Source organism: Vibrio sp. Of7-15, assembly GCF_022347565.1.
Taxonomy (GTDB): Bacteria; Pseudomonadota; Gammaproteobacteria; order Enterobacterales; family Vibrionaceae; genus NORP241.
This window is the reverse complement of record NZ_JAKRGH010000027.1, coordinates 1-57,671: the sequence shown is the minus strand read 5'-3', so window position 1 is coordinate 57,671 and position 57,671 is coordinate 1. Positions and strand designations below refer to the sequence as shown.

Genomic DNA, 57,671 nt, shown 5'->3' with positions numbered 1-57,671 from the left:
CGGCACCTGATTTTTCCGATGGCGGGCGATCGCCATTTGGCGCTGTTTGGCTTCAATCTCGCTGGCTCTGTCGAGAACATCCATTTATCCCCCTGTTAATCCAGTAAGTTGCGCGTGTCTTGTTTGCTCAAATAAGGCACCCCGTCAATCTCGATAAAACTTGGGCTGGTCACGATGCCTTTGATTTTGTGTTTCGATTTGTCGGTGGAAGATGGGTCGAGATCAAGCAAACTGTCGATGAGCAATTTGACCCCAAACACTTCAATTTCTAATTCGTCTTTGCCCGTATTGGCATAAAACAGGCAATCATGAGGGTCAATCGCGCGCCAACTGCCTGCTTTTTTGGCCGCTTCCCCCAGTAGCTTGAAGTTTTTTGTATCAAGTTCGTATTCCACATCGGCGCTCACCGCACCGTCGGTATAACCATCCGGCACCCCGCGAGTTTGGGCGGCGGTGCTCTCATCCGAAATGGACACGGACGCTTTTTCGACATGGATGAGGGTGCCGTGAATGTCCACATCAAAACTTAAGCCTGAAATCCGTTTGTTCATTGGCTTTCTCCTGGGTTACTCAAATCCAGCATCAAATTGGCAGTGATGGTTTTGGGGCAATCTTTGGGTTTGGCCTGCATGTAAATCCCCACCGATTGCTTGTTTTCCCACACAATCGAAATGTCGTCGGAGCTGGGTGATTCGATTTCCCCAGGGAACACCACATCCCTCACCGTGGCTGACACCGCCATTTCACGCAGTGGGCGGCAATAACGCGCTTTGGCTCGCGCCGTACTGGCTGGGGTGCTGTTGAAAGCTCGGTCCCCGACATCAGCGAGAGCAATCAAACGAATACGACGGGCGATTTTGTCGATGATGCGGCGGTATTCCACCACTTGAAAATCCCCGCCTTCCACGTCCAACATGCGGCCATCGGCCCAGTAAATGCCCTCATAATCCGGAAACCACGCTGGAACCGACAACCGATTTTGCTCTAAAGTTTGCAATGTGGCGGTGGTCAGTACCGCTCCCGAGCTGTCCACTGGTAAAGTGACGTCCCCAATCAATGGCCCAGTTTTCACCCGCATAGGCGTATCGGCAATGGACACGGCTCTGCTACACAATCGACCTGCCAATTTCCCCAGTGCATCTGGGAAAAGTTGTGGTACCAGCATCACGCCATCGGCGGCTATGGTGTCCTGAATCGCCACGGTGGCGGCTTCGTAATCGGCCCACGTTTGGGTGTTGGCATCGATGCCTGGCGAGCACAACATCATGAAAGTCCATCGACCGTATTTGGCGATCAATTCATGGTACAAGGCTTGGGCCGCCGTAATGGTGGCTTGCTCAGTGGTGGGTACCGTTAACACCACCGCTTCAAAACTTTGGGTTTGCTGAGCAAGGTGCACTGCGTCCACCCAATTTTCAGGGGCCGACAGCACATACACCGCCGCACTCCAGTTTTGGCCCGCGTTCAACATCGCCGCTTCCACATTGGCTTTGAGGGCTGAGCCCTCATCCAGCAACGCGGCCAGTTCTGATTGGGTATTGACCGAAAGTAATTGACCCGCGTTCTTGGTGCCCACCCCAACAAAGAGAAAGTGACGTTCGACTTCGGTCACGGGCCCTTGTTTCTGGTTTTGGGCATTAATTTGTACGATTGGCCACGCCATGGTGATCCCTCTTATTGTTGTCCAAAGACATGTTTCATGGTGGCTTTCTGTGACACCTTATGGTTAACCTCAACAAATGGGCGTTTAGGCATTGGAATATCCCATGTTGATTTACCCTCATTCCCCTTCAAGTGACGCAAGGCTACACTCGCTTCCTGCATGCTCACATGTTGATAAATCCACGTCGCATTGGGCTTGGTGCGCTTGCCTTTTGGCGCTTTAGGGTTAAGACGAGCAGACCAAATAGAAAACCCCAACCTTCTCAACTTCAAAGCTTGATGCTTGGTACAGCCTTGAACCGTATCGCCTTGCTCTGTCTTGATTGACTCTGTTTTTTCCGCATTAAGAGCATTGATGGCTTGTGCTCTATTGCCTTTGAGCCGCACCCCATGGTGATGGATGTACGCGACTTGTGCGGACCTTCGGTTCCGCCAACTAATGGTGGCGGTATGGCCATTGTTTTGTGTCACCCCAATAAAGCGACCTAAAGAGGCTTGCATTTGCCTTGAAGGCTGACGCTTCCTTTTTTTCCACACTTGGCCATCTGGATCTTTTTGTCTAAATCGATTCGCTCTTGATTTACGAATATTGGCTTGCGCTATTTTTTGCAGTGCTTTTTTTCGCTGTGGCTTGGTCATCATCAACGACTTCAGCCAATTTTTTGTGCTGACTTCCGATTGCTTATCCACATTAATTTTGATCATCTGGCGTCACCAAACTGGGTGGATTGGTCTTGCTGTAAATCGCAATGTTCTCGGCGTACCACACGTCGTAAGGCGCATTGGTCCATCGCTTATTTCGCCAATGAATCTCCCCATCTGGCGCTTCCACCACAGAAAGTCGTTCCATCAACTCCACTTCGATGGTCATCACCACGGTGTCATCACTTTCCGGTTCAATATCAAAACTGGGCTTGGCTAACTCAAACTTTTCAAAATATTCATCGTGGTCGTCTAACCAGGCCATGACATTGGCCATCACCACCGCTGGGCTCTGCTTTTTAAAAGGAAAACGCTCAAAACTAAACACCGCGTTGTAACGCATAAAACCGATGTCCATGCCATGGCCTTGATGCTTTGGCGCGAGTGTCAGCTCGACATCTTCCATCCAACATTCCATGTGCTGATGCAAACGCGCATCGGTGGTGTTACTTAAATGCAAGTTCAACAGCTGCAACATGTAACCCGCTTGTGCCTGATTCAGGGGTTCGCTCACCATCAGCCCTCGTTATAACAACCCTATTCCACAGCGACTGTGGCCACTCATGGCGCGAATGTGTTGCTGGCTTTCGGCCAATAAGCGGTCGGTAATGTCGCGCTCATTTTCCGACAGTCGATCCCCCGCCTCTTTGGTTTGCACGCTGGCGAACTCCGACACCATGTCGGCTTTAGCACGAGCAAACACCGCTTTTTCATACAAGATAACGACATTATTCTTGCCGAGTACTTTAGGCAGCCCTGGGATGTCGGCGGCGCTCTGAATGCCTTCGGCCTGATACCCCGCTTTCACGGTGGTTAATTCAATGTTGATTTGGCTCACCGCGGCCGCCAGAGAAAACGCCACGCTTTCGGCATCCATGTCCGCTGGAATACCACGGCGTTTTTCAAAATCACCGACATTCAAATTGGGCCAAAAGCCATCATTGTCGATTTCGGTGTCCTGATAACTGCTGGTCGGTTTGCCGTTAAACATTCAACCTCCTTAATAGGTGCGCCTCTGGCCACTGGTCAACGAGTCACAATGAGCTGTTGCTATTGCACTCTTGCCAGCCGAGGCGCGGTGGCGTAGGAGCTGTTACAGATTGTTGCTCGATTCCAGCGCTCGGATACGCTGATGAATTTTGTCGATGTGAGTCGTCACACCAATGGCCGCATATTGATTATTTGCTTCGGTCAGCAAAGCCAGAGCTTCGTTTAAGGTTTCCACACTGCCAACGGATGACGCCACGGGTTTGCCTTTGTCATCATTCAATAGCCTTAAGCCCGCAAACTTAAACCACTTCGCGGTGGGCTTTTCGTGGATACGCCACTCATGGCGAACTTTATTGAACACGGTGGTGAAATACGGCTCAACGGAGTGCCCTTGAGCGGCCATTTTTTCTGACCAGGCCAAGACTTCATCGGCACAGAACGTGGCAAAATCGCGCTTAAATCGCTCCGGTGTATCTAACTCCCGTTCGATGGCGATATCACACCACTTGATGGCGGTCTCTAAATCCCCGATATCAAATAACCAGATCACCATTTTGGCGAGCAGTGGGTTATCAAAGGTGTCTTCACCGGCTAAGTACGCTTCAATGGCCTCGCGGTATTTAGGCACCAACACATCACGTTTGTGCGCCACCTTTTCATCAATACGATTCAAGCCTTTCAGGACTTTTTCATCGGTTTCTAATTCCGCCAGTAATAGATGCAAGCTGTTCGTGTTAGCCACAGTTATTACGGTGGCTTTTTCCTGCGCTTGCTGGTTAATAATCTGCTGGCGTTGTCGAGCTAATGGGCTCACCATGTACTTTCCCCTTATGCGGCTGCTTCGACAACGGTCACGTCTTCGATAGCGGCAAACTTGTGGTAGTTCCCCACCGCGTAACCTTCCATTCGTAGATATGACGTTTCAAAACGTTTGCGATCTTCTTCGTTACGCGATTTACGCCACTGCGTCCCTTTTTGCGTCAATATCTGCAAGTTCGTCAGGTTAGTGACCCAAATGCTGTTAGGAGGGAAAAATGGTGGTGTATACACCGTTTTACCTGCCACGGTTTTCGCGAGGCTTTGCGCCGCTTTATGCTCTGTTGGGACTTCGGCGGACTCCAATAGACGGTGCTGCTCGGCGGCGACCAAATTGCGGCCAATCAGGACAATTAAATCCGGATCCCCTTGGTGCACTTCATGAATGGTGGTGTTCACCAAATCATTCACGAGTGAATCCAAATTTTTATACGACTCTGGCGTTGTGCCTGTCGGATCTAATTTTGCGCTCAGTAATACTTGTGATGAGGCTTTTTCCTTGGCCAGCTGCAACCAGCCTTTGTTGACATCTTGCCCCATTGGATTCGCGACTGGATCGGTGTTTTCACCCGCAACAGAAGTGCCATGGAAACCAATGCGCAATTTGTCTAACGCAAAGTTCCGTGTGATGGCATTGTTCATCAGCTTCGTCCACTGGCCTTTACCACCTGAGTTTGCCCAAATGGTCATGGTTATCCAGTTTATGTGTGCACCAGAATCCGTTTCGAACAGCTCATAGGTATTGCCACTTTGATCTAACGATGCCGTAAATCGCCCGTCTTTCACTCGCCCGGTCAGCAGGCCGCTGTCGCCCACATCAATCACTTGGCCTTTGATCTGATCCACAAGAATATTTGATATGCGATTCAAGAATGCATCGGATTCAACAATGGCCTGGCGAAGTTTTGTCTCCATGACTGGCGTAATATTAAATTGCTTAGAAGCGTCCTCAACCCCTGCGGCTTTAGCAACGGCTTGACAATAGGCTTCTAAATATTGAGTAGAAGTAGCATTCAGCACTTACACCACCTCCATTACTTCAGAATCAGCGCCTTCTTCACCTGGCTTTTGGCCTGGCTTTTCACCTTTTAGCTCGGCGAACTGAGTTTTAAGACTACGTACTTCTTCCATTACTGGTGAAAGCTGCTTTGTCAGTTCGTCACTGAATAGCTGCACAGAGAAGTCTTTGTCTTTATCTTCTTCTGGGCTTTTGCCTTCAGTTGAAAAACCTTCAACTTTCCCAGCAAGATCACTGATTTTAGTTTCTTGGGCGTTCTGCTTGGATTCAATACTGTCAAGCTTTCCCATGAGCTCACTAAATTGCTCTGGCTTCATTTCTTCTTCCTCACTAGGAGTTGGTTCTTGTTCTGACGCTGTCAATTCACCAGGCAACTCACCACGCATTGCCAGACTCGCTAATGCAGAAAAGAAATTGCTCAATGAATTCGGTTTAGACTGACACTCTGAAAAATCCAGCTCTTCCAGTTGGCTAACTTCACGAATAATCTCTTCACCTTCCGCGGTTGAGAAAGCGAGGCGCGTTGTTCCTGTGCTTGCTGGTTTATCTGTTACAGCCAAGCCACGCAGGTAACAACGACCCGTACCTAAATAATCAGGGTCAACTTCAACTGAGGTGAAAAGCTTCTGTCCGTCTTTGTTCGCCGATAGCAAATAGTGATTTGGCGTTAACTTTGCGAGTAACCGAAGTTTTCCTGCTCGCTTCTCAGCTTTCAGTTCTTCAACTACACCCCAGTTCTTGCCTTCATATGGCCCCCAAGGCGTATCACCCTTGTAATGTTCAGGCCATATCAATGCTGTGGATTTGTCATGAGAATAGGTTTCCGCCATATCCTTAATCCACGTAGCAGAGATGATGCGCTTATCTACCGTCGCACCTTCTGTCGCTACAATTTTCCAACCACTGGTTTTTGCCATTTGAGTCATTTACCTAATATTAATTTGTCAGTCAGGTATGTCTTGGCTCAAACAATACGCTTTTGAATGAGTGCTTTCAGCCACTTCAATAGCGGGAAATTCGGATTTAATCGATATCCGAATCCATCCGAATTCGACCTTGTTATTTGAAAGTTTTTGGCGCGTATGATTGGCGCATGGCATATTCAAATGAAACTCGACACGCTGCCCGATCCCTTTATATAAAGGCTTGGACACCCAAAGAAATCGCTTCCGAATTAGGTTTGAACAGCACCCGTATTCTTTATCACTGGGCTGACAAATACGGATGGCGTGATATGTTGCGCGAGCAAACGGTTGATGAATCAATAGCGCGCAGAATTGAAACCTTGCTAGAGCTGGAGAACCCAACCAAAGGCCAGCTCGATATGCTTGATCGACTGATTAAGCACCATGTACAACTGAAGAAATTCAGATCACAAGAACAGAAAGGTGGCGTCGGCTCTGAAGTCAATCCCGCGCCTTCCCAAGAGAAAAAGTCCCCTTCAACACGCAATGGCAAAACCTCGCAGGCGAACAAATCTGACGACAAGCCGAAAAAGAAGAAAAACAAAAAGAATAACATTTCAGAGTTAACAGAAGAGAACTTTGCCACCTGGCATGATTCACTGTTCGAATATCAGCATACGATGCGCGACAACATACATCAGCGCATTCGTAATATTCTGAAGTCACGACAAATTGGTGCTACCTATTACTTCAGTGGTGAAGCGTTAGAAAACGCGGTTTTAACCGGCGATAACCAAATATTTTTATCCGCTTCTCGCGCTCAGGCTGAAGTGTTCCGCAGTTATATTATTGCCATTGCGGAAGAGTTCTTAGGTATTGAGTTAACGGGTAACCCGATCATTTTATCGAATGGGGCCGAACTTCGCTTTCTCTCAACCAACTCTAAAACCGCACAAAGTTATCATGGCCACGTTTATGTGGATGAGTATTTTTGGATACCTAAATTTGATGAGCTGAACAAACTGGCTTCGGCCATGGCCACGCATAAAAAATGGCGTAAGACTTACTTTTCAACCCCATCGGCCAAAACGCACCAAGCATACCCATTTTGGACGGGCGACCAATGGCGACGTGGACGCGATACCCGAGCCAATATTGAATTTCCGACCTTTGATGAATACCGAGATGGCGGCCGGCTCTGCCCTGATAAGCAATGGCGATATGTTGTAACGATTGAAGATGCCGCAGCAGGCGGTTGTGATCTTTTTGATATAGAAGAACTTCGAGACGAATACAGTAAAGACGATTTCGATAATCTGTTTATGTGTATTTTCGTTGATGGTGCCAGCTCCGTATTTAAGTTCTCTGCACTCGAAAAGGCGATGATTGACATCAGCCACTGGCAAGACTTCAACCCTTCTGCTGATTTTCCTTTTGAGCGCCGTGAAGTTTGGCTTGGTTATGATCCAAGTCGAACCCGAGACAATGCCTGTTTGGTGGTTATCGCGCCTCCTCTTGTGGCGATAGAAAAGTTCAGGGTATTAGAAAAACACTATTGGAAGGGGCTTAATTTTCAGTATCAAGCCACTCAGGTTTCTAAAGTCTTCGAGCGTTACAACGTCAGTTACCTTGGTATCGACACCACTGGCATTGGTGCCGGAGTTTATGATCTTCTTAGTGTGAAACACCCAAGAGAGACCGTTGCCATTCCCTACAGCAATGAAAGTAAAAACCGCTTAGTGATGAAGATGATAGATGTTGTTGAAGCAAACCGGATTCAATTTGATGCAGAGCACAAAGACATAGCAATGGCCTTTATGGCAATTAAACGGGCGACGACCAATAGTGGCAACAACATGACCTTTAAAGCTGAGCGCAGTGAATTAACTGGCCACGCCGATGCATTCTGGGCCATCTCTCACGCCATTATCAACGAGCCTCTCGATCACACGGCAAAACGCAAATCAACCTGGCAGATGTAATCAATGACAGAACAAACTTTACAAGAGACACAAACACAAGATAAGCCTAATGATGAAAGCATCATGTTTAGCTTTGGTGAGCCTGAAATCATGAATAGAGATTTCACCAACTACGATTACAACGAGCTTTATTACAATGACGATGGCGATTATTGGGAGCCACCACTGGATAGAGCTGGGCTGAATAAACTGACCCGTGCTAATGCCTACCATGGTTCCATTTTAATGGCTCGGCGGAATATGATTTCTGGACGCTTTGTGAAAGGAGGAATGCAAAAACAGCAAATCCAATCGTCAGTGCATGATTACTTAGAGTTTGGGGATACGGCGGTGCTGAAACTCCGTAATTATTTTAATAAAGTGGTTGGGCTTTGGCCTGTGCCATCCATGTATATTCGCAAGCGTAAAAATGGTGATTTTGCGTTTTTAGAACGTGATGACAAACAGCGAAATTACAAAAAAGAAGACATCATTTTTATTAAGCAATATGACCCGGTGCAGCAAGTTTATGGTGGCCCAGATTATTTAGGCTGTGTTCAATCTGCCCTACTCAGTAAAGATTCCACCACGTTCCGCCGACGCTATTACAAAAATGGCTTACACATGGGCTTCATTTTTTACGCAACGGATCCAAATCTCAGCCGCGAAGATGAAGAAGATTTAAAGAAAAAGATGGCCTCTAGCCGTGGGGTTGGTAATTTCCGTTCTATGTTCATTAATATTCCAAACGGCAATGAAAAAGGCATTCAATTAATTCCTGTTGGCGACATTGCCACCAAAGACGAATACGAAAAAATCAAAAACGTCACTGCGCAAGAGGTGATCACTGGCCACCGATTCCCTGTTGAACTGGCGGCCATTATTCCAAACGGTGGTACCCGTGGCGACCCAATTAAATTTGATTATGTATACAGCAAAAACGAGGTTATCCCCGCCTGCGAAATGTTCATGGATGCCGTAAACAACGACCCAGAAGTGCCAAAACACCTGCACCTTGAGTTTGATTTAACGAACGTAGCGGCTTAGATGGAACTGAAATTTTTTGCAATTTTGTTTTCAACCTCCAATTAGTGCTCAGCCCTTACCCCATAAGGGCTGAACAACCTAAAAGCAGATCATTAAAACACACGCCAGATCATCCAAAAACCTGACGTAAAATACAAAAACAACAACTTATCAAACACTTACAAAAAGCCATGAGATCTTTAGAGATCATCATAATTTCAATTTCTTGCAATTTTTTGCACTCTTCGCAATTTTCCTAGCCGCCCTATAAGCCATTTTTAGCGGGGCTAACACTCGCTAAGCCCCGTTATTCCTAAAGGGCTAGCGGCTTAATAGCGTCTTTTTGAAGTGGCTTAATTTCGCTGAAATAAAATTGCGAAAATTTTAGATCGTAAACGTCGCAGGTGGGGAGGAGGAGTGCGTTTTCCGTCGCGCGCGTGTACTTTCCGTAATGGACTTTGAGCCCACCAATACTCAATCAATATCACAATAGCCTTGCTCACTCATTTACAATAAAAATAAAACACCTACATTAAATTCAGGAAGTAAACATCTCATACAAGGAAGATATATGACTAACTGTAAACGTCCGCACACATCGGTACTGCCTACTCTTAAAAATGTTTCTATGAATGATTATCAATCTGCCCATATTAAGGGACACCTTCTTAATAACAGCTTGGGAGGCATTGGACTTCCAAGTAACCTATTTCCTATAACCTGCAACCATGCTCATGACCGTTTTTTAGATGTTGAGATCAACCGGGATATATCCAGTGGCACATTCATAAAAACATGGGTATCTGCTGGTATCTCTACCCCAGTAACATCCGCTGATATAGATTGGTTAAACGAAAACACTCCACCGAGTCTAAGATTTGATAACAGATAGACAATAACTTCATACACTAAGCATAAAACCAACTGTACATAAACACAGCCATTAACGTATTATTTCCTCGTCAGCCAAGGAATAATCAGGGGATTTATGCGAGTTTTATGTAAATGCGGAGAGCGAGCAGCAATAAGCCACAGCTACTCTAATGATCATGAATCAGAGTTAGCATGCTCATGCACAAACCCAAGATGTGGCCACTCTTTTATCAGTGGCCTTGCTTATAAGCATTCTTTAAAGCCATCTAAAATTCATTTAGGTATGGGGGCGGCAAGTAAGCCAATATTGGCGGGTAGTCGTATCTTTTGTGGTTGTGGAGAACGGGCGATTATTACGAAAACTAACCGCCTGTCTAATGATTGTGCTGATTTATATTGTGAATGCAAAAACCATGAGTGTGAGCATCAATTTGTTATGTCGTTGTACTTCAGTCACACACTCAGTCCATCATCAATGGATACCAATGATTTGGCCACATGCCTAATTAAAGTTCTAACTCCTGACAAGCGCGACGACTTAAAACAACAACTGGCATTGTTTTAATATTGAGTTCATCAACAGGGGCAGCACTTAGCTGTCCTTTTTTATGGCTATGGATTAACGACAAAACAAAAACTCCAATCTCGTGATTTTCCACACTATCGCCACATGTATCATCTGCCATCGCACACAAAACAAAATCTTCTGCTTTCTGATGTAGTTCAGACATTTAGCCTCCTAACTGACGTTTTACTGTATATTAATACAGTATTTTTAAGGTAACAAATTTATTTCTTATGTTTCTCGCCTATACTGAAAAGGCGATTGATTTATCTAGCCACGGCGAACTCTAATAACTCTAATGCAGTGGTGTTGTGACACGCTTCAAACTCACAATTTTACTAACCATAGTTGGCATACCTATGTAATGAACCCGCCATATTTGGTGTGTTCTAACGGAGTTTTATGCCAGGCCAAAAGAAAGAAATAGACCCTATCGTGTTGTTTTTAATACAAGAACGATTAAGACAACGTAAAACACAGAAAGTAATCGCTCACCTAACAGGGATCGAATACAGAATGATTCAACGTTTAGAGCAAGGCAGTCGGCCAATCGACATTTGCCAAATACGGTTACTCTGCAAAGCCCTCAACATTCCCTTCTCACACATAGCACTCCATGAAGCAATGAGAGAATCACAACATAACCTGCTTCAATCTCTTCCCGCTAATATCCGCAGCAACTTGATAGAGTTAATCGCATCCATTCACCAAGAACTAGAAAATCATCGAACTTGATATCTACGTTATGACAAGTTGCTAAACGCGCAACCCGTTAAAAAGCAATTTTTTGAAATATAACAATATGACCGTGAATGTATTCTTCACGAAGTTTAGTGTCTGGTTGGAAATAAAAAAGGCCAACCTGGTCAGGCTGGCCTCTTGTGAAAGACTACATTGCATATAAGTATTTATCTTTTATTATTACTCACACCAATTTTTTACCTTAGTACCGCCGTCATATGCGACAGCTAAGCCAGAGTCAATTAAGGCCTCCGTCAAACTTTCATTATCTGCATAAACATCAGCGACAATCCGAAAATATTTACCACGCTTAACGTTCTTAAGCTCCACCTTCTTAGCTGAGCGTAAGAAGTTAACTGTTAGCTGCTTGGCTTTTTGAGCAAGTGCCTTTTCTTTTTTACACTTTCCACGAATTTCTGGTGTATCAACACCGGAAACCCTGATCCCAATACGCTCACCAATCAGTGAATGGACATCTTTTATATTGGCTCGAAACGTATCACCATCATAAATAGATGTAACCTCTGACACAGTCAGTGTTCCATGGTTTTTATCTTTAATACTTGCCGCATTAGCACTACCTGAAATAAGCAATATAAGCATTAATCTATACATAGAAATTCCATCTCCATTTTATTTTAAGTGACGCCATGTTATCACTTCAATTTCTGGGCTTTATATGAATGGCCATCATTGAGTGACTAAAAAGGACAATTCGCCCCGTATTTTCTGAGCACTTTTTCAATGTATTCCCAAAGTTCATCTAAGTCTCGATACTCCAAATAGAAGTTACTGTCTACGAACTGGGCTCCGCTCGATGAAAATTGAGGCTGCTCTGCATCTTTCCCACCGATTCCAAGCTCAAACGTGGCTGAAAATTTTCCACCTTTTGGTCTTACATTGAATTTTATGTGATAAGTCCAATGACTTTCAGATTGGCTGCGTCGATATAAAGCAGGAATCCAACCGGAATCGTAGAAATTAGGGTAGCGTTGATTTGGAAACTGGGGAGTAGAGTAAGGAGGAAAGGTCGGTAAGTTAGAGAGAAGTTTGCTGGCCATTTGATTGAAAGCATTTATGTACGCCTCTTTTATGGCAGCTGCTTTCTTTCCATTAAAGCCCATTACTAAGAACATAAAGCCGTCTTTGGTCATCTCCCATAAAGTGTAAGACTCACCGTTTTGCTCATTCTTTTTGGGGTGTGCGAAATAGTTCGCACACCTAAAGTCTTCCGAGCAATCTAGTTTATTAATGCTTCGGCAAACATCGTTGTGTCGTCTTCCAAACGCTTGAGAAACTAATTTAGATGTAGTGACAAGTTCGCCAGAGTGTTCAAATACAAGATCAGAAGAGTCTAAAGTTATAGTGATTTGATTGGTCATAATGACCTCCTTGGAATGATTGCATTAATCACCACACAAAGGTCCTAATCTTTGGGTGGTGAACTGAGCAAGGTTAGGACTACCGCTTCCAAGGATACGGCCAGCATAAAGCTGCCTTGCCCAGCCCACCATAATTTAGATAGTACGGTTCTTATACGAAACGTCTATGTATAGATGCGTTAAGGCCACACATAAAAAAACCAGCAAAAAGCTGGCGTCTATGCGCCTTGGAAATCAAAACGGGGTCCTAATCCCGGCACTGGATTTTGCCAGTGCAAGGGTAGATTAGCGGATGAAGGCTATACTCGTCAATAAAGAAATAAAGAGCATGATGTGCATTGATGAGCTTTGATTAAGTGCCAGACAATAAAGGTGCTATGAGTTGGATTCACACAGCACCTGAAAATATACAGATTCAGTTAATTATTGACACTATGGTCGTTTATTATGCTACTTGGATTCACTCTTCTTTATTTTCCAGTATTCACTTCGTAGTTGTTCAAACTCATTATCATAAAATGAATAATCTTGCGGCTTTCTTTGGCACATTTTTTCGAAAGCGATCCAAGGAGCAGCTCCTTTTGTATGTTCAAACATGATTGGCTGCTTTTCTTCATGAGGAGGAACAAAATAATTAGCCAAATATCGCACAGTGTCAAAGTCCCCCTTTACTAAATCACATAATGTATAATCGATTAGAGTGTCTGAACCAGAAGGAAGAAAATGATCGGTATCACACACTGCTGTTTTTACACAATACATTACCTCTTTATAAATCTCGGCAATTTCAAAGCCTCTATCATATACCCACGACCATTCAAAATCATAGAATTCTTCCGGTAGATTAGTAGGCAAGGCCTTATCATATTTTATGGCAATTTCTATTTTACCAAGAATGGACATTATTTCTCTGTACCTTCCATTTTCAAAGACGAATTCAACCATTTCCTCCGACTTTTTATATTGTTTTATCGGTTTTATACTTCCATCATTTAAAATAGGAATTACCGAATAAATAGATATACAAAATGCTATTATCCCAATAAAAAAAGATATCCAACTAATTAAAGGATGTGGTTCTTTCAATTTCGAAACAGAGAGGAAGTGTATTAACCTCTTTAATCCTTTAAACATCTTCTTTCTTATGTCAGTTACTTTGAGCATAACGCCAATGTTCCCCGTTGAACCAGCAAAGCGAACCGGACTACACACTAAAAAATGCCGAGTAAAATGCATCACCTTGATTGTTTTGTTATGTTGCATGGTTTAACAAGGTCTTGATATGCTCACAAAGTTTTTTATAAGGGCTGGCACCTTCGCCATAAAACGCATGAACCGTTATGCTTTGTTCGTTGTTGTTCTGATACCACTGTTCGTATTCATTCCACGAATCGTCATAGCTGGTAATACTGCTAGCAGGGACATAAAACCTAAATCTATGAACGGCAACATTGAGCTTGGGGTAAGCGCTTCTTAGGACGGTGAAAATTTCTTGATTGCTCCCAGCCCTAGCCGGATATACCCCCTCGAAACAAACCAAAACGGAACTGAGAAAGTCATATTTTGCAGTCCGAATAGAATTGGCCTTGTTGATTTTAGCGACCCACCAACCACCTATGATTGCGGCGATGATAGTGGCAAACGGTACAATCAGATTAAGGTAGCTATATGGTATGACTACGGTGCATTCTACTTGAGTGACTGGTTCCATGTCGCAATGACTCCTTTGTATATGGGGATTGGTCTGTTTCTCTCAAATCTACTGTTCAGACTTGGTGAGCGAAGAGGCTGATACTAAAACATAACATTAACTATATGGCTGAGATCCGTATATATCTGCGATGTCAAAAGATATACGGATTTAAACCATATATACAAAACTCAAACCAAGTCATGGGCGCATAGTTAATTGGACATTCAAATAATAGGTGTGAATAAGCGAGTACGCACAAGAAGAAATCATCACTATATATAAACTACAGATCTATTACTAATAGCAATATTGGCATGTCCTTCCCTTTCCAACTCAGGGAAGAACGAAAGGTCTGATTGTTGATATTCATCAGTATAAGGTTGGGCAACCTCCTGCCCAACTTCACAAGTTAAAAGCAACTATCGTCACAAGAAAGGCTGATTTGAGTCTAAATCTATACCCAGAAATGATGTATGTGGAATGAAAACAGCACCAGAATGAATCAATGATGCCATGCGTTGTGAATCCCTCTTAAGCAAATTTTTATCATTCCAACACTATTCTAACAAGTTAATTAAATTGTCATAATCTTCTATTTGTATATCTGTGAGAAGGTCTTTCAATTGAACGGTCATTGTTGTGTGAGTTTCTCGACCATCATTCTTATTTATATGTTTTACAACTTTAGGAGTGAAACATTTAATTATATCAATAAGCCCATTGTCATCCGTAATAAATAACGACCTAATATACCCGCTTCTCCCTTCACGACCTAACTGCTCAACCTCAAGCTTAATACCAGCAAACCTAGTTATTAGCATAATATCTGCTAAAACGTTCTCAGCATCAAATTTATTAGGGTCCGCTCTGAATTTCATCAATTTTTTAGCCGCTGGATTACCATAAAGACATGCGAGTCCAATAGTCACTACAGGATGCTGTCTACTGAAATCGAATTGATCGGCTTGTTCTATTATTTCTTCAGCTACCTTTAATCGTTGTTTATTTGATACCGGGTTACAGAGCTTGAACTGATCGTTTAAAACTCTTAAAAAATCTAAGTAATCAGAACGTTTTTCTTCAATAGGGTTACCTCGTAGTTCCTTAAGGAACCCCAAAACAAACTCATCAGATTCATATATGCGAGCTTTATTGAAAAACTTTCTTATAGAAGCTAGGTCAGATAGTATCTTCTCCTCTAATTCTTCGTCTGTATCAACCCCACGAGAGTCGCTGACCTTCTCCAACAACGCAAAAAGATATGAAAAGCAATTATTAGGTCTGTCTAACTCACGAAGATAGTTAACGAGTTTTGCCTTTCGTGGATTCCTCTGGAGTTGAACGCTATTGAGTTTAGTTGCACTTACAACACAAATATCGAGCATAAACAAAGTTGGGATACTTAGTGACCACTCCCTCATCATACTATGCTGTTCTGGCGTGAGTTGCGTTTTAAATGTTATTGAATCTCCGCCAATAAATTCTTTAACCGTGTCTCGATTATCCATTTACTACCTATAATTTTGTATTCTATTCTGTTGGATGGGATGCTAACGTCTGCAATAAGGTGTGCCCCCACTGAACCCCATACCAAAACCGCGAGTGTAAAGCATCACCTTGATTGCTTTGTTAAGTTTTTTATTTCGTATTAAGCCAATTAATAATCGAGTGCTTAGCTAAACCAACAAGAAGCTCATAATTAGGCAATAACTTTTCCTCGATTTTAAAGCCATCATAAGAACGATAATCTTGGAAAAATCGATGATATGATGGATTAGGGTCGTTATGAGGAGGTTGTTCACCACGATGTATGAAACACGACCTGTGCACATATGCATCAGATATAATTGAACTTATTTCTTCCGATGTTAAATCTTCTGGGTATTTCTCAAACCGGCCTTTACTAATTAAATTATCAACATTGTGTTCCGGGTTAATACTTCTAATACTATCAGCAAGATCACTCATTGGGTGATCAACATAACTTGCCCAATCTTTAACAGGTGCATATGTTTCAAGGAACAGTACAAACCTATCTCTTAAATATTGATTATTTCCTCTTGATTCTAAATATGATTCAAATAGTTCTTTAAACATCAAATCATCTTTAGCTCGTTTCTTCCATTCATTTTCTTGTGGGTGCTTCTTTTTAACTTTACTTCGTTTTATTGCATGCTGTGCTACTACTTCAATCGCAGACACAACAAGTAAATATGCTAAACCAAAGTCATCTCTTTTTACTAATAAAGATAAATGAACCATTCTTATACTTTGCATAACTAAGAGGTACATTTTCTGATCAACGCTAAGTAACTTTGAAATCAACTTCTGAAGGTCACTGTGCATTTCAAGCAGCTTAGTTTCAGATATTCTAGTATGGTTAGCTCCCGGTCCAGCTGTTAGTACTGGGTGGTATAGAGCTAATTCACTATAATCAGATTCAGATAATTGATCTCGATTGCATAAGTAATCATCTCGCGTCGATTTACACAATTTTAATGTAGAAAACGAAATTATTGCTGATAAAGCAATACCGAACAAATGACTATTGTGAGGCCCGACTCGATCAGGGTTATTTACCTTACAAACAAATGCAGAACATGCTCCAGGCAACATAACTTTCACTGATGTTTCGACATTGCAGACTTTAAAGTCCCATGGTATTGGAAGTTCAAAAGGTGTTAGCAAATAAGAAATACTTTTTCCTTCATCCAAGTGAGACCTTATTTCGCCATCACTACGAAAAGCACTTATACACTCATCAAATAATACGTGGTCAGCAGTTACTGCACGCGACATATGAACTTTCCTTAAAAACATAACATAAACTATATGGCCGAGTTCCGTATATCTCTGTGATTTGGGGAGATATACGGATTTGAACCATATATACCGAGCGCAGATCAAGACAACATATGCAGCCATAGATGTGCTATGAATTGTACATACAAATAGGAGGGGTTTAAACGATACACATCAAAAATAGAACAAAACCCTGTAAAAAAGCTCTGTCTATTCTTGTCATAGCCTGCCAATACACTACGCCTGCTACTTTCGCAGCTTCATCAACACCTTGTATTGGTATGTTGGTTCCCTGCCAACTCAGGGAAAAACGAAAGGTCTGGTTGTTGGTATTCATCAGTCTCTGATTGGGTAAAAACCTCGTCCCAACTTTCAAAATCCATCCAACGTAGGTTGCCATCAAGCTCACGCTTAACTTCAACGAGCTGCGCTGGCCGTATACTTCCATCTTCATCGAGTTCTGGGGGTCTGATTTTGATACGAGTATCGTCATCTATTCGAACTGAACTGCCTTTCATCAATTCTGATAAGGCAAATCCATCAATATTGGGCGGGTTACTTCCTAATATTTCATCCGGTGTTAATAACCTAGATAACTGATCACCAACGTTAACTTCACGAGGCTCCGTACAGTTATTGACAGAACTCCGAGAGGAGCCAGAGGCTCCAGAAAGAGCAAGAGCCCCCGCTTCAGCTTCGTCGTTATTTTCTGATTTCTTCTTAATCGTCCAAACCTTAGTGCGAGTTTTCACAACCGACTCGGGCGTTTTAAAACCTTCAAGTTTGCGAACCGTCTCGCCATGCGAAGAAGCAAAAGGAAGCTCTTCATATACATTTGTGATCAGCAAATCATCACGCTTAACAAAAGGCCCCCCCTGCCCCATAACGTAGCCTTGCCAGTTACCATGGTCAGCGGCTTTCATCGTCCCTAAGATGCTGGCGTGTTTGGTATCGATACGCGATTCGTAGCTCTCACCAATTACCTTCATTAACTCCGCATTAGTGATCAACTTACTTGGTTTGATGGGACCAACCAAATCACGGTTCAACATAGAATAAATGGTGAGTAAATCGACACGGCTTTGCATAAACAAATATTCCATAAAGGCTTTTTTGTTCTGGTTAGCAAAACGGCGCAGTTCGCGGTAAGTGGTAACCGGCGCGCCACCAAAGAATTGAAATTGGCGAATGTTCCAACGGCTTTTCCAAGCACTCACATTCTTCGCCATATCTTTCACTGACTTGCCTGTTTCATCAGACACTTCATCGTCCATCGCAAAGCCGTCGATATTCTTAGAAATGTATTTCGCAATGTAGCCCGTTGCTGAACCAATTTCTGGATCGATGAAACCAAAATCACAACGCGGGCGATAATTCAGCGGGCCTTGGAAATGTTGCTTTTTCTCTGCGCGCTTATCATTGCGATCAAAAGATAAAAGCAGCTCATCTCGGTCTTCTTTTGTGGCATAAGAAATGAAAATATCACGCACTTGGCCCACCTCTTCAGGCTTAACCCACAACAATAAATGCCAATGTGGTGTGCCATCATGATGTGGTTCAGCTACACGAACACCAAACCAACGAATTTCATCGCGGCCTAACTTAGCGCGGATTCTCTGCCATACATTATTAAGGTACGCTTGTGCATCACGTGGGCTTGCCCCATTCCAGTGGCCAATGAAGCCGCCTTTCTTGTATGAGTTGTGATATTTAGAGGGTGTGGTTAACGTTAAGAACAGGCCTTGTAAACCCAATTCATTACCAATGTTTTCACAACCCCGACAACGGGCCATCAACTCATGACGACGAATAGCAGGGTTAGACACGCTTTTTAAAACCATGTCCTCTAACTCTGTCGTTTCTTCCGTTTCCTCATCAAAGAGCTCACATTGTTTAATGTATTCCCAGTTTCTGTTTTGCTGTTCTTTATGCTCTCGAACACAATCCCAAGAGGCATACGGCGACGCTTTAGAAGAGACCTGCCCCATCGCAATGGCCAAGTGCTCACGCATGATTTTTCTAGCCGTCACTAAACGGCCAAGCCACCATTTCTCACAGCGAATTTTAGATATGAACGGAAAAATGTTATCTGCATTGAGCTTTTTACCTGCACTTGGCGCTTTAATCCCAAAATTTTCGATAAGCTCAACGCACTGCCTGTAAACCATCAGTGCAGCCATGCTTTTGCCTTCTTCAGTATCACACTCAATGGTTGAGGTAAGCATTGCTTGGTAGCTAATGATGATGGAAGAAAGCTTAAACGCCATTTCCTTTAGCTCATCTTGTTCTAACTCGGCCAAAGTACGGTTTTTTACTGGCTTTGCGTTTTCTTCAGCTTTGTCGAAGTCGAAACAAATTTGATTAACTTTCGAATTGGTTTGGGCTTGGTGTGTAAAGTCGCTTTGCTCAGTGTCGCAATGTTCTTCACTTAGCGAAACCACCTTTTGAGTAGTAGGAAGCTTTTTATATTTACGTAAAACTAATCGTGCGCGTTCAATGGCTGGGCCTGCTTGTTCACGCAAAAAAGTATTCGCCACATAACGGCCTTTCTTTTCAAAAGCCGAGATGTAACGAGTCACAAAATACTTAGTCAAATATTCAGGCAGAACGTCAATTTTTGCTTTGGTCCAGGTAAAATCATCTGGGTTCGCATCAAAAAGCTTACGTTCCAAAACACTAAGGCCATCAGGCTCAATAATGTCGTGGTATCGGCGTGCAGCAAAACAAGCCTCGTCAACTTCAGTTAACGGGGCTTGCCATAGAAATTTAGGAGGTTTTACTGCTTGATAGTAAGACTGAACGTTCACAATAATTACTTATGCTTCAGTGCATCTAATGTCTTGTCTATTTAATTTCATACCTCCCCCAACTCTTGCGTTGTTACCAACATATAACCGCCTTGATCTTTTCCTTTACTGAGTACTCCCTTGTGTAAATGCTTGCACTCTAACGTTGCGCAAGCTCCTTCAATGGCGTCTTCCATCGAATCAAAATCGCCGACTAACATATTCAACACTTCTTGCGTGTCTTTATGGCGAACAATCCCGCCATCGGCCCCAAGTATGATCGCTGCGTATTCCATTACTTGATTTCCTTAATCGTATTTAAGTACTCATTCGCTTCTTCGATAAACATACGGCCACCTTCCACTGTCATTTGGGAATCTGAAATGGAGTGGCCAGAAGAACGAACAATCTCGTATCCAGCTTCAATGCAATCGCAAGCTTCTTCTAAACGGTCACGTAATAATTCAATCAATGTTGCTACTTCATTGAGATTTAGATTGTTCATGCCTCCACCTCCTCTTCTGTTTCGGCGGCTTCACGGGCTTCGATGATCAGCTCAGTTAATTGGCTTTCGATGGCAAGAAGTTCAGAAAGTATTTCTTCATCATTTAAGAAATCTAAAGAGAGGTCAGCATCTAAAAGAGTTTGGCGTGGAGTGTCGTCCTCATACTTGGTACTGCTTGGGTATGCTCTAACACCGATAGTATTAACGTGCCCACTAAATTGAACCATGACATGAAGCACATCCGTATTAGCCATTGCCAGCACATTAATCGCATGAACGATGTCGAACACCTCCCTATTCTTCATCTGCGCCCTTAACTCCTCTGCGGCATCAGCGACTTGTTCTGCCTGATGAACATCATCACCTGAGGACAACTCGAAGTTCATTACTACTGGCTTCGGCAATAATGAACTCATTGCAAATAACATTCGGCGTTGGTTTGTTAGTGCCAAATCAGAAAAGCGTTTTGACTGTTCTAAATTTGAGTTTGATTGTTTTAATAACTGGCGTGCTTCTTCACGCATTTCTGCCGCTTGCTCTAATTCACTCATCTTCTATGCTCCTACGCTAAGACGAAAAAAAAAGCCCCCAAGAAACAGGGGCAAAGTTGGCTAGGTTTTAATGGGTACTACTGAATTGGTAATGCTTAAGGCGACGAACATCGCCGAGGGTGTTATCAAATCCAACAATCATCTCTTTCAGATACATCATTCCGCGTCGGATTTTGTGAAGCTCTAAATCATCAAACGAATCGAACGAACGCTGATAATCTCGGGCTGGTAAACCACCTGCGATAAGCACCAAACCACGGCTTTTATCTGGCAGTTCATTGAACATTTTTTCTAACTTGCAACGGGTCGCTTCACCTGTGAAAAGAGACTTACACGCCGCAATGCTTTCTAGCGCATTAGGTACTGGCGCTTGTTCCTGTTTTCTAGCTAACTGGCTCATCATTTCTCCTTAAGCGAAACCGGGAATCGGTGCACCGTTGGCAATTAAATCCACGCCCATACTCAAAATTGGGGAAGCGCCAGAAGTGCGGTTTTCGACATCGTTAATAAGCAGCACAAGGTTACTAATGCCCTCTTGCGCTTTTTTAATCAGGGAGTGTTTGCTGGTACGCGAAAAGCGTGGGGTATTGCCGTGCTCCAATGCCCATGCTGAAATTTCCCCAGCGTTCACGTTATGTTTTAAAAGGCGGCTCAAGATTGTTTCGGCTTCATCCGAGTTCTCAATCGGAGCAGTAACAACATTAAGCTCAAACAAAAGGCAATTAAGTAACGTGTAATTGCCGCTGACCTTAGAAACAGCAATAAGCTCGACGGGCTTTAACACGTGAGGTTGCTCTGGGTTCAGCTTGTTACGCAGCATGCCCGGTGGCATATTCAGAACTCGGGCAATCCCTTCCATGTTCTCAGTTCTCGCAAACGCGTAGCATGCTTCGTCAAATGACTTTTGTTTGAGCTCACAGAATCCGCACATTGAGTTATTTGCGTCCATAACTAATACTCAAATAAAGAAGAAAGGTACGAGAACGAATAACCAGCCAATAAGGTTTAACCAAACTGGGCATTTTTCAGGGTGCTTTTCTTCCCAATCCCCGCTTTTGCTACTGCGTAAAGCGGGGTTAGTTTTAGGTGGGATAGCGCGGCTCATACTTCTTGCTCCGCACAACGCTGGAAGACTTTAACAAGATTAATCAGGACGCTACCGCGTTCGCCCTTCTTTTCTAGAATGGGTATGTCGCCAGCAGCGATGGCACGATCTAATGAAGATGAAGACCAGCCAGTCATTCTAATAAACTCTTTTTTAGTACAAAAAGGTGCATTAACCGCTATTTGAAGAGATGCCATAAGTGATATCCTAGTTGTTTGAGATTTGTTGATGCTTATTGGTAGAAGATGGCAGCATCAATTGAATATAAGATATTGTTGATCTTATTTGCGACCTTTTCAAGCTCAATTAAAACATAAATTGTTATCGAGCTCATCCTAGATCGAATATGAGACAGCAATCAAATTTTTATAGGACATTAAGCAATGGGCAAAATCCCAGCAAAAGTGCCTCCATTTGACTATTTAGGCGGCAAAAACTTCACTGAAAAGCTAAAAGAAGTCACAGGGAGCACTAACTACAATATTCTTGCTGATTATTTTGGAATCCCAAAATCGACCTTACTTACTTGGCATACTCATAACCGAACAGGCTTTGAGCTAATAGTTAGAGAGCACCTAGCTACAGGTGCTTCCGTCCGCTACATGGCTTTAGGCGAAGGAGAACCTTTCGATCAACAATCAGAGCCAGCAGCCGCATTAGCAACCTTCAAACTTATTGATGGTTCTCTCATCGAAAGCAAGCAACGCACAATAGATTTATCGACATTAGAAGACTTTGGGTTAGAGCCGTCATACACATTAGTTGTGGAGGATGACGCTGGTATTTATTACCTCAACAAAGAATCGAACAACCCTTCATCTGGTAGTTATTTAATTGATATAGACGGGCAGCTATCAATTAACTTCATTCAGCGTTTACCTGGGCAAAAGCTATCTATAAATATTGGCGACTCTTGTATCGAAGCAAAAGTAGACGACATAAAAGTACTTGGCCGCGTGGCGATGGAAATGAAAAAGAAATAAATGAGCCCAATACTTCGTTTTTTAATACTTGCCGCCATGGGGGCTTTTATCGTGTTCTACGGAATGGAAGGCGTAAAAGAGTTAGCTGAAGTAGGCCGAAGCGCTGGAAAGTAAAAGAAACATGCTGTGTATTCGTCATGGCTCACAAATACGCATCATGTTTGCTTGCAATCAAATTACTAGGAGTGATTTTCTCGTTAGAATCTAGCTTTGACAAAAAGTTTGGAGATAATGGAAATGGAATACCAAAAAATAAATATTTATAAAAATAAAAACAAAAAATACCGTCTAAAATATTATTAGACGATATTACATAAAATTTCAGCCTTGTATTATATAAGGAAAACTTAAAAGTCTTTGTAATGCTTACTTATTGTAATCTTCTTTGGCAAATTTGTTTTTTTAACATTTTCCTTTAACACATCTAAATATATATATTTAGATGAAAACCAAATCCCATTAGATTTACCAGCTTTTTTAAGTTTGTCTGATAATTCTTTGTCTGTTTTAGCCTTGAACATTAAATAATATAATCCAGGATCTGATAGTTCAACATAGAAAGACAAGTGTTTCTTTGCCCCTACAAATAAGTATAAATTCTGTAGATATTTTTTCTTTGGAAACACATCATCATAAATTTTAGGTGTTAACTCATTAGATAGCCTTTGTTCATCACCATTGCGAGTTTCTACTTTATAAACACTTAATGGTGACTTTTTCCACTTCATATCTACATCATTAGTTCCTGTATTTTGCACCAATACATTCACTATGACTCCAATATTTCCATTTGAGAGTTTAATCTGTTCATGAGATATTTCTATAAAGCTAGAATCAGTACCATCAATCTTATCTTGTAAATCCTTTAGCTCTAACTTAGCCTTCTTTAAATTCTGTTCTGTTTGATCTAATTCTTGAAGTGCCTTCTCTTTTTGATTAAGAGCATCAAACGTATACAGAGTCCAAGCACCACCAAACAAAACAGCAATAGCTAGAATTAAGTAATGAAAATTCTCCGCTATATCCAAAAGGCTGCAGAAAAAATCCTTTATGTGAGCATAAATCCTAGATATGACGTTCATAAAAAACCATTGTATCTACTTTATAGAGCTGAGTTTTCACTTGGCTCAGAGCCCCAACCATCATCTATATTATGTTCTGCTTCACTAATTTCTTCAACAGGCACTGAAGGCTTAGATAAACCAACATCTAATGACGCTTTAATTACAGCAACATCATTGCTACCATTCACACTTTGCACTATAGATTCAATCATTTGAAGATCAACTCCCTCAGGCACAACATCATCAAGTGAAGCGCCTGTTACTTCAGAAGACAAAGTAAGTTGTAATAGTATAGCAAAAATTACTTTCTTAGTTTCAGAACCATCAAGCTGCAAGAACTGATGCCCAGGAGACATAAATTGGTGTTGGGCCTTTAATGTATATGTATAGCTATCTCGATACTCGGTAGCATATGTGAGATATTTGTCATGGCTAATTGCACCATTATTATCAATCTCATTCGATAGATAGTCAGCCAGTAACTCTAATTCATCTAAAACACCAGATAACTTTGTAAGCTGTCGATTTGAAAGCTCCTCTTTAGAACTTATCTTTAATGTACACCTAACTTCATCTTCCACAAAATGAATTGGATAAAGCCAATGATTTATAGATTTAATCTGTTCTGGCTTATCAAGCTGAAGAATAGAACCTGTATACCTAAAAATTTTTTCAATATCTGACGGGAGTAGGCTCCTATTTTTTATACGCCCCCAATTTACGTTACAACGAAGATTGAAATAACATGTATCATTAGAGCCTTTATCACGCTCAGTATTACTTGTTAAACCGACACTTCCAAAATAAACTCCAGATGTCACTTGACCAGTCATTATGCTAGTATCATTTATCGTTATAACAATATCACCAGGTTTCATGATTTCGATAAATCGACGAATCTGATTTACCTTATTAGATATTTGGCTCTTAGACTCTTCACGATTCTGCAATGCCGTTTGAGTAGAGATAAGCACCATTTCTTTCTCTTCATCAGATAATGCATTATCGTGAAAAATAGGAAGTACAACGTCCTCTGCATGACCTAACGCAACAACACCGTTCTCTTTAAAGTTATAGAAAAACTTTCCGCTATCGCGTCCTGCTCTAATGAACCAGTATTGTGTATTTTCAGAAATTGTTTTAAAAGTGCTCATGACTCATCGTTAGAATTGAAAAATGATGGCGGATGATATCAATATGCCAAGGTGAATTCATCATGCTTATTCATAATATGTCTATTCTCTCATAATTTTACCTTATCCTCTTGATATAAATACAAAGTCAAACAAGAATGACTGTATATATATACAATAAATCAGATTTTATGACTGTACGAAAATTAGAAGACGGAAATAAAAAACCTTGGCTTTGCGATGTGTACCCGCAAGGCCGAAAAGGTAAACGAATTCGAAAGCGCTTTGCCACCAAAGGCGAAGCGCTTGCCTATGAGAAATTCGTACTCAAAGAAGTGGATAATAAGCCATGGTTAGGCGAGAAAATCGAACACCGCAGCTTATTAGATATGATTGAACTTTGGTACGAACGCCACGGCCAATCACTGACCAACGCCCAATACACATATAATAAACTTAAAGTTATTGGCTTAGCGATGGGCGACCCGCTCTATCATAAACTCACAGCAACTATGTTTACTGAATATCGCACTCGTCGCCTAGCGGGTGAAGTTGCAGACCTAAATGGCCGAAAAGCTAAGGTGTCTTTTTGTACTTGTAATTCTGAGCAAAGTTTACTTAATGCGGTAATTGCTGAATTACAACGCATGGAAGAGTGGAAAGGACTGAACCCTCTTTCGAAAGTTCGACAATTTAAGCTTCATGAACCTGAGATGGAGTTTCTTACCACTGAGGAGATGGAAACACTCATTGATAAAGCAGAAAAGCACAAACATCATGAAGATTTACATAAAGTAATTAAACTTTGTTTAGCGACCGGCGGCCGATTCCAAGAAACTGCAAGTTTAACTGGCGCACAAGTTGTTAAATATAAAGTCACGTTTACACAAACGAAGGGAAAAAAGAATCGTTCTGTGCCTATCAGCCCTGAACTTTATGATGTGATTTACAAGGAAGGATCTGGCCCACTATTTAATATTGCTTATGCAACTGTTTATCGTTTCATCGTGAAACACGTACCGAGGCTAAAACGGCAAGCGGCCCATGTTCTACGTCATACATTTGCTTCATACTATATGATGAACGGTGGCAATATCATCGCGCTTCAAAAAGTATTAGGCCACAGCGATATAAAACAAACAATGCGCTATGCTCATCTATCTCCCGATCACTTAGAAGATGTAGTCACAAAGAACCCTTTCTACAACCTAAAACGATGACTACACACGCCTCAAATAATGCCCACAAATTGTCTACATATTTTCATAATATAGGTAAACATTGACGATTATTGACAAGCAACCTCTTGATAAAGGCCCGTATCCCCTTGTGTGGCCTACTCTCCATTAGTGTGATTGATTATATAACGTGTTAGCTCACTAGGAACCTCAAGACGCTGAGGCTTACCGTTTTTTTCGTACCAAATACCGCTTCCCAGCCCACCAACAGTGAGAAAAAACAGAATAAAAATAAAAGCCTTTTTTTTTAAAATTTTCACACTTATACCTTAATTAAAACCATAAAAGCACACCACTGCAATATAGAAAACCCTATACCAATAAGTATATTAGATTCAATCAATACACCGTTTTTGATAGCTGGTAAATCTGACTTAAAGGTGTAACGCTTTTAATATACGCATCATAAAAATTAGGAATAAAGCAGAGTATCCATAGCTTTAATAACAGTGACAAGAACCAACTGCACAAAACATCACAATACACATAAGTTTAGGTAAACAGACATTATGTATGTGTGTTTAAACGAACATAATGAAACTGGCGTATTTTACTGGCAAGGGGAATTTAACCCAAATCAGTACTGATACATCATCACTTCAAACCTATTCCCAAAAGCACCTTTCAATACGCTCGACATAACTTAACTTAGCCAGGTTTGTCAGAACCATTTTAAAATCCGGCTGATGCGTATTACCGATGATAAGATATTCATTGCTGTTACAACCAATACGACCCGGGGAGGATTGGTGTAATTTTATGGAAGGATCAAGGTAACGAACTTCTTCAACATATTGCTCGTTTGCGGGAATACAAAACTCATAATCCACTGCCGCTAAGCTGTCGGCGTTCCCCATTAAACCGTCATAGTTAAGCAGACTAAGATCGAAACGAATTTTTTCAGCTTGCTTCTCTGAGAGGATGACCTCGACTTCATTGTCTGAAGCCAGTATCGGTGTTGAAAATAGCATCGCAACAGCGATAACCACTCTTTTCATGCTTTTTATCTTCATAAATTAATTGTGCCTTCCCCAATAACAAACTAATCCTATAGAGCTTGAAGTCGCCTTTTAGCCGAGCTTAACAAAATAACGGAGTAGAAAACGTGAAACCACAGTAGCGGATTCAATTTCGCCCCCAGCCGTGACTGCGTTTTCTTCTTATCCGATACCACTGCTGAGCCAAAATACAACTTCGTCTTTGTTTGTTGCCCGTCTTCATAAGGCTCGACCATAAGCCATGATCGTGTTTTACCCAGGTAATCACACATTAGAATCTGATTCTCACTACGGCGTTCAACCTGCCAAGCAGAAAAAGTTTCCGTTTTACTTTGTGCTAATTGCCTAACGTCAGCATCAGAAGAAGGCTTAGATAACCCCCATGTCAATATTAGCCTCTCTAACTTAAAGATAGGCGTCGTATAAAAAGCACGCACGAATTGCTCATGGCTTACCCCCTTCACAATTTCGGTTGTAAAACAATCCGTATAAGCACCCTCTTGCCGATAGCGAGCCAATAATGCATTTTCTGGCAATGAACAAGATGTAATAGAAAACACCATTGACTCTCCTGCGTTGTTTTCAAGCCAATTAAGGCAAAAAATGATTTTTACTGTGGGGTGTAATCCGCAAAGAAATGCCAAATCATCATGCCAACTGGACCTAGCGCTTTTTCTTTTAGTTTAGCCACATAGATAGGGACTTCCATGGCTTTTGGATTACTGAGCTGAATTAATTGCTTATTTTGAATTTCTTGAGTGACTTCATGCAAAGGAAGACGCCCCCAGCCCAGCCCACTTCGGATCAAGGCTTGTTTAGCATGATGATCCGAGACATACCATTGCAAACCATCTTTGACGATGCCTGTATCTGGGCTGGTTTTATAAGAAGATTTAACAACCACTTGCGGATATTTAATGAGATCTTTTTTCCCTATGCTGTTTTTATCCGCCACGGGAAAGTGCTCTGAAATAAAAACAGGAAGTAAACAATGCTCAATACAGCGATATTGAACCTGCTCGCTTTGCTCTAGTCCGCCATAAATTCCAATATCGACTAAACCATCTAATAGCATTCGCTCCCCAGACGCCGTTTCAATGTCTAAGTGAATGATGGTTTTAGGAAAGACTTCTTTTAATTTCCCTAATAATTCGGTGACTTTATCCATGGGGAAGATAGCACTAATACTGATACGCAGTTCAGCTTCCACTTCGCTGTTCATCTGACGTGCAAACACATCGAAGTCGTTCGCTTCATTCAGCAAATGTTGAATTTTGTTGAGTAATATCTTGCCGTTACGTGTCAACTCTGGCCGATACGTATCACGACTAAATATCTCAATATCATAATATTCTTCCACCTGTTTCACAGAGTAAGACACCGCAGAGCGCGCTTTAAATAGCTTCTCACTGGCTTTACGAAAACTGCCTTCTTGGTGGATCACGTTAATTACGTGCAAATGTTCTAATGCAATCATGGACTAATAATATGACCAAGAAGTTCAAAAGTATATGCTTTTTTAGACCAAGGTTCTTGATTAAAGTTATCTACATCAACAGGGCCAAGCATGTCAGTCATCACCAACATAGCTAAGGCCAAAAAATTAGACCAATTAAGAGGGCCAAGGCTATGGAGCAGCAAATACTAAGAACACCTGATAACGCATTCTTGAACTTAGCTGATTACCCATTTAATGCCAATTACTTGAACGTTGACGGCATGCGTATGCACTACCTCGATGAAGGGTCATACAACGAAAAAACCATTTTCTTGCTTCATGGTCAGCCATCATGGAGCTATTTATACCGACACATGATCCCCGTGCTTGTCGATGCTGGATACCGAGTGATTGCCCCAGACTTAATCGGCTTTGGTAAATCAGATAAGCCGGCCTCTAGTGACACCCATACGTACGCGAATCACGTGCGTTGGATGGGGCAGTTTGTTGAACAATTAAACATAAAAAACGCCGCGGCTTTTATGCAAGATTGGGGCGGCATGATTGGTTTGCGAGTACTAGCACAACAACCAGAATGGCTCGATAGACTGGTCGTAGCCAATACTGCCCTTGCGGAAATGAAAGGGCTGGAGAAATTCATAGTTCCAAAAGTATTAAAGCTGCTAGCGACCATGGCGGGCAAACCCAGCCTCGATACCTTTGCCAACAAAATTAACTATGGCAACTGGGCGGGCTACTTCAAACACGCCAAGCAATTAGAAATTGGCAAAATTATTCAAACGCTGACAACTACACCACTCAGCCATGAAGAAATGCAGGCCTACGATGCCCCTTTCCCGAGTCCGGAGTTTTATGCCGCACCGAGAAAAATGCCTACTATCGTCGCTTCTGAGTTGAATGACGTAAACGCCGACTGGGCAAAGCTCAAACAGTGGGATAAACCCGTTTTGACCTTGTTCAGCGATCAAGACCCGTTTTTGGCAGGGCAAGGATACGACCTTAAATTTCAAAATAATTTCAGTGGCGCACAAGATCAGCCCCACATGACGATAGCCAATGCGTCACATTTTTTACAAGAAGATCAATCCAAACAACTGGCGGATACCATGATCCACTGGTTAGAACAAACTCAATATTAATAAGGATACCCTATGAAAATTTTAGCAATTGGTGCCAATGGTGTGATTGGTCAAGCTACCGTCAAGCATCTACAACAAGAACACTCAGTGATCGCTGTCGGTCACAGCCAAGGTGATTATACTGTCGATATTGAAAGCAAAGCGTCAATTCAAGCGTTGTTCGAAAAAGTAGGAAACGTGGATGCCATTATCAGCATGGCGGGTAACGGCGAAATGGGCAGCTTCGACAGTATGCCAGAGTCGGGCTATCACAATGTTTTAAACAACAAAGTGATGGGCCAAGTGAATGTGGCTCGTATTGGGCTTGAGTACCTCAATGAAGGTGGCTCCATTACCCTTACCTCAGGCCAAGCTTCTAACCACCCTATGCCGGGAACCGCCGCCATTGCCATGGGTGTAGCAGCGATCAATACCTTTGTGGCGACGGTTGCACTTGAGCTAACGGATGGCAAACGCATCAATGCCGTAAGTCCAAGTATGGTAAAAGAAACCATGGAGATGTGGGGCGTAGACAGTAGTGCAGGTATTGCGGCTCGTGATGTTGCAACCTATTACCATGCCAGCCTCAATGGCCATCAATCAGGTCACGTATTTAATGCTGTTGGAGGTTACTATGAAGCAGCCTAAGCCCGCCTATTTGGTTTCATCGGCGCAATACCCTGAGAAAAATGACTCATTGATGGAATACGCAAAAGCCGCTCACCCGATCTTTCAAACATATGGTGCAGAAGTATTGGTAGCCGGAGTAACAGATCAAGCCATCGATTTATTAGAAGGACAATGGCCAAGCGCAGAAGCGAAAATATCGGTGGTCCGTTTTCCTTCCATGCAACGGCTTAAGGCCTGTTTAACATCCAGTGATTATCTGGCCATCAAACATTTAAGAACAGAGGTTGTGGACACGCATTTCGCGCTGGCAGTGGACTAAACCTTTAGCAACGATTCCAAACGGTTATACAACCAAAAAAGTGAGTTCACAACCTCCTGTGAACTCATTTTTTATTTGCTTTTTAATTTATTTAAAACCACTTAGTCACAGTTATTCATCCGATTTTGGCGGACGAAAAATGTGGGGCTGATCTTTACTGTATAGGTAAGAATCATTAAATTCATCAGTCTCTAGCACCCGCCCAACTAAAATTAACGAGGTCAATTTAAAGTTTTTCGCCCGTACTTTTTCAGTAATGTCTTTTAGCGTACCGACCACTCGGTCTTGATCTGGCCACGATGTGCGATAACACACCGCAACCGGGCAATCTTCACCATAATGGGGGATCAACTCTTCCACAATTTTAGCGATTTTTGTAACCCCAAGATGAATCGCTAACGTTGCCCCACTCGCTGCTAAAGCCGGTAAACGCTCCCGCTCAGGGAAAGGGGTTTTTCCTTCATAACGTGTCATGATCACCGTTTGAGAAACACCCGATAACGTCAGCTCTTTTTGCAACCACGCCGCCGAAGCTGCCATGGCCGTCACGCCGGGGATCACTTCATATGGAATGTTAAGCTCATCCAATCGGCGCATTTGTTCACCAATGGCACCATACACGGAAGGATCGCCACAATGTAAACGAGCCACGTCTTTCCCTGCTTGATGCGCGGTTGCAATGTGATCCACAATTTCTTCGAGGTTCAGCGGTGCCGTATCAATAATTTGCTCGGCACTGACTTCTGCATCTGCCAACAACTGTCGAGGGATCAAAGAGCCCGCATACAATATCACTGGGCTGGAGGTCATTTTTTTATGGCCCTTTACCGTGATTAAATCCGGATCCCCAGGCCCTGCACCAATAAAATAAACGGTCATAATTTTTTAGAATACCCTCGTGGTGTATAAATCCACTCTTTATTGCCATTAATAATATGGCGCGATTCACTGTTCCCTACCGTCACCAAAGTAAACATATCCACATCATCACTGTGCAGCTTTTCTAAGGTAGTAAGTGTAATGCTTTCATCTTCACGGGTTAACTGGCGGCCTAACAACACAGGAGTATTCGCCGGACGGTACTGCAATAAAATATCGCGGGCAGTATTGATCTGCCAATCACGTTTTTTGGACTTCGGGTTATAAAACGACACCACAAAATCCCCCGTACCACAGCTATGAATGCGTTTTTCAATGGTTTGCCAAGGGGTTAATAGATCGGAAAGAGAAATAGTACAAAAATCATGGCCCAGTAGCGCCCCCGCTCGGCTGGATCCAGCCTGCATTGCGGACACCCCTGGCACCGTTTCAATCTCCACATCCAACCATTCAGGGTGATCTTCTTCCCCTTGAAGCTGGCGATCCAATAATTCAAACACTAGGGTAGCCATGGCATAAACACCAATGTCCCCACTGGAAATCAACGCGGTGGTTTTGCCACTGGCTGCGAGATCCAATGCTAAACGGGCACGGTCTATTTCTTGACCAAGCGGTAAATCATGGTGCACTTTGCCGTCACACACACAGCCTAATAATTTGAGGTACAACCCATAAGCAACCAAATCGCTGCTATTTTCAATGGCCTTGGTGGCTCTTGGGGCGACTAAATCAATATCACCCGGTCCTGCACCAATTAAATACAATTTTGTCATTGTGTCTCTTTTACGGTTAAGTTTGGATAGGATCGCGCAATGGCACAGGTCGCCACTGCCGACTTATGTTTATTTAAAACCAACTCAGCCTTTTGCTGGGTGATGTTCTGGGCATCAAACAACGCGGCCGATTCCGCCACGCCGTACACCCCAACCACACTGTACACATAGTCTGATTTGGTACTGAGTTGATCTTCCACCTGACGCAGTTGCTGCTTACTCCAAGTATAAAAAGGCTTATCAATTTTTTTCGCCAGCTCAATCAAACCCACTTCGTCTGATTTAATATCAATGCTGTTAATGTGACTGATGTGATCAAGGGTTAAGTTGGCTTTGGTTAAGCAATCTAGTAGTAAACGTTCTAATTTCTCAACTGGACAATGGCGCTCACAGCCCATACCAATACTGTACACTGGTGCTAAATATGGATTGGCCGTTGTTAGCACCAGCTGAGCCGAAATCAGCTGTGAGATCTGGCTTGCCCATTCATTCGCACCGCCTTCATGCCCAGATAATAACGGGATCACAAATTGACCCGCTTCATCTAACACCAATACAGGGGGATCAATGTTTTTATGCTGTAAAACTGGCGCTAAAGTACGAACAGCGATGCCTATGGCACAAATGAGTAACAATGAATCCCCTGCAACAAACGCTTGCTGTAGCCGCTCGGTAAAAGGCTTAGGCTTAAACCAGACTTCACAGTCATCAGTTAAATTGGATTGAAGCTGAAGCGCCAGACGACGGCCCGCTTCTGTTAACGCCACAATACGGATCATGTGCGAGTGTCCGTTTGTCGACTGATCACAAACAAAGAGAAATACGGCCCCGCTTCACGGGCAAGGGTGCTGACCTTACGCTCGACTTTTTGCTCAGGTCGGCCGATATATTCAAGGTAACACGCCTCTTCTGTGCGATTTGTTTTTTGCAGAGCATCTAAAATACGAACGCGCGCTTGGCCCGCCTTCATGATCACGACACTATTATGATCCCGCAGGACTTGGCATAACTGATCATCACTATGACGACCACTCATGATCACAAACGAGTCGGTTAATTTGGTTAATGGCTGGACCAAACAAGATGATGCGGCATTAATTGAGGCGATCCCCGGGATCGACTCACACTCAAATTGATCTTGCAGCCTTTCCAATAGATAAATAAATGAGCCAAAAAAAAGCGGATCCCCTTCACAAAGAAAAGCCACATCCTGCCCTGATAAGAGTTGCTGTTTGATCTTCTCAGCCGCGTCATCATACACCTTATTAGCGAAACGGCGATCAGTGCTCATCGGCATGGGCAGCGGAATCTCAATCGCCGCACTTCTTCTTGATTCGATGGCTTCACACGCAATGCTTTTGGCCTGTGAATGATGCTGAGCATTGGTTAAAAAACTTAATACTGGTGCTTGCTGAATAGCACGGAATGCCTTTAGAGTAAGAAGCTCAGGATCGCCAGGCCCGACACCCACACCAATCAGTTTTCCAGTTGCTTTTGTTGTCATGGTTGTTATGTCCACCCGTTTGGCTTGATAAATTTGAACAAAGTGACGGGTAAATTGGGCTTATACATGAGCTGCCCTGCCAATGTCGCGCCTCTACTAACCGCGATTTGCATGGTTTCTATTTGCTCTGGCGCTAACGTCGCGGCAAAGGTATGTAACTGGTATTTGGTGTTCTCCGTGACGGCACTGGCCACCAACATGCCTCCCGCTGGTAACTGCTGCCAGCCGATACTCAATAATTCAGCCAAATTACCATCGCTGCCGCCAATAAAAATCTTGTTGGCCGCAGGTAAATCGATCAGTTTCTGTGGTGCACGTCCTTCAATCACCGATAAATTCGATACCACACCAAAACGCACTCTGTTTTGTTCTAAACACGACAAGCGCTCTGGGTGATGTTCAATAGCATACACACTGGCATTGGCCGCCCAGTATGAGAGTTCAACAGCAACGCTGCCACAACCCGCACCAATATCCCAAATAACGTCCTCATTACTTGGTTGCAATAAAGACAAAATCGCCAAGCGCACTTCACGTTTAGTGATCATGCCTTTGCCCGCTTCTTTATCCGTCACAAACTGATGATCGGCGATCCCCGGAAATTCAGGCAAAACTCCACCAGCACCTTTAGTTTCAATCACGGTGACGTGCAGCGGATCAAAGTCGTATGTCGCCTCTTGAGCATCCGTTTTTTGCCCACTTGTCTTGTGCCCCTCTATTTGAAGAGCCTTTGTCTTATGAAAACCAAGCTGCTCAGCCGTAAATCGACGAATTTTCTGCTCGGGATACCCTAGGCGCTCACACACCCATAACGTCGACTGTGCAAACCCCGCTTGCACACATTCATTAGCAAGTGCCTCTGGAGTACTGTGTTTATCCGTCAGGATCACCAACCGATGATTCTTTCTCAATCGAGTACGGATTTTTTCAAGAGGGCGACCATGAAGACTTAACACTTCAACATCTTGCAATGAAAAGCCAAGTCCGTGACAAGCGGCTTGTATGCTGGAGACCGCAGGATGAAAGGTTAAAGGCCCGAGACCAAAACAATTTATTAGCCAACGACCAATGCCGTAATACAGGGGATCACCTGATGCGAGCACCACCACGTGTTTATCACAATACCCTAGCAGATGCGCTTTTAACTCACGCAAAGGCGGCAACATCACTTGAGTTTGATTCGGTTGCAGTAACTCACTCACCACCTGTAATTGTCGCTCAGAGCCAATCACAATGTCGGCTTGTTCAATAGCATGCTGGGCTTCATGACTTAGCTGCGCTTTATCCGCCACACCAAGGCCAATCACATCAATGGTAGAAGTTAACCCTGCTAATTTCGTCGGTGCGTTCATTAATACCACTCACCTATGTGACAGCGTAACAATGCATTCAGCGTTGCAGAGGTCACGGCACTACCCCCCTGTCGTCCAAGCAAAGTAATGCACTCAATGCCTAACTTTTCATGTACCTGCCACAATGCCTCTTTTGATTCCGCAGCCCCAACAAAACCCACTGGCATGCCGATGATCACCGCCGGTTTTTTGGCTCCTTGTTCAATCATCTCTAATAATCGAAACAGGGCTGTCGGTGCATTACCGATCAATACAATGCTGTCTTCTAATTGCTCATACCAAAACTGCAACGCGGCCATGGTGCGTGTCTCGCTGCGCTCTTTGGCTAATGCAGGTACCCGTGGATCATTTAGAAAACACAACGGCTCACCAGTCACCATACGTTTGGTGATCCCATGTCGCACCATTTCAACATCACATAAAATGGCTTTTTTGTTATCAATCGCGCTCAATGCTCGCTCACAAGCTTGGGCACTAAAACGTACTTGGCTAGCCACTTCAGGCATGCCGATGCTGTGAACAATGCGCATCACCACTTGCTGCTGCTCTTGACTCAACCCCGTAAGATCCGTCAACTCACGAATTTGACGAAAGCTGCCTTGCTCTATGGCCTGGGGGTTTGTTTCATATTTAAAAGACATATCCATTTTCTTTATTAAGGGGAAATTGTTAAGTACATAGGCTTGGCAGGTGCCAAGATCAGAAAAAAGCGCATCTGCACTTGGCATTGGCGGCCGCTCTAACATAAAAACAGGAATTGTAAGCTGCCGGGCGGCTTCTAATTTCGCAATGGTTGAGCTGCCACCACTGTTTTTGGTGACGAGTGCATCTATCTTATGTTGCTTCATGAGTGCCAGCTCATCGGTAAGTTCAAAAGGCCCGATGGCTTTTACCCAAGTCATGCTCGGTGCCAACGTTGATTTGGGCTTAACCGCGGTTCGCAATACTTGGGTTTGATGATTATTGCGATGAAAAACGGCCAGTTCATCAATCTCTGATTGATCTATTTGACCGACCGTCAGCAGTACCGACGACTTTGAGGCCAGTAATGGCAGTAATTGAGACCAGTCTCTCACACTGTGCCAGGTATCCTGATCACTTGCTTGCCACTCCGGCCGGTGAAAACGCCAATAGGGAATTCCGCATTCTGCGGCAACGCACGCGGCGGTTGAACTCATGGTATCCGCGTACGGGTGAGTCACATCCAAAATCGCACGGATTTGCTGTTGAGCGATGTACTTTTTTAACCCACCAAATTGACGAAAACCGCCACTGACTACTGGGCAGTCCACATTAGGCACTCGCACTAAACCCGCCACGCTATAGATAAGCGGTATATGTTGTTGATGTAATTGGGTCGCTATTTTTCTTGCATCGGCAGTACCACCGAGTAGTAATAACGTCATGCCATTGTATCTCCTGCTCGGCCTATCATGTCACCCTGACGATTAATCACCCATACTTCTAACTGTGTGTGGGGGCTGATTTTTTTTCTCACTTGTAAAAGCGCCGCTTCACACACCGCCAACGCCAGATCGATGTTTTGCTGATCACAATGTTTCAACGCTTCAATGGACGTATTGGACGCCACAATTTTCTCTTTTAATGCGTCGTCAGCACCTTGTTTCTCGGCCAGTGTTGCTAAGAAACCTAAATCAATGGAAGAAGCTTGGCTGTGCAAATTCCACTTTCCCATGGCCAATTTACTGATCTTTCCAAAGCCACCACACAGACTCAGTTTCTTGACGGGCACTTTTTTTACATGATTGACCACTGCACCAACAAAATCCCCCATTTCAATCAGGGCCATGTCGGGCAATTGATAATATGCTTTAATGGCGGCTTCACTGCGGTTGCCTGTCGAGGCTGCGATGTGCTCACAACCATTGGCGTTGGCCACATCGATCCCTTGATAAATGGAAGCAATATAAGCAGAGCAAGAAAAAGGCCGAACGATACCCGATACACCAAGGATCGATAAACCACCCACAATCCCCAATCGGCCATTCATGGTTTTTAAGGCAATTTGTTCCCCATTAACAACCCCAACACTCACCGTAAACCCCCCGTTATAACCGTGTAACTCAGACAAGCTTTCAAGGTGATCCATCATCATTTTTCGAGGGACTGGGTTAATGGCAGGCTCACCAATGGCCAAAGGCAAGCCTTCTCGTGTCACAGTACCCACGCCCGCTGCCGCCTTAAACTCAACGCCGAGCTGTTCCGTCAGTGTTAATTCCACAAAAACCGTCGCGCCATGTGTCACATCAGGATCATCTCCTGCGTCTTTGATGGTGCTCGACTTAACGGTACAGTCACTTAAACGCTCATTACCCACGATGCCTAGCTCAACCACGTCTCCCCGTGGCAAGGTCACATTCACCGAGTCGCTGGGCGTCCCTACCAGCAAGTAATGAGCCGCAGCCACACAGCAAGCGGTCGCACAACAGCCAGTGGTCAATCCGGTCCGCAGCGGTCGGGGCGCTTCTTCACTCTCAGGCCACATGGCTTAGCCGCCTAATACACCAAACGAAAGGGATCAATTTGTATTGCACGTTTATTTATTATTTTGATTCGTGATCAGGTTTGCATCGAGTGTAGCAGACAAAAACAGCTGACCGACGGCCTCAGGGTTAGAAGGAAAAAACAAATGCAGATAGCTGGCCGTTAAACTGCCCACTCGGTAGATAGCTTCTCCCGGCGCAGGGTGGCGTTGACGACGACCATGAGCGATCGGCTCTGGCGTCTCAATACTGACGGATCGATGATGGGAGTGAGCCCGAACGTCCCCTTCAGGAAGCACTGCCGCTTGCATGCCTTGGCAACCACCACGAGTACGCATCTTGCCATGGCCTTGCATCAAGCCAAGCATCTTATATTGCTGATCTTCTAAATTGGACAAAGATTCAAGGCAATACAAGAACCCACCACACTCTGCTAGCACAGGCTTATCATTGGCAAAAAAGGCGCGAATGGAGGTCAACATGCTGGTATTGTTCGCCAATGCCTCAACATGAAGCTCAGGGTACCCCCCCGGAAGCCACAGGGCATCAGCCTTGGGTATTACTTCATCATGCAGCGGCGAGAAAAACTGGTAACTGGCCCCCAACTCTTCAAGCAGACGTAAATTTGCATCATAGATAAAACTAAATGCATCGTCTTTGGCCACCGCAATCACCTTCCCAGTCAAAACAGAAGGGACTACTGCCAATAGCTTTGGATCTGGCTGATGGAAGGCCACAGGCTCCAGCTTATTAAGCAGCTTGCTAAGATCAGACGTTTCTACCCAATCCGCGCCAGCCGATAAACGAGTCTCAAGTTCTTCTCGGATCTCTTGGGCTTGTACTAAACCAAGGTGTCTTTCTGGTAAGCTGATCTCTGGTGTTCGCTTTAACGTGCCCAGCAGTGGTAAAGAATCGGGCAGCGCTTCTTTGATCAGCTGGGCGTGTCGTTCGCTACCACAATTGTTGGCAATCAGCCCCGCGGTTTTAAAATCATCTCGGTAATTCGCCAGCCCCATTGCAATAGCCGCTGCTGTTTGCGCCATGCCTTTTACGTCCATCACAATGGCGATCGGAATGCCAAATCTGGCCGCCAAATCGGCACTGGATGGCTGACCATCAAAGATCCCCATCGCCCCTTCCACCAAGATGATGTCCGCCACTTTTGCCGCCTCGTACATTTTGTTCTGACAATACGCTTCACCCGCCATCCATAAATCCAACTGCTCGACAGGTTGAGCTGATGCTTGTGACAAAATTTGTGGGTCAAGATAATCCGGGCCCACTTTAAATACTCGAACGACTTTTCCTTGGCGACGTAACATTGAAGCCAACGCCGCTGTAATGGTGGTTTTTCCTTGGCCAGAAGCTGGGGCTGCGAGAATCAAAGCAGGGCAAAATAAGGTGGTCATAACGTCAATCCATGGCTATAAAATAAGACTATTGAATAAAATTGGGAGCGGTTGCCTTTTACACCCTCGCTACGCCAGCAGGGCAATGTATTCCGCGTCCAGCGCCTGAGCAATTTGTTTACCTCGCCCACGTTTCACAGTACTGTCTTCCACGTCAATCAGTACGGTTTCACCGTGCAGCTTTCCCCCAGTATCAAAAGAAGAAACCCGCCCATCGGTAATAAGGTAATTTTGCATCACATAAGAGGGCATTTTCTTAAGCAACTGCTGCTGATAACTCCGCGCCTGTGCCAGTACTTCCTGCAATGGCGTGCCTCCAGCGGCTGTGATGCTATCGAGCCAATGTAAAATACGCTTCGGGGCTTTTTGCTGTGGTAGCAGCTTCTTAACCTCTTGATTACCAAAACCAAAAATACAGATCTGCTCACGCGCTACATACGCACGTTCAGCCACTTGCAGCACTACGGCTTTAGCCTGAGAAAACTGCATTTTTTTCAAGGTGGATGCTGAGGTATCTAACAACACCAAATGCAATACTGGCTGGCCTGTTTTGGCTTTTTGATAACAAAGACGCGCTGGTGGCCATTGCCCTAAAGAAGAGACAAGCGTCGCAAACCAATCCGGTTTATGGGTCAGCAACTGGCTGCTCTTGCTCCCCCCAATCACCTGGCCTGCTTTTTTTTTTGAAACCAACATTTGGCTAAGATCAGCGGTGTTCTTCTGCGAAGATGAGGTTAGTAACACGCTTTTCATATTTTGAGCGGTTTTCTGCTCCACAGGAGCCATGCTTCCCCAATCACCATTTGTGTTGCTATCATTGCTGGGAGAATCGGCTTCAGGAGGTGGTGGACAACGAAACGGAGGCGGTTTAGGGCGATCATTTTTCGTCGGGGGAGGTGGTGTTTGACGACGATGATGTAATACTAACTCTTCCACAGCCAATACATCTTGTTGCGACACTTCGGCTCGTTGCTGCCAGGCAGCATGGGCCAGTGCGGCTCGATACCAAACCAAATCAGCACGTAAGCCATCCACATTCGCGGCAAAACATCGCTCAGCGATCATGCGTCGTAATTCATCCGGGCACGTCACACTCGATAACCCGTTCCGAGCTTGTACAATCGAGGCTTGCAATTGCTGCTGTTGCTGATGATATTGTTGTAAAAAACCTTGAGGATCGGTTTCAAACTCTTCTCTGAGCTTAACTATGTCCATCCGTTCTTCAATGGAGTAATGGTTGGTTAAATTAACAAACAAACCAAATCGGTCAAGAAGCTGAGAGCGCACTTCGCCTTCATCTGGGTTCATGGTGCCCAACAACAAAAACAGTGCCTCATGCTGGTGGCTAATACCATCTCTTTCCACATGATTCACACCACTGGTGGACACATCGAGCAGTAAATCCACTAAGCTGTCAGCCAGTAAATTTACCTCATCCACGTACAATACACCGTGATGCGCTTTGGCTAATAACCCCGGAGTAAAGTTCACGTTTCCATCACTCAGCACTTGTTGTAAATCAAGCGTTCCCACCACCATCTCTTCAGTGGCCGCCAGAGGCAAAGTCACAAAACGGGCGTCTGCATTGGGTAAAATATCTGCCAACCCTCGGGCTAAGGTTGACTTGGCCGATCCTCTTGGCCCTGCCACCAGCACCCCACCAATCGCCGGGTTAATCGCGGCCAAAATAAGCGCCAATTTAAACGGCTGCTGGCCTGAAACAGCGCAGAATGGAAATTGAGGCATTAACATTAGCTCTCTCAATCAAGTATCTATAAACAGTAAAAGCAGAAAAGACCCATAGAATTTTATATTCATCCATGTATCACACCATTTGTTAATATGGTGGTTCCTTTTCATATAATGGTGATTATCCTATCACCAAAGCAAATATTACTATGCGCTCTATAATGACTCAAGCTATCTTCCTTAAATGCCCCCAAAATATATAAATAACTTCAAACAATGTGCTCTTTTTATTTTAAAGTTACTCTAGCGATATAAAAGCATGGAATAACTAATAATATAAAACACCATAAATGACAGGAATAAATACACTAAAGTGCATATATTTCTCATTCATCTTTAGAATAAATAAGAAAGCACCCAACTTCACATCAACAAATCCTGAGATAAATAACATTAAAAGATATAATGAACGCTTACAATCGAGATTGAAAACATCCTCAACGTTATTTTGGAGTTTATTTAATATACTAATTATGAAGACATCTTTTTTCCTCGCCCGTCATGGTGAAACTGAGTGGAATGTCCAACAAAAACTGCAAGGCCAGCTCGATAGCTCCCTAACCGATAAGGGAATACAGCAAGCAACCAAACTGGCCAGAATATTAAGTCGTGCACATACCATCGATTTGATTGTGACGTCACCTTTACGTCGAGCCGTGGCTACCGCCAACCTTTGCCAACAAACTCTAAATATTGAGCTGGAAACTCACCCGGCGTTGATGGAAAGACACTTTGGGCAATGGCAAGAAAAACCACTGACTGAGCTCCACACTCACCCAGATTATCACTCCGTTTTTCACCAAGTAAATACGCAGTCTGCGCCTTTAGGAGAATCCGGAATTGCATGTGCCACGCGCTTTGAACAAGGTTTAACAGACATTGCCAACCGCCATCCAAACAAAACCATTCTCATCATTAGCCACGGTGACGCAATTCGCTGTTTCTCTTCATTAAAATTAGAAGTAAACGCCACAACTTTACTCGATAACACTGGTGTTTATCACCTCACCTTCCACCATAATCAACAAACTTTTCAGCTACATGATCGTTTATACACCCAAGAAGACAATAAGGCAGACGCATGATTGAACCATTCATTTTATCCGCCGCATTGGTGTTTGATCACGTCTTTGGTGAGCCTAAAAAGTACCATTACTTGGTTGGTTTTGGGTTACTCACACAAAAATTAGAGCGCCTTGCCAATCGATTTTCAAACTCACGTCAAAGTCAGCTGTCCGGAGCACTGTGTTGGTGTACACTTACTCTCCCTATGCCTCTTTTATATTATGCTATTCGCCAAGACAATTGGGTATTCTGGTGCCTCGATGCCATGATTGTGTACGCGGCCATTGGCTACAAAAGTTTGGCTCAACATGCGCTACAAATACTCAAACCACTAAATGAAAACCAACTGGATGAAGCGCGCCACTTTTGCTCTTATTTAGTAAGCAGAAACACAACGCAATTATCGGAACAAGAAATTGCGCGAGCAACCACAGAGTCGGTATTAGAAAATGGCCATGATGCGGTGATCGCCTCGCTGGTTTGGTATATTATGGGTGGCGCACCTTTGGTGATTTTACACCGATTAGCCAATACCCTAGATGCCATGTGGGGATATAAAAATGATCGCTTTCTCTATTTTGGTTGGTTCGCGGCAAGAATGGATGATATTTTAGGGTGGCCTTCAGCAAAAATATCTTCATTATTATATTCCTGCCAGGGAAATATGCTTGAATCATTAAAAAATGCATATATTCAAGGCCGCCAATATAAAAGTTTAAATGGTGGTTGGGTGATGGCAGCTGGCGCAACAGTCTTAAATTTTAAATTAGGAGGCCAGGCTGTTTATCATGGTAAAGTACATCAATCGGTTAATTTAGGATGCGGAAAAGAAGTCCAAAGAAATGATATTCAACGCTCTTTATTACTAGTTAAATATTCTGCTTTTATTTTTATTCTCTGTATTACTCTTTATCATGTTTCTTTTAATTATGTTTTATAAGATGAGGCTGTGTTAATGAAATTAATTCATGGTGGTCAGCTCCACACCATCGCTCAACATTATGCGATTCCCATTGATGAGTGGCTCGATTTATCCACCGGGATCAGCCCAATCAGTTATCCGGTTCCCCCCATTCCCATCTCCGTTTGGCAACAGCTGCCACAATCAAGCCCTACGTTACTCAAAGCCGCTCAACAATATTATAAAACTGATAATCTGATTGCCACCAGTGGTAGCCAAAGTATCATTGAGACATTGCCTTCCATTTTCATACAACATATTGTGCCCACCACCACCGTATGGCTACCAAAAGTCGGCTATAAAGAGCATGAAAAAGCGTGGCATGATCATGGATTTATCATTAACCACTATTCACAATTACCTTCCGCTGATGAGCTGACTCCACATTGTATAGTTGTGGTGATCAACCCCAACAACCCAACTGGCGTTCTTACTGCTCAATCCACTCTGACTCAACTATTAACGCAAGTGGAAAAGCGGCAAGGCTGGCTTATTGTGGATGAAGCTTTCATGGACTGCGTGACACCGTCACAGTCAGTCGCCTCGCTGACCAATAACCCTCACCTTTTTGTCTTACGCTCCGTGGGTAAGTTTTTTGGCTTAGCTGGGATCAGGTTAGGTTTTTTAAGCGCCGCCCCGATTTGGCTAAGCACCTTAGCCAACACCACTGGTCCATGGCAGGTAAATGGCCCCGCCCAATACATTGCTGAAAAAGCCCTAACAGATCTCAACTGGCAATCTGAGCAAAGCCTGCAATTACAGCGCTTATCCAACAACCTTGAACATCTACTGATGGATACCTTCCAGACTGCGGTCTCCGGTACTTCGCTGTTTAAGACGGTGTTGTTGCCCAACGCCCCCGAACTTTTTAAACAGCTGTGCCAACAAGGTGTGTATGTCCGCCTCTGTGATGAACAAAATGCCCTTCGCTTTGGGATCCCAACCGACGCAGAGTTAGAAAAACTAGCGAAGGCTTTCGCCAAACTAAATTAACCAGATTTCAGGGCAGTTTAAGGTGCTGGAGCGATCAACTGATCGTTCCTACACCCATAATTCACTAATAAAAACGAAACGGATCACCAATCCACCCCTTGCCGTGCTTTAATGCCCGCTCGAAAAGCATGTTTGGTGTCTTCAATGGTACTTACAGTATCCGCCATGTCGAGTAACTCATCAATGGCACGACGACCCGTGACCACTACCGACTGCTCTTTTGGGCGATTTTGTAAAGCGGATAACACTTCTTCTTTCGGCAAATAGTTATAACTCAGCATGTACGTCAGTTCATCAAGCAGGACAAGGTGAATATCAGGATCTTTCAAAAACTCTTTGGCTTGCTGCCACACCTTTGTCGCGGCCGCCATGTCAGTTTCCATGTTCTGAGTTTCCCAAGTAAAACCCGTACCCATTACCGCAAAAGGTACGCCTGACTTTTCCAGTAAATTGCGTTCACCGCTGTCCCATTTTCCTTTGATAAACTGCACTACGGCGGCTTTATAGCCATGACCAACACAACGTGTCACATTACCAAACCCTGCGGTTGACTTTCCTTTCCCATTACCAGTGATCACCAACATGATGCCTTTTTCAATTTTGGCTTTGGCAATACCTTTATCGACCTTGACCTTACGGTTTTTTGCTTTACGTAAATGCTTTTCGACTTCGTTCATCTCATTTCCTTATGCTTTTGCTCAGCCATCCCTAGCGTTTCCAATCAGTATAACGTGAAGACAATTGTTCAAATACGACACTGTTGTTAAGTGAGATGGTAAAACAACAGCCGCTTTAGGTGGAAGGCTTGATGTTGATAAGTAGGCGTCACAACATGAGGACATGGCTCAGTCAATCTCTTGCTGTTCTGGTGACGTAAAGCAACCACGACCGGGAACAGTACGGCGGAAAAAACCAAATAAAATAGCATAAAAACAGTCATAACGCATACTCATTAACAGAACAACAGCTGCTAGATATAAGCAAAATGATTGTCTTTACTTAGAAGACAGGTACCAACATCGGTCAAGTAATAAACCAATGCACGACACCGCAAAAGAGAAGTAAAGTGACAACCTTCATCACTGAGTGTTCCCGCTCAGTATCTAGAAGCAACCATCGATAGCAGGTCTCCTGACTCTCGACTAAAACACATAACGCCCTTCCCGATCACTCAGTGGATACCGTCATGCTCATCGATCACAGTTGCGGGTACAGTTCAGGGTTTTCACCTGATTCCCTCTTAGCCTGATTAAAGGCACTATCGTAAAGCGGCGATATTTAAACATTGTTAACAGATTGGGGTCAAGGTAAACCTGCTCTTATCGTGTAACTTATTAATAAATAAAATAAGAAAGCCATACCTAAAGAAAGTATGACTGTGAAATTACTGAGTATTAGTTCACCACAAACGTCCAAGTATTAACCCAAGGAAAAGAGGAAATCATAAGGTGTAAGAACGATCAAAAAACAAGCATGGCACATAAGTGATATTTGTCCATGAGACGAGAAATAACTTACCTACCACCCGAAAAATTGGCAAAGGAGCCAAAAACCAGAGTGTTCTTAGAACCATAGGCACTTTATAATCGATATAAATAAAGTGTGAGGTGCGCGCAAAAACACCGCAACCGTCATGAACAACATTGTATTTGCTTGTGATATCCTATTGATCATTTTGCTAAAATTTACAAATCTTTCCACTCAAGTATTTTTTATCAACTAAACCTACCCTGTGATTTATCCATATCTAAAACGTGAAATATTCTCACAGGGAGAGCCAAATGAAAAAGTCACTGATTTATTGCGCTTTGGCGGCGTGTGCCAGTGTAGTGCCTAACGCGTATGCCATTGATTGTTCTACGTTGCCGATCTGGCAAGCAAGTGAGCAATATGCCAGCGGTAGTGAAGTTCAACAAAACAATAGCGCCTATCAGGCACAATGGTGGAGCCAAGGAAACTCCCCACACACACACTCAGGTCCATGGCAAGAGTGGAAAGAGTTAGGCGTGTGTGGCGACACAGGTACCAACCAGCCGCCAACCATCAGTGTGATCTCCCCACTTAATAACGCGTCTTTCAGCACCGGAGATAATGTTGTCTTTAATGCCGACGCCAGCGACAGTGATGGTAGTATTGCCCAAGTCCAGTTCTTACTCAATGGCACAGTGCTTAGCACACTCACAGCCTCACCGTTTCGTCTTAACTGGACCGCTATAGAAGGCAACCACACACTGGAAGTAAAAGCGACAGACAACCTAAATGCCACCAGCAGCGCCAGCGTCGTCATGACAGTGACCAACGCCACTAATAACGTACCGCCTACCATTCAACTCACCGCGCCTACCTCAGGCAGCACAGCGAACACAGGTGATAGCGTCATGTTAGCCGCTGACGCAAGTGATTCCGACGGCGTTGTGAATCAAGTGGACTTTTATATTAACGATCAGCACGTTGGCAGCGACACAAGCGCTCCCTACGAGGTCAACTGGACAGCTGTAGTTGGCGATCACACCATCAAAGCGAAAGCAACCGATAACAGTGAAACCAGCACCTTTAGTAATATCAATACCATCACCGTTGCTGGACAATCTGGTGCAGGGTGTGCTGGTTTACCTAGCTACCTGGCAGGCAGTGTGTACGCTGCCAATGATCTGATCCAACATCAAAACCAAAAATATCGCTGTGAGGTAGGAGGATGGTGTTCTTCCGACTCTGCGTGGGCCTATGAACCAGGTAAAGGGGAATACTGGCAAGAGGCCTGGAGCCCACTGGGTGCCTGCACGACCCCACCAACAGTGAACATCACATCACCAGACAACAATAGCGTCGTATTAGCAGGTAGTACTGTCACGATTCACGCTTCAGCCGCTGATGCCGATGGCAGCGTAAGCCAGGTGGAATTCTTTGTCGGAAATAGCAGCCTTGGTATTGATACCACAGCACCTTATCAAATAGACTGGCAAGCAACTGGGATCGGAGAGACCGCGTTAAAAGCCATCGCGACGGATAACGATAATAACACGGCGAATGCCACAGCCTTAGTTCAAGTCAGCGATCAACCTTTGGTGATCAGCTTAACCTCTCCAACGACAGGATCCAGTGCAGCGTTAGGCAAAGCGGTAACACTGGAAGCCAACGCCACTGCACTCAATGGTCGTGTGAATCAGGTCGACTTTCTCGTCAATGGTAGCGTAGTTGCATCAGACACCACATCACCATACAGTGCCCAATGGACTCCGGGATCGGTTGGAGCTTACTCTATATCTTCTCAAGCTATTGATGAAAAAGGAAATAGTGCTCTCTCTTCAGCGGTCACATTAAACGTCGTAGAAAAACAAGCGAAAAAACATCAGTTGATCGGTTATTGGCATAATTTTGTCAATGGCTCTGGCTGCCCAATTCGCTTAGCAGACATTTCACCCGCTTGGGACGTCATAGATATTGCGTTTGCCGATAACGATCGCAATAGTGATGGTACGGTACATTTTAACCTCTATGCCGGTGATATACACAGTACCTGTCCAGCATTGGATCCTGTTCAGTTTAAACAAGATGTCGCCACTCTGCGTGCTCAAGGTAAGATCATCGTATTATCTCTTGGTGGGGCAGAGGGGACAATTACGTTAAATACAGATCAAGACGAAATTAATTTTGTATCTAGCCTCACTCAGATCATTAAAGAATGGGGGTTTGATGGGCTCGACGTTGATTTAGAAAGTGGTTCTAACCTAGTACATGGCTCTCAGATCCAAGCTCGCCTACCAAGGGCGTTAAAACAGATCGAGGCTAATACCGGGGGAGACATGTATTTAACCATGGCCCCGGAGCATCCGTATGTTCAAGGGGGGATGATTGCCTACACGGGGATTTGGGGAGCGTATATTCCATTGATCAATGAACTGCGTGATACGTTAGATCTTTTGCATGTTCAATTATATAACAATGGAGGATTACCAAACCCATATATGCCTGGATCAGCACCTGAAGGCTCTATTGATATGATGGTGGCATCAGCGAAGATGCTGGTGGAAGGGTTTACATTAGCCGATAAAACCCAATTTGCGCCGTTACGTGATGATCAAGTTGCAATTGGTTTACCTTCCGGGCCAAGCTCCGCAAACTCAGGGCAAGCACCTATTGCTAATATTACTGGAGCTTTAGATTGCTTAACGAAAAGAACTTCTTGCGAAACCGTGATCCCGGCTTCTAATTACACTAATTTTGGTGGCGTGATGACATGGTCTATCAACTGGGATCAACATGATGGGTATAACTTTTCAGTACCTGTTGGTAATAAGCTGACGCAAATGAATAATAAGTAACTAATTTAAATAATGAATAAAAAAGGAGAAAGTAAGCTTTCTCCTTTTTGTATCTTTTAACTTTGAAGATCGGGATCTTGTTCTACTAACTCATTCACTTTGTCTTTTGTTAATTTATACATAAAGTTTGAATGACGTTGTGAGCGTCCCCAGCCAATTGTTGGTGTTAATTTGCAATCATAATCGTAAGCTTCCCTTTCAGAGTCGTACATTTTTTTCTTAGTAAACATGTCCTTATCACTAATTACTTCATTTTCAATCAGCAATTCTGTTAATTCTTGTAATGTACGGCGAATGGAATTGATGGCAAATTTAGGGTTATAACCTGCTCTGAACATAATGTCTGATAAGCGGAAAATATAAGAAATTGATTCCGATTTGGCGTCCGCATTGGTAAATTCATGTCTCATATTATGAATAAGTGCTTCATAAACAGCGTAAGATTTACCATTGTTGTTTAAATAGGATTTTTCAATAATACGATATTCACCATGGTGAAAGTCTTGAGCGATCAAGCGGTGCAATGTAGCTTGATATAAGCCATTGATATTCGGGTCATTGGAGGTTAATCGTTTAGAGTCCTGAAGGTAAGTACCTGTCAGATTGAGTTTATCGGTTTGGCTGTCTCCGATACATTCAACTTCTACGGTGGATTTTTCTAAGATTTGTAATGATCGTGAGATCTGACTACCAGAGCGAGTTTGGTTATTATCTTCTAAGTGTTTTCTTAGATCCGCAATTTTGAATGTAACTGTAAATTTATCACCGTGTTTTTCAAGGCGCGTTTTATCAGCGCTGATCATGTTAATGATCGAACGGAGTATAATTTGTTCATTTTTTGATGGAAAATATAAATCGATCCCACTTTTGGTTTTAATCGGAGCTGCGTTATAACTTACTTTAACGGATTTGTGTTCTAACGTATGGATTTGCTCTGCACCAGGCTTTAGTTTTGCTGATAAGGCACGATCCGATAGAAACATAGGGACTAAATAAGAACGTAAAGAGCTTTGAGAATTACGTTGTGTGTAGCTAAAGACATCGGTTATGTCAGTGACATTAGCCAACTCGGACACTTTGGTCTCTTCAGTTTTTGGTTTTTGCTCTTCAGTGCTCATTTGATCATATCGATTAGTTAATTACGACCTAGATATTAAATTAAACACCGCTAAAAGCAACTTGCTTTTTTAATAAGATCTTTTTAGTGGATCTCTTATGGAAGAAATGGAAATAAATAAATTACTTACTGTATATAATAAGTGGAGTAAACGGAGAGATTTAAAATAGTATTAATAATTAAGAACTTAAATGTAATTAAGATCGTTATAACCCCTCGTTTGATCTCTTATTCTCCTAAGGCCGATCTTTTAATCTCCTCAATGAGATCTCTCTTTCTCCTCCCTATGATCGTTACAACTCCTTATAAATAACAGGTTAACTACTGGTTAATCACAGCTTATCAACAGGATGTTGATTGGGTGGGATCCAATAATTGTGATGACTCTCTCAATTATGGTGAGGAATCGACATGGTTCGTATTTTAAAGTCATTTTGGCATTATGCCAATATATTGGTGTTTCTACGATCTCATTAGGGTGTTTTAGCGATCTTTTCTTTGATTTTACGCCATTTTTATATTCTATCTTTATGATTTATAATCATATTTTATTTTATGATCACTCTAGCACCTTTACAAAAGAGCCAGTAAAGAGAGGGACTTTATCTCTTTTCTTCTTTTTGCCATGAATATTCATCTTCATTTTTATGAATATAAATAGTGACAATGTCACTATTTATGAGAGAGCAATGCTCCTATTTTTTTGTACTTCTTATTTTAAGCTATTGTATTTTATGTATTATATTTTAATTGATCGTTAAAGCACCGTTTTATGGTTCACTTTCTATTGTGTGAAAGTACGATCATAGAAAAAGAGTAACAATTGATCGTTCTAGCACTTTACTTTAGAACATTCACATTTTTGAGCCTTAAAACACCTTACTTCGGTATACAATTTTATTTCTTTGATCGTTTATTCTCCTTTTTTTGTCTTTTGGGCTTTTTTTGATCGCTAAATCACCTTCATTATGTTGATTTCCTGAGCTATTGATCGCTCTAACACCTTTTTTAACCTTTATTTTCTAAATCGATCGCTAAAACACCTTTAAATTTGTCCCTGTGTGATGGCAGTGTTTGGCTGAGAACGATGTAAACGCTTATATGATCGCTCCTACACCTCAATTCTTCGGTCTTTGGGCTTAATTGATCGCTCCAGCACCTGATTTTCATTAATAATTAGAGTGATCGCTTTAACACCAAGCTAATTAAGCCAAGGTTGTATAAAATAAAGACTATAAAAGTCACCTGTTAGGTGTTTTGGTGCATATTTTGATTGGATTCGTCATTGATCGTTTATACACCTTTAACTGCTTTTTGCGATAGATCTCTCACTATTAAGCAAGAAAGGCTTTTTATGGGTGTGATATTGATCGCTCTAGCACCTTTTAAAGCTTGTATTTACTCTGTTTAAACGGGTTTTTATTAGGAAATCAGTAAAAGTGATCGCTCAAACACCTTTAGTTGACGGAATTTAGGTATGGATCTGCCTATGTGATCGTTCAAACACCTTTAGTAAAGGTGTTTGAACGTTTAGAAAAGGGATTATTATGGCTGGCTGTATTAACTATTAAAAAAGTGAGCTAATGAGATCTCTTCGATTTTGTCATCGATGATCACTTTGACGGTTTGATCCAGCAATAGTGACGCTTTTTTCTTATTGAGTTTTATTTCAATACTTTCATAGCGTGAGGGAGGGGTCTTCTCTGCCGTGCTTTGCGCTGCTTTTTTTATTGGTCGCGGTTTATCTTCTGATACCGCAGCTGACGTGTCGGTTTCTGTTGGCTCATCGTACGCGGCCTTTTTCTCTGCGACCAACGCACTGCGTGTTAATGTGAAGGCTGGATCTTGGTATTTAGTCAGAATATGCTGTGCCAGCGTAGGATCTTGTTCAATCACGGCGGACAGCTCTTTGAGTAACCGCATGTCTGTAGACTGCTCAACCAAGCACTCAAATGGCTCTGGAATATGAGAGTTCACGGCCAGAGACACCCAGTCTCGCGGTTTGCCTATACGACGCGCTAAATCAGACACCGTGCAGTTAAACACGCTCTTGAGTTCAGTGATGTAGTTACTAAGTTCCAGTGCTGAGTTATCTTCACGTTGGACATTTTCAATGAGCTGAATTTCGGCGGATTGGCGATCCGTTAAATTACGGACAATCGCATCGATACGAGTTTCTCCCAGCAGTTTCATAGCTCGTAAGCGTCGTTCTCCCGCAACCAATGTGTATCGGCCTCGATCGGCTGGGCGGGCGATAATGGGTGATTGCAAGCCGTTTTGTGAGATTGACTCAGCCAGCTCCGATAGGCTTTTGTCATCAAAGCCTCTGGTTTTACGAACTTGCTTCTCGGTCACAATGGTATCGATATCAATTTTGATGATCTTTTCAGCGTTAAGATCCAGTGACTCATCATCAGCAATGTTTTTTTTGATTTTATTTAAGCTGTTGAGCTGATTTTTAAACCCTTTAGCCATGATCGTTTACTCGCTCTAGCAGTTCGTTAACCGTGTCTTTGATCTGGCGAGCGATGAGATCCCCTTTCGCATGATCCAGGACCGATAAACTTAGCGTACGTGCTTGGCGGCCTTTGGCATTATTGTGCCAACGGGTGCTGAATAGGCTATCTCCTGCATACTCAATGGTTTGATCATAAAAATACTGGGCGTTGATATCGAGAACTTTACCCCCACCATTTATCAGAATACCCAGCAAGTTGAGATTTGGGTTATAGCGCGATTTGGTTGAATCAATGGTGGAGATAATGTCTTGCATTTTGCTGAATGAATCGAGCTCTAAGGTGGTAGGCACGACGACAAAGTTGCTGCTCAGCAATGGGGCAATTTGTAGATTTCCTAGCGTTGGTGGTATATCAAATAAAATGAAGTCGTATTGATCGCGGCATTTAAAAATGGCGTCTTTAAAATCGTACAGCGCGTCCATGTCTAATTTTTGAACCGCATTTAAGTGTTTACTGCCAAGCAGTATATCGAAGCCATGCTCAGAAGGAACAGGGGAGACCTCTTGCAAATCAAACAGGCTTTCAGCATGGCTTTCAGACGCTTGAGTTCGGTTTAAGCTGTCTGGAATGTCACCACAAAATGACCAATCGGTAATATTAAACTGTGGATCCATGTCAACAACGAGCACTTTCTTTTCTTTACGAGTGAGTCCCACTGCAAGGTTAAATGTTACGTGAGTCTTACCAACCCCACCTTTTTGATTAGCAATAGAGATAAGCTGAGCCATTCTGGTTTCCTTTAGCACGTATTTGAGATGGGTTGATTATGTCGTTGTTTGTTTTAAAATACACGTCATTTTTAATTTTCGACCGGACGAAAAATGTTGTCTAAATCTGATAGTAAATACAGGAAAAAATTAAAGGAAAAGGGGGTTAAGCGGATCGAGATGAAAATCCATCAAGATAATGTCGCTATTTTTCAAAAAATGGTTGAACGGTTTGGCTTTTCACAGAGAAAACAGTCGGACTTTTTTAACTATTTGATTGATACTTTGGCACATTCTCGAGAGTTGCCCCCCGCTTTTTTGACTAAGTTAGCGACGGAAGTTCAAAGTTCTTGGGCGTACATCAGTTTGGTTGACTTTGCGTTAGCATCGTCTTTTTCGGTCAGTGTATTAAGTGATCATAAGCAGTATCAACTTTCTCAAAGTGCTGAACGTGCTGATGTGTTAGCCGTGATTGAGCGGCAAATGAACGTGATTTTGGAAATGCGGGAGCGCAGCGGTCAGCTGGTGTTTAGTGCGTTAGTGGATACGCGATTGCCTGCCGAAGAGACGGTTATTCACGTTAGCGATGCAGTTAAAAGGCAGCAATGGCAAGCGTATTGCGCTGAGCATACATCCGACTCTACGATCTGTCAGTCATGAGTGAATTTGAGTATAAGTAAAGGAATACGTAAAATGATGGCTGTTTTGATACGATCAATGGATACGCATTTTGCATACACTACAACAGCTCAAAGATGGCCAGTTACAGGGCATCACTCGTTTACAATTATCTGAAGAGCTAACTGAATTCCCACTAGAAATCTTATCTCTGTCTGATACGCTAGAAATTCTCGATTTATCGAATAATCAATTGTCTGAGTTACCTCAAGAAATCACCCAGTTAGACAATTTGCGCATCATATTTATGTCCAACAACCATTTTACGGAATTACCTGAAGTATTAGGACAATGCACTAAATTAGAAATGGTTGGGTTTAAATCGAATCAGATTGCTCATGTGCCTGAAGCTTCTCTTCCTCTGCAATTACGATGGTTGATTTTAACCGACAATCAGATTGTCACTTTACCGCAATCACTCGGCGAAAGACCACGTTTACAGAAATTAGCGTTAGCGGGGAATAAACTGACTCATCTACCAGACTCGATGCGTCAGTTAACTAACTTACAACTATTGCGTATTTCTGCAAATAGCTTGTCGTCTTTTCCTGAGCCTTTACTTCATTTACCTAAGCTGGCGTGGCTTGCCTTTTCGGGCAACCCTTTTTGTCAGGTTGAGGGGAACTCTGATTCCGTACCCACTATTAGCTCTGACTCATACGTAATTTCTCAGTTATTAGGGCAGGGCGCTTCAGGGGTGATTTCGCAAGCGGCTTGGCTTGATAACCCACATCATTTCCCTGAGCACGTTGCCGTTAAAGTGTTTAAAGGAGAGGTGACCAGCGATGGTTATCCAAGTGATGAATTACTAGCATGTTTAAAAACAGGCTTCCACCCAAATCTAGTTAAGTCCATTGCTCAAGTCTTGGAGCCGGATCATCTGGCTTTAGTGATGGAGCTGATCCCTTCAGCATATAAGAACTTAGGGTTACCACCTAGCTTAGAGACGTGCACGAGAGACACTTTTGTTCGTGGTTACTCGCTGTCCGTGGATTCTATTGCTGTGATTGTTCAACAGATGTTAGATGTGTTTTCGCATTTACATAAGAACAAAGTGTGTCATGGTGATCTCTATGCCCATAACGTATTGGTTAATGAGCAAGCTCAGATGATTTTTGGTGACTTTGGTGCCGCCTCTGTTTATGAGAATTTGCCGGTGGATGTTCAAGATAAAGTACGTCAAATTGAAATGCGTGCTCTTGGCTACTTTATCGAAGATTTGCTGAGCGTGTGTGAAAAGGAAGAGATCGACAATACGGAATATCAGCGCCTTCAGTTATTAGCAAAATCTTGTTTTTCCGGTTCAGCTTCTTGGTAGGTTGTTATTATTTATTGGTCTTACGTTAAACCGATGAGGCTTTTATGAAAGACCAGTGGCACTTGCTTCTGGTCTTTTTTTGCTCTGTATTTTTTCACATTTTCATCGCTTCTTTTTTATCCCATGAACCTATTTTGATTTTAGGCTTCTTAACACACCCGTTATAGGATCGTTAAAGCTGGCTCATACTTTGATTCATCCGATAGCGCCAGATATATAGCCTAAACTAACAAATTCCATATTCGCTACCTTGATCGGGATGGAACATCATCCTACGTGGCCATCCTTTTATCCGTTTGTCATTGTAAGGTTTTACTGGCTAAAGCTGAATCTGGTTTCCTGATAAACCCAATCAATGACTCGGCGACTTCATAGGTTTACAACTAGCAAGATAAGACCAACGATGCTTGTCCGTAATGTCACCATATTGCACTTGGTTTGAATATCTAACGTTGAACTCTCGTTTTAGACCATTGAGATGCTTGGGCTTTCAGTTACTGTTTTTATGCTGTTGTGAAGTTTGCTGTTTATTCACAGGTTCAGTTCAATGAGAGACTGCAGAGTTTATGAAAGGCGGCTGGTTTATGTGTTGTCCACGACAACACTTTATTACGTTTTTGTTTTTGTGAATACGGTCAGATGCCGTTTTTATTATAAAAATATGATGTTTGGGTTCGGCGGGCTGTAGGGGGATTCAGTGATTGAATTAGATGCAAAGCCGTCTTCTTGTGCTTTTACTAGTGCTGTTTTTACCACATTGTTTATAGCGGTTAAGCGCTCTGAATATAGAAAGCATAATCTTCATTAATGGCTTTGTTTATGGAGTGGTGTGGTTTCAAACGAGTGATAGGCAATCTTAGTGCCACCAACCGAACAAACAATTTTATGTTGAAAAGGGCATATGGTGTTTAAAAAGTCTAAATAAAAGGGGAGTTATTACGTTAGGCTCTGCCAGTACGCGCTGGGTAAACTTTCTAGGTAGTCGTTAAGGCTTTTCTGTTTGTTCCTATCATGTCAAACAATCAAGTATGCTTGTTAGAAAGCAACACTGAATCTCCAGGCACGCTTATCTGCATCGTAGGATAAATGAGTGTCCTTCATAACATCATCAGTGCCTTCTGGTAATAATTTTAAATACCGCCTCTCGTACATCATCTAATGGCTAACCGGTTGTTTGTCGACAAGATGTCTTTATCTCAATCTTTATTGGCTCCTCAAAACCACCGCCTAGGGCGGTGGTGATTGTTCCTTGAGGCTAAGCCTGAAGAAGTGCCGATGTTAGAAGTAACCTCTTATTCATCACAAGTAAGAGGAATAACCACATGGGCGACTATAGAAGTTATAGTTTGGACGTCAAAATACAGGTACAAGATCTTGAAGGGGAGCGTAGGAAAAGAACTTTATCGCTCAATCTATATTTTGTGCAATAGAAAGATTGTGAAGTGTTGGAACTTAATGTTCAACCTGAGCATGTTCACCTTGTCGTGATAGATCCCCCAAATTATCGTTTTCAAGTTTACTGGGAGTTTTGAATGGGCGAACGGCTATCAGGCTATTTAATAAATTCCCACATATACGGAAAAAGCTGTGGGGTAATCACTTTTAGGCACGAGGGTATTTTGTAGATACGGTTGGTGTAAATGAAGAAATGATCCGAAGATATGTCCGGCATCAAGATAAGCAAGGCTTAGAATATGAGCAACAGTTATTAAAGGGTTGATAGCATGGTTGCCCCCTTCTAGGGGTTATATTGCGAAACCGCCTTCTAAGAAGGCGGATTTTTAATGGTCTCGGTGTTTTCTATTTCAATTTAATGTCTAAAACTGTTAGGGAGGATTATTGAGTTTTACGAGCTCTTGTTTTATGTCTGACAGCTTTTGATGTGAAATTTACCTAAACAGGTTTTTACATTTGAGTTATCTAGTATTGTATGGTGTTGTCGCCGACAACACTTTAGAATCGGTTAAGCCTATTTTGTTGCTGGAAGATAAATACAAACAATGTAGTGATTTGGTTCTGCGATCAGATCTTTCGACCAAGAAGGATTTATCACAAAGGAACCAGCTATGCGTAAGTTAGTAGACTTATTTTGTCATGTCGATGATTTTTGGCAGGCTTTTCTACCTTAGTGGCAAAAGTGGCAGCTAGAAAGTGGAGAGCGTAAGCGCAACTGTCAGACAGTGAAATAATGACCATCACTATTGCTTTTCATATCTCGCATCAGCGATGATTTTAAGAACTTTTACCTCGGCATCATTCATCGCTATTACAAAAAACATTTTCCTGCGTTACTGAGTTATACCCGTTTTCTTGAAGTGATGCCATCGGTACTTGTACCGCTGAGTTCCTTCTTCACTCACGTTAAAGGAAAGCCCACGGGTATTGAGTTTATTGACTCTACAAGTATAAAAGTCTGTCATAACTTACGGATCCCCAGACATAAAGTATTCAAAGGGGTAGCTGAGCGAGGAAAAGGGACGATGGGTGGTTCTATGGATTTAAGCTGCATATTATCACCAACCATGTTGGTGATATTGTTGCGGCGACACTCACTCCTGCGAATACAGATGACCGTAAACCTGTTCGTAAATTATCAAAAGGTTTATTCGATATACTTTATGCAGATAAAGGCTATATCAGCAAAGCGTTAGCCGACGATTTAAAGGTTGATGGAATAACTCTAATTACGACTCAACATAAGAATATGAAGCCTAAGCAGCTTGCAGCATGGGATAGAGCCATGCTCTCGAAGCGCTTTATCATTGAGACAATTAACGATCAGTTAAAGAATATCTC

The 57,671-nt window shown here is 43.0% G+C and carries 58 protein-coding genes, 2 pseudogenes and 1 riboswitch (1 of these 61 running past the window's edge); of the genes and pseudogenes, 17 read left to right on the top strand and 43 right to left on the bottom strand.

Translation table 11 applies throughout. From position 1 onward, the window contains the following. The 9 genes from MHO82_RS21125 to MHO82_RS21085 form a co-directional block, all read right to left on the bottom strand. Positions 1-84, bottom strand: the 5' portion of a protein-coding gene (locus MHO82_RS21125) for a TraR/DksA C4-type zinc finger protein (RefSeq protein WP_239187526.1). 129 nt of this gene lie to the left of the window's left edge; the window shows 84 of its 213 coding nt (coding positions 1-84); the start codon lies at positions 82-84; the stop codon falls past the left edge of the window. Positions 85-95: 11 nt separating this feature from the next. After that, the gene (locus MHO82_RS21120) at positions 96-551 is read right to left on the bottom strand and encodes a phage protein (protein WP_239187524.1); all 456 of its coding nucleotides are present in this window, start codon (positions 549-551) and stop codon (positions 96-98) included. Continuing rightward, positions 548-1,663: a DUF2586 domain-containing protein gene (locus tag MHO82_RS21115; RefSeq protein WP_239187522.1), complete on the bottom strand. Its 1,116-nt coding sequence runs from the start codon at positions 1,661-1,663 to the stop codon at positions 548-550. Before MHO82_RS21115 ends, MHO82_RS21120 begins: the two co-directional genes overlap by 4 nt. Before the next feature lie 11 nt (positions 1,664-1,674). Beyond that, positions 1,675-2,367 (bottom strand): phage virion morphogenesis protein, encoded by a 693-nt coding sequence (locus MHO82_RS21110; protein ID WP_239187520.1) that lies wholly within the window; start codon positions 2,365-2,367, stop codon positions 1,675-1,677. Beyond that, positions 2,354-2,881, bottom strand: a complete 528-nt coding sequence (locus tag MHO82_RS21105; protein ID WP_239187518.1) for a phage tail protein — start codon at positions 2,879-2,881, stop codon at positions 2,354-2,356. Before MHO82_RS21105 ends, MHO82_RS21110 begins: the two co-directional genes overlap by 14 nt. A 9-nt stretch (positions 2,882-2,890) precedes the next feature. Continuing rightward, the gene (locus tag MHO82_RS21100) at positions 2,891-3,355 is read right to left on the bottom strand and encodes a head completion/stabilization protein (RefSeq protein ID WP_239187516.1); all 465 of its coding nucleotides are present in this window, start codon (positions 3,353-3,355) and stop codon (positions 2,891-2,893) included. A 102-nt stretch (positions 3,356-3,457) separates the two neighbouring features. Next, a complete protein-coding gene (gene gpM / locus MHO82_RS21095; protein ID WP_239187514.1) occupies positions 3,458-4,171 on the bottom strand; it encodes a phage terminase small subunit in 714 nt (237 codons plus the stop codon). 11 nt (positions 4,172-4,182) lie between these two features. After that, on the bottom strand, positions 4,183-5,190 hold the full coding sequence (locus MHO82_RS21090; RefSeq protein WP_239187512.1) for a phage major capsid protein, P2 family: 1,008 nt from the start codon (positions 5,188-5,190) through the stop codon (positions 4,183-4,185). Continuing rightward, positions 5,191-6,105 (bottom strand): GPO family capsid scaffolding protein, encoded by a 915-nt coding sequence (locus tag MHO82_RS21085; RefSeq protein ID WP_239187510.1) that lies wholly within the window; start codon positions 6,103-6,105, stop codon positions 5,191-5,193. It abuts the gene before it with no gap. Positions 6,106-6,281: 176 nt separating this feature from the next. Here MHO82_RS21085 and MHO82_RS21080 point away from each other — a divergent pair, with 176 nt between their 5' ends. From MHO82_RS21080 to MHO82_RS25895, 3 genes are all read left to right on the top strand, one after another. After that, positions 6,282-8,075, top strand: a complete 1,794-nt coding sequence (locus MHO82_RS21080) for a terminase family protein (protein ID WP_239187508.1) — start codon at positions 6,282-6,284, stop codon at positions 8,073-8,075. Between the two features lie 3 nt (positions 8,076-8,078). Further along, positions 8,079-9,101 (top strand): phage portal protein, encoded by a 1,023-nt coding sequence (locus MHO82_RS21075; protein ID WP_239187506.1) that lies wholly within the window; start codon positions 8,079-8,081, stop codon positions 9,099-9,101. Positions 9,102-10,068: 967 nt separating this feature from the next. Beyond that, positions 10,069-10,518, top strand: a complete 450-nt coding sequence (locus MHO82_RS25895) for an ogr/Delta-like zinc finger family protein (protein ID WP_343299976.1) — start codon at positions 10,069-10,071, stop codon at positions 10,516-10,518. Here the strand turns inward: MHO82_RS25895 and MHO82_RS21065 are convergent. Next, positions 10,460-10,684 carry a hypothetical protein gene (locus MHO82_RS21065; RefSeq protein WP_239187504.1) on the bottom strand — a complete coding sequence of 75 codons (225 nt, stop codon included), beginning with the start codon at positions 10,682-10,684 and terminating at the stop codon, positions 10,460-10,462. The genes MHO82_RS25895 and MHO82_RS21065 overlap by 59 nt on opposite strands. 236 nt (positions 10,685-10,920) lie before the next feature. Between MHO82_RS21065 and MHO82_RS21060 the strand changes: the two genes are divergently transcribed. Further along, positions 10,921-11,253: a helix-turn-helix transcriptional regulator gene (locus MHO82_RS21060; RefSeq protein ID WP_239187502.1), complete on the top strand. Its 333-nt coding sequence runs from the start codon at positions 10,921-10,923 to the stop codon at positions 11,251-11,253. A 186-nt stretch (positions 11,254-11,439) separates the two neighbouring features. Here MHO82_RS21060 and MHO82_RS21055 read toward each other — a convergent pair whose 3' ends face one another. From MHO82_RS21055 to MHO82_RS20990, 14 genes are all read right to left on the bottom strand, one after another. After that, the gene (locus tag MHO82_RS21055) at positions 11,440-11,874 is read right to left on the bottom strand and encodes a thermonuclease family protein (RefSeq protein ID WP_239187500.1); all 435 of its coding nucleotides are present in this window, start codon (positions 11,872-11,874) and stop codon (positions 11,440-11,442) included. 86 nt (positions 11,875-11,960) lie between these two features. Next, positions 11,961-12,641 carry a Rha family transcriptional regulator gene (locus MHO82_RS21050; protein WP_239187498.1) on the bottom strand — a complete coding sequence of 227 codons (681 nt, stop codon included), beginning with the start codon at positions 12,639-12,641 and terminating at the stop codon, positions 11,961-11,963. Positions 12,642-13,091: 450 nt separating this feature from the next. Then, on the bottom strand, positions 13,092-13,805 hold the full coding sequence (locus MHO82_RS21045) for a hypothetical protein (RefSeq protein WP_239187496.1): 714 nt from the start codon (positions 13,803-13,805) through the stop codon (positions 13,092-13,094). Between the two features lie 88 nt (positions 13,806-13,893). Further along, positions 13,894-14,352, bottom strand: a complete 459-nt coding sequence (locus MHO82_RS21040; protein WP_239187494.1) for a hypothetical protein — start codon at positions 14,350-14,352, stop codon at positions 13,894-13,896. 539 nt (positions 14,353-14,891) lie between these two features. After that, positions 14,892-15,842, bottom strand: coding sequence for a hypothetical protein (locus MHO82_RS21035; RefSeq protein ID WP_239187492.1), 951 nt, complete (start codon positions 15,840-15,842; stop codon positions 14,892-14,894). 130 nt (positions 15,843-15,972) lie between these two features. After that, positions 15,973-17,133, bottom strand: coding sequence for a hypothetical protein (locus tag MHO82_RS21030; protein ID WP_239187489.1), 1,161 nt, complete (start codon positions 17,131-17,133; stop codon positions 15,973-15,975). Between the two features lie 266 nt (positions 17,134-17,399). Then, positions 17,400-19,943 (bottom strand): replication endonuclease, encoded by a 2,544-nt coding sequence (locus MHO82_RS21025; RefSeq protein WP_239187486.1) that lies wholly within the window; start codon positions 19,941-19,943, stop codon positions 17,400-17,402. 47 nt (positions 19,944-19,990) lie between these two features. Next, positions 19,991-20,218 carry a hypothetical protein gene (locus MHO82_RS21020; protein ID WP_239187483.1) on the bottom strand — a complete coding sequence of 76 codons (228 nt, stop codon included), beginning with the start codon at positions 20,216-20,218 and terminating at the stop codon, positions 19,991-19,993. Next, positions 20,218-20,427, bottom strand: coding sequence for a hypothetical protein (locus MHO82_RS21015; protein ID WP_239187480.1), 210 nt, complete (start codon positions 20,425-20,427; stop codon positions 20,218-20,220). Before MHO82_RS21015 ends, MHO82_RS21020 begins: the two co-directional genes overlap by 1 nt. After that, positions 20,424-20,978, bottom strand: a complete 555-nt coding sequence (locus MHO82_RS21010) for a hypothetical protein (protein ID WP_239187477.1) — start codon at positions 20,976-20,978, stop codon at positions 20,424-20,426. Before MHO82_RS21010 ends, MHO82_RS21015 begins: the two co-directional genes overlap by 4 nt. Positions 20,979-21,045: 67 nt before the next feature. Further along, positions 21,046-21,378 carry a hypothetical protein gene (locus tag MHO82_RS21005; RefSeq protein WP_239187474.1) on the bottom strand — a complete coding sequence of 111 codons (333 nt, stop codon included), beginning with the start codon at positions 21,376-21,378 and terminating at the stop codon, positions 21,046-21,048. Between the two features lie 9 nt (positions 21,379-21,387). Continuing rightward, complete coding sequence (locus MHO82_RS21000) at positions 21,388-21,927, bottom strand: phage regulatory CII family protein (protein WP_239187471.1); 540 nt, start codon at positions 21,925-21,927, stop codon at positions 21,388-21,390. A gap of 9 nt (positions 21,928-21,936) precedes the next feature. Next, positions 21,937-22,083, bottom strand: coding sequence for a hypothetical protein (locus MHO82_RS20995; RefSeq protein ID WP_239187468.1), 147 nt, complete (start codon positions 22,081-22,083; stop codon positions 21,937-21,939). Next, on the bottom strand, positions 22,080-22,280 hold the full coding sequence (locus MHO82_RS20990) for a Rha family transcriptional regulator (RefSeq protein ID WP_239187465.1): 201 nt from the start codon (positions 22,278-22,280) through the stop codon (positions 22,080-22,082). Before MHO82_RS20990 ends, MHO82_RS20995 begins: the two co-directional genes overlap by 4 nt. A gap of 186 nt (positions 22,281-22,466) precedes the next feature. Here MHO82_RS20990 and MHO82_RS20985 point away from each other — a divergent pair, with 186 nt between their 5' ends. Further along, positions 22,467-23,066 (top strand): helix-turn-helix domain-containing protein, encoded by a 600-nt coding sequence (locus MHO82_RS20985; RefSeq protein ID WP_239187462.1) that lies wholly within the window; start codon positions 22,467-22,469, stop codon positions 23,064-23,066. A gap of 347 nt (positions 23,067-23,413) precedes the next feature. Here the strand turns inward: MHO82_RS20985 and MHO82_RS20980 are convergent, their stop codons facing one another. Together MHO82_RS20980 and MHO82_RS20975 are read right to left on the bottom strand one after the other, a co-directional pair. Then, positions 23,414-24,148 carry a hypothetical protein gene (locus MHO82_RS20980; protein ID WP_239187459.1) on the bottom strand — a complete coding sequence of 245 codons (735 nt, stop codon included), beginning with the start codon at positions 24,146-24,148 and terminating at the stop codon, positions 23,414-23,416. Between the two features lie 20 nt (positions 24,149-24,168). After that, positions 24,169-25,284 (bottom strand): hypothetical protein, encoded by a 1,116-nt coding sequence (locus MHO82_RS20975; protein WP_239187456.1) that lies wholly within the window; start codon positions 25,282-25,284, stop codon positions 24,169-24,171. A gap of 170 nt (positions 25,285-25,454) precedes the next feature. Here MHO82_RS20975 and MHO82_RS20970 point away from each other — a divergent pair, with 170 nt between their 5' ends. Further along, entirely contained in the window at positions 25,455-26,483 is a 1,029-nt protein-coding gene (locus tag MHO82_RS20970) for a tyrosine-type recombinase/integrase (protein WP_239187453.1), read from the top strand. Positions 26,484-26,599: 116 nt separating this feature from the next. Here the strand turns inward: MHO82_RS20970 and MHO82_RS20965 are convergent, their stop codons facing one another. From MHO82_RS20965 to MHO82_RS20950, 4 genes are all read right to left on the bottom strand, one after another. Further along, positions 26,600-26,761 carry a hypothetical protein gene (locus MHO82_RS20965; protein WP_239187450.1) on the bottom strand — a complete coding sequence of 54 codons (162 nt, stop codon included), beginning with the start codon at positions 26,759-26,761 and terminating at the stop codon, positions 26,600-26,602. 345 nt (positions 26,762-27,106) lie between these two features. Continuing rightward, positions 27,107-27,499, bottom strand: coding sequence for a hypothetical protein (locus MHO82_RS20960; protein ID WP_239187447.1), 393 nt, complete (start codon positions 27,497-27,499; stop codon positions 27,107-27,109). A gap of 50 nt (positions 27,500-27,549) precedes the next feature. Next, entirely contained in the window at positions 27,550-28,062 is a 513-nt protein-coding gene (locus MHO82_RS20955) for a hypothetical protein (protein ID WP_239187444.1), read from the bottom strand. A 47-nt stretch (positions 28,063-28,109) separates the two neighbouring features. Further along, a complete protein-coding gene (locus MHO82_RS20950; RefSeq protein ID WP_239187441.1) occupies positions 28,110-28,976 on the bottom strand; it encodes a LysR family transcriptional regulator in 867 nt (288 codons plus the stop codon). Between the two features lie 152 nt (positions 28,977-29,128). On the opposite strand from MHO82_RS20950, the gene MHO82_RS20945 reads away from it, so the two are divergent. The 3 genes from MHO82_RS20945 to MHO82_RS20935 are packed head-to-tail and all read left to right on the top strand — an operon-like array spanning position 29,129 to position 31,025. Beyond that, positions 29,129-30,097, top strand: coding sequence for a haloalkane dehalogenase (locus MHO82_RS20945; RefSeq protein ID WP_239187438.1), 969 nt, complete (start codon positions 29,129-29,131; stop codon positions 30,095-30,097). A 12-nt stretch (positions 30,098-30,109) separates the two neighbouring features. Beyond that, positions 30,110-30,724: a short chain dehydrogenase gene (locus MHO82_RS20940; RefSeq protein ID WP_239187435.1), complete on the top strand. Its 615-nt coding sequence runs from the start codon at positions 30,110-30,112 to the stop codon at positions 30,722-30,724. Continuing rightward, positions 30,711-31,025, top strand: a complete 315-nt coding sequence (locus tag MHO82_RS20935) for a DUF1330 domain-containing protein (protein ID WP_239187432.1) — start codon at positions 30,711-30,713, stop codon at positions 31,023-31,025. The genes MHO82_RS20940 and MHO82_RS20935 overlap by 14 nt, the downstream gene beginning before the upstream one ends. Positions 31,026-31,136: 111 nt before the next feature. On the opposite strand, the gene cobM is transcribed toward MHO82_RS20935, so the two are convergent. The 9 genes from cobM to MHO82_RS20890 all read right to left on the bottom strand — a co-directional run bounded on the left by cobM (position 31,137) and on the right by MHO82_RS20890 (position 41,198). Beyond that, positions 31,137-31,904 (bottom strand): precorrin-4 C(11)-methyltransferase, encoded by a 768-nt coding sequence (cobM, locus tag MHO82_RS20930; RefSeq protein ID WP_239187429.1) that lies wholly within the window; start codon positions 31,902-31,904, stop codon positions 31,137-31,139. Beyond that, entirely contained in the window at positions 31,901-32,677 is a 777-nt protein-coding gene (cobJ, locus tag MHO82_RS20925) for a precorrin-3B C(17)-methyltransferase (protein WP_239187426.1), read from the bottom strand. Before cobJ ends, cobM begins: the two co-directional genes overlap by 4 nt. Continuing rightward, positions 32,674-33,456 (bottom strand): cobalamin biosynthesis protein, encoded by a 783-nt coding sequence (locus MHO82_RS20920; protein ID WP_239187423.1) that lies wholly within the window; start codon positions 33,454-33,456, stop codon positions 32,674-32,676. Before MHO82_RS20920 ends, cobJ begins: the two co-directional genes overlap by 4 nt. Next, a complete protein-coding gene (cobI, locus tag MHO82_RS20915) occupies positions 33,453-34,181 on the bottom strand; it encodes a precorrin-2 C(20)-methyltransferase (protein ID WP_239187420.1) in 729 nt (242 codons plus the stop codon). Before cobI ends, MHO82_RS20920 begins: the two co-directional genes overlap by 4 nt. 5 nt (positions 34,182-34,186) lie before the next feature. Beyond that, positions 34,187-35,533, bottom strand: coding sequence for a precorrin-6y C5,15-methyltransferase (decarboxylating) subunit CbiE (gene cbiE, locus MHO82_RS20910; RefSeq protein ID WP_239187417.1), 1,347 nt, complete (start codon positions 35,531-35,533; stop codon positions 34,187-34,189). Beyond that, positions 35,533-36,939: a precorrin-6A reductase gene (cobK, locus tag MHO82_RS20905; RefSeq protein ID WP_239187414.1), complete on the bottom strand. Its 1,407-nt coding sequence runs from the start codon at positions 36,937-36,939 to the stop codon at positions 35,533-35,535. Before cobK ends, cbiE begins: the two co-directional genes overlap by 1 nt. After that, complete coding sequence (locus tag MHO82_RS20900) at positions 36,936-38,039, bottom strand: cobalt-precorrin-5B (C(1))-methyltransferase (protein WP_239187411.1); 1,104 nt, start codon at positions 38,037-38,039, stop codon at positions 36,936-36,938. Before MHO82_RS20900 ends, cobK begins: the two co-directional genes overlap by 4 nt. 51 nt (positions 38,040-38,090) lie before the next feature. Beyond that, entirely contained in the window at positions 38,091-39,446 is a 1,356-nt protein-coding gene (locus MHO82_RS20895) for a cobyrinate a,c-diamide synthase (protein ID WP_239187408.1), read from the bottom strand. A gap of 69 nt (positions 39,447-39,515) precedes the next feature. Continuing rightward, the gene (locus MHO82_RS20890; RefSeq protein ID WP_239187405.1) at positions 39,516-41,198 is read right to left on the bottom strand and encodes an ATP-binding protein; all 1,683 of its coding nucleotides are present in this window, start codon (positions 41,196-41,198) and stop codon (positions 39,516-39,518) included. Positions 41,199-41,668: 470 nt separating this feature from the next. Here MHO82_RS20890 and MHO82_RS20885 point away from each other — a divergent pair, with 470 nt between their 5' ends. From MHO82_RS20885 to cobD, 3 genes are read left to right on the top strand one after another with little or no spacing between them, the layout of a single operon-like run. After that, positions 41,669-42,280 carry a histidine phosphatase family protein gene (locus tag MHO82_RS20885; RefSeq protein ID WP_239187402.1) on the top strand — a complete coding sequence of 204 codons (612 nt, stop codon included), beginning with the start codon at positions 41,669-41,671 and terminating at the stop codon, positions 42,278-42,280. Continuing rightward, positions 42,277-43,200: an adenosylcobinamide-phosphate synthase CbiB gene (cbiB, locus tag MHO82_RS20880; protein WP_239187399.1), complete on the top strand. Its 924-nt coding sequence runs from the start codon at positions 42,277-42,279 to the stop codon at positions 43,198-43,200. The genes MHO82_RS20885 and cbiB overlap by 4 nt, the downstream gene beginning before the upstream one ends. A gap of 15 nt (positions 43,201-43,215) precedes the next feature. Next, positions 43,216-44,214 (top strand): threonine-phosphate decarboxylase CobD, encoded by a 999-nt coding sequence (cobD, locus tag MHO82_RS20875; RefSeq protein ID WP_239187397.1) that lies wholly within the window; start codon positions 43,216-43,218, stop codon positions 44,212-44,214. Between the two features lie 83 nt (positions 44,215-44,297). Here the strand turns inward: cobD and cobO are convergent, their stop codons facing one another. Further along, positions 44,298-44,891, bottom strand: a complete 594-nt coding sequence (gene cobO / locus MHO82_RS20870) for a cob(I)yrinic acid a,c-diamide adenosyltransferase (RefSeq protein ID WP_239187395.1) — start codon at positions 44,889-44,891, stop codon at positions 44,298-44,300. A 426-nt stretch (positions 44,892-45,317) separates the two neighbouring features. Next, a riboswitch (cobalamin riboswitch) is annotated at positions 45,318-45,492 on the bottom strand. Positions 45,493-45,995: 503 nt separating this feature from the next. On the opposite strand from cobO, the gene MHO82_RS20865 reads away from it, so the two are divergent. Beyond that, a complete protein-coding gene (locus MHO82_RS20865) occupies positions 45,996-48,536 on the top strand; it encodes an Ig-like domain-containing protein (protein WP_239187394.1) in 2,541 nt (846 codons plus the stop codon). Positions 48,537-48,592: 56 nt separating this feature from the next. On the opposite strand, the gene MHO82_RS20860 is transcribed toward MHO82_RS20865, so the two are convergent. From MHO82_RS20860 to MHO82_RS20850, 3 genes are all read right to left on the bottom strand, one after another. Beyond that, on the bottom strand, positions 48,593-49,654 hold the full coding sequence (locus tag MHO82_RS20860; protein WP_239187392.1) for a hypothetical protein: 1,062 nt from the start codon (positions 49,652-49,654) through the stop codon (positions 48,593-48,595). Between the two features lie 1,559 nt (positions 49,655-51,213). Next, positions 51,214-52,128, bottom strand: a complete 915-nt coding sequence (locus MHO82_RS20855) for a ParB/RepB/Spo0J family partition protein (protein ID WP_239187390.1) — start codon at positions 52,126-52,128, stop codon at positions 51,214-51,216. Continuing rightward, entirely contained in the window at positions 52,121-52,900 is a 780-nt protein-coding gene (locus MHO82_RS20850; RefSeq protein ID WP_239187388.1) for a ParA family protein, read from the bottom strand. The genes MHO82_RS20855 and MHO82_RS20850 overlap by 8 nt, the downstream gene beginning before the upstream one ends. Positions 52,901-53,059: 159 nt before the next feature. Here MHO82_RS20850 and MHO82_RS20845 point away from each other — a divergent pair, with 159 nt between their 5' ends. The 4 genes and pseudogenes from MHO82_RS20845 to MHO82_RS20830 form a co-directional block, all read left to right on the top strand. Then, complete coding sequence (locus MHO82_RS20845) at positions 53,060-53,539, top strand: hypothetical protein (protein ID WP_239187386.1); 480 nt, start codon at positions 53,060-53,062, stop codon at positions 53,537-53,539. Between the two features lie 70 nt (positions 53,540-53,609). Further along, positions 53,610-54,875 carry a leucine-rich repeat-containing protein kinase family protein gene (locus MHO82_RS20840; protein ID WP_239187384.1) on the top strand — a complete coding sequence of 422 codons (1,266 nt, stop codon included), beginning with the start codon at positions 53,610-53,612 and terminating at the stop codon, positions 54,873-54,875. 1,314 nt (positions 54,876-56,189) lie between these two features. After that, positions 56,190-56,595 (top strand): annotated as a pseudogene (gene tnpA, locus MHO82_RS20835) (IS200/IS605 family transposase). A 346-nt stretch (positions 56,596-56,941) separates the two neighbouring features. Then, positions 56,942-57,671: pseudogene (locus MHO82_RS20830) on the top strand (IS982 family transposase); the annotation flags it as partial.

Coding starts and splice junctions, on each gene's coding strand:
- MHO82_RS21120 (WP_239187524.1), bottom strand. CDS start 551: ATGAACAAACGGATTTCAGGCTTAAGTTTTGATGTGGACATTCACGGC.
- MHO82_RS21115 (WP_239187522.1), bottom strand. CDS start 1,663: ATGGCGTGGCCAATCGTACAAATTAATGCCCAAAACCAGAAACAAGGG.
- MHO82_RS21110 (WP_239187520.1), bottom strand. CDS start 2,367: ATGATCAAAATTAATGTGGATAAGCAATCGGAAGTCAGCACAAAAAAT.
- MHO82_RS21105 (WP_239187518.1), bottom strand. CDS start 2,881: ATGGTGAGCGAACCCCTGAATCAGGCACAAGCGGGTTACATGTTGCAG.
- MHO82_RS21100 (WP_239187516.1), bottom strand. CDS start 3,355: ATGTTTAACGGCAAACCGACCAGCAGTTATCAGGACACCGAAATCGAC.
- gpM (WP_239187514.1), bottom strand. CDS start 4,171: ATGGTGAGCCCATTAGCTCGACAACGCCAGCAGATTATTAACCAGCAA.
- MHO82_RS21085 (WP_239187510.1), bottom strand. CDS start 6,105: ATGGCAAAAACCAGTGGTTGGAAAATTGTAGCGACAGAAGGTGCGACG.
- MHO82_RS21080 (WP_239187508.1), top strand. CDS start 6,282: ATGGCATATTCAAATGAAACTCGACACGCTGCCCGATCCCTTTATATA.
- MHO82_RS21075 (WP_239187506.1), top strand. CDS start 8,079: ATGACAGAACAAACTTTACAAGAGACACAAACACAAGATAAGCCTAAT.
- MHO82_RS25895 (WP_343299976.1), top strand. CDS start 10,069: ATGCGAGTTTTATGTAAATGCGGAGAGCGAGCAGCAATAAGCCACAGC.
- MHO82_RS21065 (WP_239187504.1), bottom strand. CDS start 10,684: ATGTCTGAACTACATCAGAAAGCAGAAGATTTTGTTTTGTGTGCGATG.
- MHO82_RS21060 (WP_239187502.1), top strand. CDS start 10,921: ATGCCAGGCCAAAAGAAAGAAATAGACCCTATCGTGTTGTTTTTAATA.
- MHO82_RS21055 (WP_239187500.1), bottom strand. CDS start 11,874: ATGTATAGATTAATGCTTATATTGCTTATTTCAGGTAGTGCTAATGCG.
- MHO82_RS21050 (WP_239187498.1), bottom strand. CDS start 12,641: ATGACCAATCAAATCACTATAACTTTAGACTCTTCTGATCTTGTATTT.
- MHO82_RS21045 (WP_239187496.1), bottom strand. CDS start 13,805: ATGCTCAAAGTAACTGACATAAGAAAGAAGATGTTTAAAGGATTAAAG.
- MHO82_RS21040 (WP_239187494.1), bottom strand. CDS start 14,352: ATGGAACCAGTCACTCAAGTAGAATGCACCGTAGTCATACCATATAGC.
- MHO82_RS21035 (WP_239187492.1), bottom strand. CDS start 15,842: ATGGATAATCGAGACACGGTTAAAGAATTTATTGGCGGAGATTCAATA.
- MHO82_RS21030 (WP_239187489.1), bottom strand. CDS start 17,133: ATGTCGCGTGCAGTAACTGCTGACCACGTATTATTTGATGAGTGTATA.
- MHO82_RS21020 (WP_239187483.1), bottom strand. CDS start 20,218: ATGGAATACGCAGCGATCATACTTGGGGCCGATGGCGGGATTGTTCGC.
- MHO82_RS21015 (WP_239187480.1), bottom strand. CDS start 20,427: ATGAACAATCTAAATCTCAATGAAGTAGCAACATTGATTGAATTATTA.
- MHO82_RS21010 (WP_239187477.1), bottom strand. CDS start 20,978: ATGAGTGAATTAGAGCAAGCGGCAGAAATGCGTGAAGAAGCACGCCAG.
- MHO82_RS21005 (WP_239187474.1), bottom strand. CDS start 21,378: ATGAGCCAGTTAGCTAGAAAACAGGAACAAGCGCCAGTACCTAATGCG.
- MHO82_RS21000 (WP_239187471.1), bottom strand. CDS start 21,927: ATGGACGCAAATAACTCAATGTGCGGATTCTGTGAGCTCAAACAAAAG.
- MHO82_RS20995 (WP_239187468.1), bottom strand. CDS start 22,083: ATGAGCCGCGCTATCCCACCTAAAACTAACCCCGCTTTACGCAGTAGC.
- MHO82_RS20990 (WP_239187465.1), bottom strand. CDS start 22,280: ATGGCATCTCTTCAAATAGCGGTTAATGCACCTTTTTGTACTAAAAAA.
- MHO82_RS20985 (WP_239187462.1), top strand. CDS start 22,467: ATGGGCAAAATCCCAGCAAAAGTGCCTCCATTTGACTATTTAGGCGGC.
- MHO82_RS20980 (WP_239187459.1), bottom strand. CDS start 24,148: ATGAACGTCATATCTAGGATTTATGCTCACATAAAGGATTTTTTCTGC.
- MHO82_RS20975 (WP_239187456.1), bottom strand. CDS start 25,284: ATGAGCACTTTTAAAACAATTTCTGAAAATACACAATACTGGTTCATT.
- MHO82_RS20970 (WP_239187453.1), top strand. CDS start 25,455: ATGACTGTACGAAAATTAGAAGACGGAAATAAAAAACCTTGGCTTTGC.
- MHO82_RS20960 (WP_239187447.1), bottom strand. CDS start 27,499: ATGAAAAGAGTGGTTATCGCTGTTGCGATGCTATTTTCAACACCGATA.
- MHO82_RS20955 (WP_239187444.1), bottom strand. CDS start 28,062: ATGGTGTTTTCTATTACATCTTGTTCATTGCCAGAAAATGCATTATTG.
- MHO82_RS20950 (WP_239187441.1), bottom strand. CDS start 28,976: ATGATTGCATTAGAACATTTGCACGTAATTAACGTGATCCACCAAGAA.
- MHO82_RS20945 (WP_239187438.1), top strand. CDS start 29,129: ATGGAGCAGCAAATACTAAGAACACCTGATAACGCATTCTTGAACTTA.
- MHO82_RS20940 (WP_239187435.1), top strand. CDS start 30,110: ATGAAAATTTTAGCAATTGGTGCCAATGGTGTGATTGGTCAAGCTACC.
- MHO82_RS20935 (WP_239187432.1), top strand. CDS start 30,711: ATGAAGCAGCCTAAGCCCGCCTATTTGGTTTCATCGGCGCAATACCCT.
- cobM (WP_239187429.1), bottom strand. CDS start 31,904: ATGACCGTTTATTTTATTGGTGCAGGGCCTGGGGATCCGGATTTAATC.
- cobJ (WP_239187426.1), bottom strand. CDS start 32,677: ATGACAAAATTGTATTTAATTGGTGCAGGACCGGGTGATATTGATTTA.
- MHO82_RS20920 (WP_239187423.1), bottom strand. CDS start 33,456: ATGATCCGTATTGTGGCGTTAACAGAAGCGGGCCGTCGTCTGGCGCTT.
- cobI (WP_239187420.1), bottom strand. CDS start 34,181: ATGACAACAAAAGCAACTGGAAAACTGATTGGTGTGGGTGTCGGGCCT.
- cbiE (WP_239187417.1), bottom strand. CDS start 35,533: ATGAACGCACCGACGAAATTAGCAGGGTTAACTTCTACCATTGATGTG.
- cobK (WP_239187414.1), bottom strand. CDS start 36,939: ATGACGTTATTACTACTCGGTGGTACTGCCGATGCAAGAAAAATAGCG.
- MHO82_RS20900 (WP_239187411.1), bottom strand. CDS start 38,039: ATGTGGCCTGAGAGTGAAGAAGCGCCCCGACCGCTGCGGACCGGATTG.
- MHO82_RS20895 (WP_239187408.1), bottom strand. CDS start 39,446: ATGACCACCTTATTTTGCCCTGCTTTGATTCTCGCAGCCCCAGCTTCT.
- MHO82_RS20890 (WP_239187405.1), bottom strand. CDS start 41,198: ATGTTAATGCCTCAATTTCCATTCTGCGCTGTTTCAGGCCAGCAGCCG.
- MHO82_RS20885 (WP_239187402.1), top strand. CDS start 41,669: ATGAAGACATCTTTTTTCCTCGCCCGTCATGGTGAAACTGAGTGGAAT.
- cbiB (WP_239187399.1), top strand. CDS start 42,277: ATGATTGAACCATTCATTTTATCCGCCGCATTGGTGTTTGATCACGTC.
- cobD (WP_239187397.1), top strand. CDS start 43,216: ATGAAATTAATTCATGGTGGTCAGCTCCACACCATCGCTCAACATTAT.
- cobO (WP_239187395.1), bottom strand. CDS start 44,891: ATGAACGAAGTCGAAAAGCATTTACGTAAAGCAAAAAACCGTAAGGTC.
- MHO82_RS20865 (WP_239187394.1), top strand. CDS start 45,996: ATGAAAAAGTCACTGATTTATTGCGCTTTGGCGGCGTGTGCCAGTGTA.
- MHO82_RS20860 (WP_239187392.1), bottom strand. CDS start 49,654: ATGAGCACTGAAGAGCAAAAACCAAAAACTGAAGAGACCAAAGTGTCC.
- MHO82_RS20855 (WP_239187390.1), bottom strand. CDS start 52,128: ATGGCTAAAGGGTTTAAAAATCAGCTCAACAGCTTAAATAAAATCAAA.
- MHO82_RS20850 (WP_239187388.1), bottom strand. CDS start 52,900: ATGGCTCAGCTTATCTCTATTGCTAATCAAAAAGGTGGGGTTGGTAAG.
- MHO82_RS20845 (WP_239187386.1), top strand. CDS start 53,060: ATGAAAATCCATCAAGATAATGTCGCTATTTTTCAAAAAATGGTTGAA.